Source organism: Egicoccus sp. AB-alg2, assembly GCF_041821065.1.
In the GTDB taxonomy this organism is placed as follows: Bacteria; Actinomycetota; Nitriliruptoria; order Nitriliruptorales; family Nitriliruptoraceae; genus Egicoccus.
In genome coordinates, this window is the sequence record NZ_JBGUAX010000008.1 from 1 (window position 1) to 57,283 (window position 57,283).

Annotated in this window: 48 protein-coding genes (1 of these 48 cut by a window edge); 24 read left to right on the forward strand and 24 right to left on the reverse strand. The window is 72.5% G+C overall.

The genetic code is table 11. The annotated features are described in order from the left end of the window. The 8 genes from glgX to ACERM0_RS16225 all read right to left on the reverse strand — a co-directional run. A partial coding sequence (glgX, locus tag ACERM0_RS16190) for a glycogen debranching protein GlgX (RefSeq protein ID WP_373679658.1) occupies positions 1-1,936 on the reverse strand: 1,936 nt, incomplete at its 3' end. A 124-nt stretch (positions 1,937-2,060) separates the two neighbouring features. Then, positions 2,061-3,911, reverse strand: coding sequence for a malto-oligosyltrehalose trehalohydrolase (gene treZ, locus ACERM0_RS16195; RefSeq protein WP_373667798.1), 1,851 nt, complete (start codon positions 3,909-3,911; stop codon positions 2,061-2,063). 118 nt (positions 3,912-4,029) lie between these two features. Next, entirely contained in the window at positions 4,030-6,522 is a 2,493-nt protein-coding gene (locus ACERM0_RS16200) for a DUF3536 domain-containing protein (protein ID WP_373679659.1), read from the reverse strand. A gap of 185 nt (positions 6,523-6,707) precedes the next feature. Beyond that, positions 6,708-10,238 carry a right-handed parallel beta-helix repeat-containing protein gene (locus tag ACERM0_RS16205; protein WP_373679660.1) on the reverse strand — a complete coding sequence of 1,177 codons (3,531 nt, stop codon included), beginning with the start codon at positions 10,236-10,238 and terminating at the stop codon, positions 6,708-6,710. Positions 10,239-10,534: 296 nt separating this feature from the next. Beyond that, a complete protein-coding gene (gene glgB, locus ACERM0_RS16210) occupies positions 10,535-12,523 on the reverse strand; it encodes a 1,4-alpha-glucan branching protein GlgB (protein ID WP_373679661.1) in 1,989 nt (662 codons plus the stop codon). Positions 12,524-12,572: 49 nt separating this feature from the next. Next, positions 12,573-15,983, reverse strand: a complete 3,411-nt coding sequence (treS, locus tag ACERM0_RS16215; protein WP_373679662.1) for a maltose alpha-D-glucosyltransferase — start codon at positions 15,981-15,983, stop codon at positions 12,573-12,575. Then, a complete protein-coding gene (locus tag ACERM0_RS16220) occupies positions 15,980-17,935 on the reverse strand; it encodes a maltotransferase domain-containing protein (protein WP_373679663.1) in 1,956 nt (651 codons plus the stop codon). The genes treS and ACERM0_RS16220 overlap by 4 nt, the downstream gene beginning before the upstream one ends. A gap of 257 nt (positions 17,936-18,192) precedes the next feature. Beyond that, the gene (locus ACERM0_RS16225) at positions 18,193-19,398 is read right to left on the reverse strand and encodes a S8 family peptidase (protein ID WP_373679664.1); all 1,206 of its coding nucleotides are present in this window, start codon (positions 19,396-19,398) and stop codon (positions 18,193-18,195) included. Between the two features lie 255 nt (positions 19,399-19,653). Here ACERM0_RS16225 and ACERM0_RS16230 point away from each other — a divergent pair, with 255 nt between their 5' ends. Both ACERM0_RS16230 and ACERM0_RS16235 read left to right on the forward strand, forming a co-directional pair. Next, positions 19,654-20,802: an aromatic acid exporter family protein gene (locus ACERM0_RS16230; protein ID WP_373679665.1), complete on the forward strand. Its 1,149-nt coding sequence runs from the start codon at positions 19,654-19,656 to the stop codon at positions 20,800-20,802. Positions 20,803-20,940: 138 nt separating this feature from the next. After that, positions 20,941-21,486: a hypothetical protein gene (locus ACERM0_RS16235; protein WP_373679666.1), complete on the forward strand. Its 546-nt coding sequence runs from the start codon at positions 20,941-20,943 to the stop codon at positions 21,484-21,486. Here the strand turns inward: ACERM0_RS16235 and ACERM0_RS16240 are convergent. The 3 genes from ACERM0_RS16240 to ACERM0_RS16250 form a co-directional block, all read right to left on the reverse strand. After that, complete coding sequence (locus tag ACERM0_RS16240; RefSeq protein ID WP_373679667.1) at positions 21,448-22,197, reverse strand: RibD family protein; 750 nt, start codon at positions 22,195-22,197, stop codon at positions 21,448-21,450. The two genes, ACERM0_RS16235 and ACERM0_RS16240, sit on opposite strands and share 39 nt — an antisense overlap. 12 nt (positions 22,198-22,209) lie before the next feature. Next, positions 22,210-23,361 (reverse strand): serine hydrolase domain-containing protein, encoded by a 1,152-nt coding sequence (locus tag ACERM0_RS16245; RefSeq protein ID WP_373679668.1) that lies wholly within the window; start codon positions 23,359-23,361, stop codon positions 22,210-22,212. A gap of 141 nt (positions 23,362-23,502) precedes the next feature. Next, a complete protein-coding gene (locus ACERM0_RS16250) occupies positions 23,503-24,219 on the reverse strand; it encodes a uracil-DNA glycosylase (protein ID WP_373679669.1) in 717 nt (238 codons plus the stop codon). A 36-nt stretch (positions 24,220-24,255) separates the two neighbouring features. Here ACERM0_RS16250 and selD point away from each other — a divergent pair, with 36 nt between their 5' ends. Next, on the forward strand, positions 24,256-25,338 hold the full coding sequence (gene selD / locus ACERM0_RS16255; protein WP_373679670.1) for a selenide, water dikinase SelD: 1,083 nt from the start codon (positions 24,256-24,258) through the stop codon (positions 25,336-25,338). Here the strand turns inward: selD and ACERM0_RS16260 are convergent. Both ACERM0_RS16260 and ACERM0_RS16265 read right to left on the reverse strand, forming a co-directional pair. Then, positions 25,335-27,341 (reverse strand): GMC family oxidoreductase N-terminal domain-containing protein, encoded by a 2,007-nt coding sequence (locus tag ACERM0_RS16260; RefSeq protein ID WP_373679671.1) that lies wholly within the window; start codon positions 27,339-27,341, stop codon positions 25,335-25,337. The genes selD and ACERM0_RS16260 overlap by 4 nt on opposite strands. 87 nt (positions 27,342-27,428) lie before the next feature. Then, the gene (locus ACERM0_RS16265) at positions 27,429-27,821 is read right to left on the reverse strand and encodes a TIGR03618 family F420-dependent PPOX class oxidoreductase (RefSeq protein WP_373679672.1); all 393 of its coding nucleotides are present in this window, start codon (positions 27,819-27,821) and stop codon (positions 27,429-27,431) included. Between the two features lie 228 nt (positions 27,822-28,049). Here ACERM0_RS16265 and ACERM0_RS16270 point away from each other — a divergent pair, with 228 nt between their 5' ends. From ACERM0_RS16270 to ACERM0_RS16280, 3 genes are all read left to right on the forward strand, one after another. Next, positions 28,050-28,499 carry a M67 family metallopeptidase gene (locus tag ACERM0_RS16270; protein ID WP_373679673.1) on the forward strand — a complete coding sequence of 150 codons (450 nt, stop codon included), beginning with the start codon at positions 28,050-28,052 and terminating at the stop codon, positions 28,497-28,499. Between the two features lie 2 nt (positions 28,500-28,501). Continuing rightward, on the forward strand, positions 28,502-28,894 hold the full coding sequence (locus tag ACERM0_RS16275) for a hypothetical protein (RefSeq protein ID WP_373679674.1): 393 nt from the start codon (positions 28,502-28,504) through the stop codon (positions 28,892-28,894). A 112-nt stretch (positions 28,895-29,006) separates the two neighbouring features. After that, positions 29,007-30,161: an S-layer homology domain-containing protein gene (locus ACERM0_RS16280; RefSeq protein ID WP_373679675.1), complete on the forward strand. Its 1,155-nt coding sequence runs from the start codon at positions 29,007-29,009 to the stop codon at positions 30,159-30,161. A 1-nt stretch (position 30,162) separates the two neighbouring features. Here the strand turns inward: ACERM0_RS16280 and ACERM0_RS16285 are convergent, their stop codons facing one another. Genes ACERM0_RS16285 through ACERM0_RS16295 form a run of 3 tightly spaced genes read right to left on the reverse strand, consistent with a single transcriptional unit; the run spans position 30,163 to position 33,989 of the window. Then, positions 30,163-31,353, reverse strand: coding sequence for a winged helix-turn-helix domain-containing protein (locus tag ACERM0_RS16285; RefSeq protein ID WP_373679676.1), 1,191 nt, complete (start codon positions 31,351-31,353; stop codon positions 30,163-30,165). Between the two features lie 39 nt (positions 31,354-31,392). Next, on the reverse strand, positions 31,393-32,823 hold the full coding sequence (locus tag ACERM0_RS16290; protein ID WP_373679677.1) for an NAD-dependent malic enzyme: 1,431 nt from the start codon (positions 32,821-32,823) through the stop codon (positions 31,393-31,395). 38 nt (positions 32,824-32,861) lie between these two features. Then, the gene (locus tag ACERM0_RS16295) at positions 32,862-33,989 is read right to left on the reverse strand and encodes a DNA topoisomerase IB (protein WP_373679678.1); all 1,128 of its coding nucleotides are present in this window, start codon (positions 33,987-33,989) and stop codon (positions 32,862-32,864) included. 170 nt (positions 33,990-34,159) lie between these two features. Here ACERM0_RS16295 and ACERM0_RS16300 point away from each other — a divergent pair, with 170 nt between their 5' ends. The 7 genes from ACERM0_RS16300 to rdgB all read left to right on the forward strand — a co-directional run bounded on the left by ACERM0_RS16300 (position 34,160) and on the right by rdgB (position 39,129). After that, a complete protein-coding gene (locus ACERM0_RS16300; protein WP_373679679.1) occupies positions 34,160-34,408 on the forward strand; it encodes a hypothetical protein in 249 nt (82 codons plus the stop codon). 177 nt (positions 34,409-34,585) lie between these two features. Further along, positions 34,586-34,864, forward strand: a complete 279-nt coding sequence (locus ACERM0_RS16305) for a MoaD/ThiS family protein (protein ID WP_373679680.1) — start codon at positions 34,586-34,588, stop codon at positions 34,862-34,864. A gap of 3 nt (positions 34,865-34,867) precedes the next feature. Further along, complete coding sequence (locus ACERM0_RS16310) at positions 34,868-35,806, forward strand: PLP-dependent cysteine synthase family protein (protein ID WP_373679681.1); 939 nt, start codon at positions 34,868-34,870, stop codon at positions 35,804-35,806. A gap of 74 nt (positions 35,807-35,880) precedes the next feature. Next, entirely contained in the window at positions 35,881-36,636 is a 756-nt protein-coding gene (locus ACERM0_RS16315) for an MBL fold metallo-hydrolase (RefSeq protein ID WP_373679682.1), read from the forward strand. Between the two features lie 117 nt (positions 36,637-36,753). Next, entirely contained in the window at positions 36,754-37,656 is a 903-nt protein-coding gene (locus tag ACERM0_RS16320; protein ID WP_373679945.1) for a trypsin-like serine protease, read from the forward strand. Between the two features lie 106 nt (positions 37,657-37,762). Next, positions 37,763-38,527, forward strand: a complete 765-nt coding sequence (rph, locus tag ACERM0_RS16325) for a ribonuclease PH (protein ID WP_373679683.1) — start codon at positions 37,763-37,765, stop codon at positions 38,525-38,527. Then, positions 38,524-39,129, forward strand: coding sequence for an RdgB/HAM1 family non-canonical purine NTP pyrophosphatase (rdgB, locus tag ACERM0_RS16330; RefSeq protein WP_373679684.1), 606 nt, complete (start codon positions 38,524-38,526; stop codon positions 39,127-39,129). The genes rph and rdgB overlap by 4 nt, the downstream gene beginning before the upstream one ends. Positions 39,130-39,154: 25 nt before the next feature. On the opposite strand, the gene ACERM0_RS16335 is transcribed toward rdgB, so the two are convergent. Both ACERM0_RS16335 and ACERM0_RS16340 read right to left on the reverse strand, forming a co-directional pair. Next, on the reverse strand, positions 39,155-39,847 hold the full coding sequence (locus ACERM0_RS16335; RefSeq protein ID WP_373679685.1) for a response regulator: 693 nt from the start codon (positions 39,845-39,847) through the stop codon (positions 39,155-39,157). Further along, positions 39,844-41,046 carry a sensor histidine kinase gene (locus ACERM0_RS16340; RefSeq protein WP_373679686.1) on the reverse strand — a complete coding sequence of 401 codons (1,203 nt, stop codon included), beginning with the start codon at positions 41,044-41,046 and terminating at the stop codon, positions 39,844-39,846. The genes ACERM0_RS16335 and ACERM0_RS16340 overlap by 4 nt, the downstream gene beginning before the upstream one ends. A 262-nt stretch (positions 41,047-41,308) precedes the next feature. Here ACERM0_RS16340 and ACERM0_RS16345 point away from each other — a divergent pair, with 262 nt between their 5' ends. Further along, on the forward strand, positions 41,309-41,692 hold the full coding sequence (locus ACERM0_RS16345) for a plastocyanin/azurin family copper-binding protein (protein ID WP_373679687.1): 384 nt from the start codon (positions 41,309-41,311) through the stop codon (positions 41,690-41,692). After that, on the forward strand, positions 41,689-42,081 hold the full coding sequence (locus tag ACERM0_RS16350; RefSeq protein WP_373679688.1) for a hypothetical protein: 393 nt from the start codon (positions 41,689-41,691) through the stop codon (positions 42,079-42,081). The genes ACERM0_RS16345 and ACERM0_RS16350 overlap by 4 nt, the downstream gene beginning before the upstream one ends. Positions 42,082-42,121: 40 nt before the next feature. Here ACERM0_RS16350 and ACERM0_RS16355 read toward each other — a convergent pair whose 3' ends face one another. Beyond that, complete coding sequence (locus ACERM0_RS16355) at positions 42,122-42,496, reverse strand: hypothetical protein (protein WP_373679689.1); 375 nt, start codon at positions 42,494-42,496, stop codon at positions 42,122-42,124. 142 nt (positions 42,497-42,638) lie between these two features. On the opposite strand from ACERM0_RS16355, the gene ACERM0_RS16360 reads away from it, so the two are divergent. Together ACERM0_RS16360 and ACERM0_RS16365 are read left to right on the forward strand one after the other, a co-directional pair. Continuing rightward, positions 42,639-44,453, forward strand: a complete 1,815-nt coding sequence (locus ACERM0_RS16360; RefSeq protein WP_373679690.1) for an ABC transporter ATP-binding protein — start codon at positions 42,639-42,641, stop codon at positions 44,451-44,453. A 174-nt stretch (positions 44,454-44,627) separates the two neighbouring features. Then, complete coding sequence (locus tag ACERM0_RS16365; protein WP_373679691.1) at positions 44,628-45,392, forward strand: hypothetical protein; 765 nt, start codon at positions 44,628-44,630, stop codon at positions 45,390-45,392. Here the strand turns inward: ACERM0_RS16365 and ACERM0_RS16370 are convergent. From ACERM0_RS16370 to ACERM0_RS16380, 3 genes are read right to left on the reverse strand one after another with little or no spacing between them, the layout of a single operon-like run. Continuing rightward, positions 45,325-46,170 carry an SDR family oxidoreductase gene (locus ACERM0_RS16370; RefSeq protein WP_373679692.1) on the reverse strand — a complete coding sequence of 282 codons (846 nt, stop codon included), beginning with the start codon at positions 46,168-46,170 and terminating at the stop codon, positions 45,325-45,327. The two genes, ACERM0_RS16365 and ACERM0_RS16370, sit on opposite strands and share 68 nt — an antisense overlap. Then, a complete protein-coding gene (locus ACERM0_RS16375) occupies positions 46,167-46,982 on the reverse strand; it encodes a serine hydrolase domain-containing protein (protein ID WP_373679693.1) in 816 nt (271 codons plus the stop codon). Before ACERM0_RS16375 ends, ACERM0_RS16370 begins: the two co-directional genes overlap by 4 nt. 42 nt (positions 46,983-47,024) lie before the next feature. Further along, complete coding sequence (locus ACERM0_RS16380) at positions 47,025-47,666, reverse strand: HAD family hydrolase (RefSeq protein WP_373679694.1); 642 nt, start codon at positions 47,664-47,666, stop codon at positions 47,025-47,027. Positions 47,667-47,847: 181 nt separating this feature from the next. Here ACERM0_RS16380 and ACERM0_RS16385 point away from each other — a divergent pair, with 181 nt between their 5' ends. Beyond that, positions 47,848-49,074 (forward strand): EAL and HDOD domain-containing protein, encoded by a 1,227-nt coding sequence (locus tag ACERM0_RS16385; protein ID WP_373679695.1) that lies wholly within the window; start codon positions 47,848-47,850, stop codon positions 49,072-49,074. 22 nt (positions 49,075-49,096) lie between these two features. On the opposite strand, the gene ACERM0_RS16390 is transcribed toward ACERM0_RS16385, so the two are convergent. Then, positions 49,097-50,068 carry a zinc-binding dehydrogenase gene (locus ACERM0_RS16390; protein ID WP_373679696.1) on the reverse strand — a complete coding sequence of 324 codons (972 nt, stop codon included), beginning with the start codon at positions 50,066-50,068 and terminating at the stop codon, positions 49,097-49,099. A gap of 143 nt (positions 50,069-50,211) precedes the next feature. Between ACERM0_RS16390 and soxR the strand changes: the two genes are divergently transcribed. From soxR to ACERM0_RS16405, 3 genes are all read left to right on the forward strand, one after another. Next, the gene (gene soxR, locus ACERM0_RS16395; protein ID WP_373679697.1) at positions 50,212-50,715 is read left to right on the forward strand and encodes a redox-sensitive transcriptional activator SoxR; all 504 of its coding nucleotides are present in this window, start codon (positions 50,212-50,214) and stop codon (positions 50,713-50,715) included. A gap of 130 nt (positions 50,716-50,845) precedes the next feature. Further along, positions 50,846-51,634 carry a VIT1/CCC1 transporter family protein gene (locus tag ACERM0_RS16400; protein ID WP_373679698.1) on the forward strand — a complete coding sequence of 263 codons (789 nt, stop codon included), beginning with the start codon at positions 50,846-50,848 and terminating at the stop codon, positions 51,632-51,634. A 115-nt stretch (positions 51,635-51,749) separates the two neighbouring features. Continuing rightward, the gene (locus tag ACERM0_RS16405) at positions 51,750-52,652 is read left to right on the forward strand and encodes a VOC family protein (RefSeq protein WP_373679699.1); all 903 of its coding nucleotides are present in this window, start codon (positions 51,750-51,752) and stop codon (positions 52,650-52,652) included. Positions 52,653-52,714: 62 nt separating this feature from the next. On the opposite strand, the gene xylB is transcribed toward ACERM0_RS16405, so the two are convergent. Beyond that, positions 52,715-54,163, reverse strand: coding sequence for a xylulokinase (xylB, locus tag ACERM0_RS16410; protein ID WP_373679700.1), 1,449 nt, complete (start codon positions 54,161-54,163; stop codon positions 52,715-52,717). A gap of 181 nt (positions 54,164-54,344) precedes the next feature. Between xylB and ACERM0_RS16415 the strand changes: the two genes are divergently transcribed. The 3 genes from ACERM0_RS16415 to ACERM0_RS16425 form a co-directional block, all read left to right on the forward strand. Continuing rightward, positions 54,345-55,517 (forward strand): Gfo/Idh/MocA family protein, encoded by a 1,173-nt coding sequence (locus ACERM0_RS16415; RefSeq protein ID WP_373679701.1) that lies wholly within the window; start codon positions 54,345-54,347, stop codon positions 55,515-55,517. Positions 55,518-55,593: 76 nt separating this feature from the next. After that, on the forward strand, positions 55,594-56,601 hold the full coding sequence (locus tag ACERM0_RS16420) for a sugar phosphate isomerase/epimerase family protein (RefSeq protein ID WP_373679702.1): 1,008 nt from the start codon (positions 55,594-55,596) through the stop codon (positions 56,599-56,601). 387 nt (positions 56,602-56,988) lie between these two features. Then, positions 56,989-57,283: the 5' end (the start) of a Gfo/Idh/MocA family protein gene (locus ACERM0_RS16425; protein WP_373679703.1), read on the forward strand. The gene runs 809 nt beyond the window's last position; only the first 295 of its 1,104 coding nucleotides appear in the window; the start codon lies at positions 56,989-56,991; its stop codon lies off the right edge, out of view.

The following is a 57,283-nucleotide window of genomic DNA, read 5'->3' on the forward strand; positions in this document are numbered from 1 at the left end:
CGTTGAACAGCACCAGGAACGAGTCGTCGACGATCTGTTGACCGCGGGGATCGGGGCTGGCGATGCCACGGCCGTTGAGGAACACCTGCAGCGACTTGGCGTAGCTCGCGTCCCAGTCCTCGTCGTCCATCTCGGTGCCGTCGGGCCGCAGCCAGGCGATGTCGTCGATCTCCTCGCCACGCAGCGGACGCCCCTGGAACCAGCGTCGACGCCGGAAGATGGGGTGCTCGGCCCGCAGGCCGATCAGGCCGCGCGTGAAGGCGAGCAGGTCCTCGTCGACGGCGTCCCAGTCGTACCAGGAGATCTCGTTGTCCTGGCAGTAGCCGTTGTTGTTGCCGCCCTGCGTGCGCCCGAGCTCGTCGCCGCCGAGCAGCATCGGCACACCCTGGCTCAGCAGCAGCGTGGTCAGGAAGTTGCGCTGCTGACGGGCGCGCAGCGCGAGGACGTCGGGGTCGTCGGTCGGGCCCTCGACCCCGCAGTTCCACGACCGGTTGTCGTCGGTGCCGTCGCGGTTGTCCTCGCCGTTGGCCTCGTTGTGCTTGTCGTTGTACGACACCAGGTCGGCCAGGGTGAACCCGTCGTGGGCGGTGACGAAGTTGATCGAGGCGCCCGGTCGCCTGGTGTCGGACTCGTACAGGTCCGAGCTGCCCGTCAACCGCGACGCGAACTCGGGCAGGGTCGCCGACTCGCCGCGCCAGAAGTCGCGGATCGTGTCGCGGTAGATCCCGTTCCACTCCGACCACAGCGGCGGGAAGTTGCCGACCTGGTAGCCGCCCTCGCCGACGTCCCACGGCTCGGCGATCAGCTTGACCTGGCTGATGACCGGGTCCTGCTGGATGACCTCGAAGAAGGTCGACAGGCGGTCGACGTCGTGCAGTTCACGGGCCAGCGTCGAGGCGAGGTCGAAGCGGAACCCGTCGACGTGCATCTCGTTGACCCAGTAGCGCAGCGAGTCCATGATCAGCTGCAGCACGTGGGGATGGCGCATGTTCATGGAGTTGCCGGTGCCGGTGTAGTCCATGTAGTAGCGCGGGTCGCCGTCGACGAGGCGGTAGTAGGCACCGTTGTCGATGCCCTTCAACGACAGGGTCGGACCCAGGTGGTTGCCCTCGGCCGTGTGGTTGTAGACCACGTCGAGGATGACCTCGATGCCGGCGCGGTGCAGCGTCTTGACCATCTGCTTGAACTCGGTCACCGCCTGCTCGGCGGATCCCGACGCGTAGCCGTCGTGCGGGGCGAGGTAGGCGATCGAGTTGTAGCCCCAGTAGTTGGTCAGGCCGCGCTCGACGAGGTCGGACTCGGGCACGTGACGGTGCACCGGCAGCAGTTCGACCGCGGTGACCCCGAGGTCGGTGAGGTAGTCGATCACGGCCGGGTGCGTCAGCCCGGCGTAGGTGCCCCGCTGGTTCTCGGGCACGTCGGGGTGCCGCTGCGTCAGGCCCTTCGTGTGGACCTCGTAGATCACGGTCTCGTGCATCGGCGTGTGGGGATGGCGGTCGTCGCCCCACTCGAAGTAGGGGTTGGCGACCACGCTGCGCGGCACGAACGGCGCGCTGTCCTCGGTGTTGGGAGGACCGTCCGGATCGCCGAAGGTGTAGCCGAACACGGCCTGGTTCCACTGCAGTTCGCCGTCCACCGCCTTCGCGTAGGGGTCGATGAGCAGCTTGCTCGGGTTGCAGCGCGAGCCGTTCGCCGGGTCGTAGGGCCCGTGGACCCGGTAGCCGTAGCGCTGGCCCGGCCCGATGGTGGGCAGGTAGCCGTGCCACACGTAGCCGGTGACCTCGGTCAGCCGGACCCGCTGTTCCTCGCCCGCCTCGTCGAACAGGCACAACTCGACCCGGTCGGCCGCCTCGCTGAACAGCGCGAAGTTGGTGCCGAACCCGTCGTAGGTGGCCCCGAGGGGATAGGGCTGCCCAGGCCAGATCTCGAGCGCCATCGTGCCTCCACTGCCGATCGTGCATGGGAACCGCGTCAACCGATGCATCATGACGTGGCCGCGGGCGTTGCGTGTACCGCTCGCGTGTGCGAACGCCGGGGGTGCGACCGCGGGCAGCGGCGCGTCAGCGCCGCCGCAGCAGGGCGGTCGCGGTCCCCGGCAACCGCAGCGTCGTGGCGCCTCCGCCACCGTCCGCGACCGCTTCGTCCCGGAGCTCGACGCCCCCCGGGCCGTCCCACCTCGGATCGGCGGTGTCCAACACCAGCTGCCACCGCACGTCCGGGGGCAGAGGGACCTCGACCGGTCCCGGGCCGGCGTGGACGACGACCAGCACCTCGTCCTCGCGCCGGGAGCGACGCCACGACAGGGTCCCGGGCGTGTGCAGCACCCCGCTCGCGTCACTGGCATCGGGGGCGGCCACCGCGCCCAGCTCGCGGCGCAGGCGCAGGAGCTCGCGGTAGAGGGCGAGCACCACCGCGTGCGGGTCCTGGGTGCGCCGGGACCAGTCGAGCTTCGAACGCGCGAACGTGGCCTCGGCCTGAGGGTCGGGCGCCTCGCCCTGGTCGGCGAAGTAGGCGAACTCCCGCTTCCGGCCCTCCTGCACCGCCCGGACCAGGTCGGGGTCGGTGTGCGACACGAAGTACTGGAACAGTGCCGTCTCGGCGTACTCCTGCCCCATCCACAGCATCGGCGTGAACGGCAGGAGCAGCAGGCCGGCGGCCGACGCCTTGAGCTGTTCGTGGTCCAACAGCCGGCTCTGACGCTCGCCCAGCATCCGGTTGCCGACCTGGTCGTGGTTCTGGGTGCAGGCGACGAAGCGGTGGTAGGGGACGTCGTTCGCCGGGCGTCCGACGGTGCGCTGGCGGTGCGGCGACCAGCGGCCCGCCATCACGAACCGGTCCCGCAACGCCCGCCGCAGGTCGGCCAGCCCCGTGAAGTCCTCGTAGTAGCCGGTCTGTTCGCCCGTGAAGGCGACGTGGAGGGCGTGGTGGACGTCGTCGAGCCACTGGCCGTCGAGCCCGAAGCCGCCACGCTCGGGGGAGCGCACCAGCTTCGGATCCGCCAGGTCGGACTCCGCGATCACGAACGCGTGGCGCCCCGCACGGCGCGCCTCGGCGTGGACCTCACGGGCGATCTCCTCGAGCAGGTGCACCGCCGACTGGTCGAGGATGGCGTGCACCGCGTCGAGCCGCAGCCCGTCGACGTGGAACTCGCGGATCCAGCGCACCGCGTTCTCCACGAAATAGCGGCGGACACCGTCGCTGTGCGGGCCGTCGACGTTGACTGCCTGGCCCCAGGGGGTGTCGTAGCGGTCGGTGAGGTAGGGCCCGAAGTCGGGCAGGTGGTTGTCCTCGGGACCGAAGTGGTTGTAGACGACGTCGAGCACCACGGCGATGCCGGCGGCGTGCGCGGCGTCGACGAGCCGGCGCAGGCCCGCCGGCCCGCCGTAGGAGTGCTGCACCGCGTAGGGCAGGACGCCGTCGTAGCCCCAGTTGCGCTCGCCCGGGAACTGCCAGATCGGCATCAGCTCGATCGTGGTGACGCCGAGCTCGCGCAGCTCACCCAGGCGGGCCACGATCGCGTCGAAGGTGCCCTCGGGCGTGAAGGTGCCGACGTGCAGTTCGTACAGCACCTGCTCGTGCAGCGGCGGGCACACCCACCCGGCGTCGGTCCAGGCGAACGCCGGGTCGTCGACGGCGGAGGGGCCGTGGAGCCCTTCGGGTTGCCATCGCGATGCCGGGTCGTTGCGGTCCTCCTCGATTCCGGCCAGGCGGTAGCGGTAGCGGTCACCTGCGGCGACCCGGTCAACGGTCGCCTCGTGGTAACCGCGCCCGGTCGGCTCCAGCGGCGCGACCCGGTTCCCGTCGTCGAGCACCACCTCGATCCGTTCCACCGCCGGCGCCCAGACCAGGAACCGCGTCGAGCCGTCGTCGAGCGCGGTCGCGCCGAGGTGGTCGTGTTCGTGGTGGGTCACCAGGAGGCTCCGTGGCCGGGGGAGGGCCGAGGGTGCGTGTTCGGCGGCCCGGCCGCCGGCCGGGAGGCACCCGGACGACCCCCGCCACGGCCCAGCTGCGGGGGAACCGGTGGTGACCTCAGGAGATGGCGAAGCCGAGACGTTGCGTCAGGGCGTCGATCGCCTCGGCCCAGTTGCGTGCCGCCTCGTCGCCGGACGCCGCTCGTTGCGCGAGCCAGTCGCCGCGCTCGCGACGCACCCGCCACGCCAGGTTCTGCGCCCGGCCGAGGTCGATCTCGAAGGGCAGCGACTCGGCGATGTCGACCAGGGTCGCGAAGCTGGCGAAGACGGCCCGCTGGTCGCTGCCGAACACCGCGAAGGTCTCGTCGTCGTCGAGGGCGCGCTCGACCGCCCGGGTGACCCGCGACAGCGACTCGGCGTAGGCGTGCGCGAGGCCGTCGGCGTCGAGGGAGACGCGGAAGCGTTCCGCCTCCTCGATCAGCCCCTGGACCCGGGCGGGCTCGGGGTTGCCGCTGAGCGCTTCGCGCAGTTCGGCGTTGACGACCACCTCGGCCGCACTGCGCAGCGCCGGCGGCACCTTCGCGTCCAGGCCGGCCAGGAAGCGCATCAGCGGCGCGCGGCTGCGGTACACGGACCGGTAGGTGCTCTCCACGTCCGACAAGGTCGTGTCGAGCACCACGTCGAGCAGGCGCCGCTGCTCGTCGCGGAACAGGTCGCGCAGGGAGTACGCGTCGCGCCCGAAGTGCTCGTCGAGCCTGCGGATCGTGTCGGGGAAGTTGGCCTCGTCGAACGCCGCGGCGAGGTCGTCGCACATCAGGTCGTAGGCACGCTCGTCGCCGGCCGGCCGCACCCCGCACAGGAAGTTGTGGTCGCCGAAGTGCATGACGCCGTACTCGTAGCTGTTCTCCGCCAGCGTCACGGAGGAGCGCACGGTGATGCGGCCGTAGCCGACCTTCGCGCGGCCGGCCTCGGAGCGGTGCTCGTCGACACGTTCCACCTCGTAGCAGCCGAGGCGTTCCTTGCGGCCATAGCGGCGGAACAGGCCGCTGATCGCGAAGTGGGCCGCGACCTTGCGGAAGTTCGCCCGCGTCGGCATCACCAGCTGCTCGTAGACCGTGCGGCCGTCGCCGAACTGGGGCAGGTTGCTGGGCGCCTTGGCCAGGCGGGTGAGGAAACGCTCCTCGAGGTCGGGCAGGTCCAGGACCTGGCCGGCGAGCTCCACGACCCGGGCCGCGTAGGCCAGCACCTGGACCGTCTCGATGCGGGACAGCTCGTCGAAGAACCAGCCGCAGCTGGTGTACATCAGCATGGCGTGGCGCTGCAGCTCGAGGAGCCGGAGGACCTCGACCTGCTCGGCCGCGTCCAGTGGCCGGCGTGCGTGGCGGCCCAGCCACGTGCGCAGATGGGCGGGGGAGCGGTCGTGCACGATCTCGATGTAGTGGTCGCGCGCCGCCCACGGGTCGTGCAGCAACCGGCCGGCGGCGCGCTCGTAGGCCGGGCCGACCTCGTCCCGCAGCAGGTCGAGGGCGTCGCGCAGCGGCGCCCGCCACGCCTGGTGGCCGCCGGTCTCGCCGTTGGTACAGCCGCAGTCCGAGCGCCAACGCTCGACGCCGTGGGCGCAGCTCCAGGAGCTGTTCTCCACGATCCGGGCCTCGTGGTCGGGCGGGAACAGCGCGAGGAACTCCGCGTAGTTGGTCAGCCGCACGTCGTCCGTGTCGGACAGGCGCTGCAGCGCGTGGGCCAGCGCCATCTCGCCGTGCCGGTGGTGGTGACCGTAGCTCTCGCCGTCGGTGGCGATGTTGACCAGCTTCGGCCCCTGACGATCCGGGAAGGCGTGCAGCAGCCGCTCCGCCAGCCGGTCGCCGGAGAACAGCAGCCCTTCGAACGCGACCGCCTGCGACACCCGGGCGTCGTAGAAGAACACGTCGAGGTGGCGCCCGGACGGCAGACGCACCCGGTAGGGGCGGGTCGGATCGACCTGGCCGCCGGTGACGTCGGTCCAGGCTGGCTCCGGTCCGCCGTCGCCGTCGCCGTCGCCGTCGCGGTCGGCGGGCAGCGGCCGCACCGCGGCGGCCTGGTACGGGGACAGGACGGTGAACCGCACGCCGTTGGCGGCCAGCACCTCCAGCGTGGCGGTGTCCGCGGCGGTCTCCGCCAGCCACATGCCCTCGGCCGGCCGCCCGAAGCGCCGTTCGAAGTCGTACAGCCCCCACACGACCTGGGTGTGCTGGTCGCGGGCGTTCGCCAGCGGCAGGATCGCGTGGTTGTAGACCTGCGCCATCGCCGAGCCGTGGCCGCCGAAGCGCGTCGCACTGCGCCGGTCGGCCTCCACGATCCCGGCGTGCACCTCGGGGGCGTGATCGCGCATCCAGGCGAGCAGCGTCGGGCCGACGTTGAAGCTCATGCGCGCGTAGTTGTTGATCAGGCGGGTGATCCGCTCCTGCGCGTCGAGGATGCGTGCGGAGGTGTTGGGTCCGTAGCACTCCGCCGTGATGCGTTCGTTCCAGTCGTGGAACGGCCACGCCGAGTCCTGCTGCTCGACCACTTCCAGCCACGGGTTCTCACGCGGCGGTTGGTAGAAGTGCCCGTGCACGCACACGTAGCGTTCCATGGGCGCCTCGGCTGTTCGACGGACGGGGCAGCGTACGGCCTGCCGCCGCGGTCCCACGACACCGTCTGCCCCGCGCGCGATGCGTCGCGGGGCGCCGCCGGGTCCGACTGGCATGGGTGGGCCCGACGGACGGCAGCCGCCCGCCGGGCCCAGGCCCGAGGTGAGGGATGCGGACTCGGTGCCGCTCAGCGTGCGCGCAGCGGCGGTCCCGGTACGTGCGACGGCGGTCCGGGCACGTGCGGCGGTGGGCCGGGCACGTGCGGCGGCGGGCCGGGCTGGCCGTCCTCCGTCACCGGCGGCAACAGCTCGATCACGGTCGGCTGCGGGTTCGGCGCCAGGCGTGCACCCGTGTCGGGCGGCGCCTGCCCGGTGAGCTCCAGCAGACCGTGCATCGCCACGCTGCCGTCGGCCGCGATCTCGGGCCGCAACCCCTCGGTGTCGAGGCTGACGAACCAGTCGTCGGTCACGCGGACACCCTCGCCGTTGCGGCTGGCCTCGCGGTTGCCGCCGCCCGCGTAGGTGAGGTAGTTCGACGGGTCGGTGCGGATCGTGTCCTCCTGCTCGCGCAGGTTGATCACGTCGGACTGCTGGGCGACGTACGACAGCACGCCCCGTGCTTCGTAGTCGGTCTGCGCCGCGCTGGTGGTCAGCTGCAGGTTGTTGCCCGCCGCGCCGGGACCGACGAGTCCGCTCCGGTATGCCGTCACGTCGAACACCCGCACGTCCGGGCCGGAGTTCGACGTGATGCCCTTCGCGTAGTTGTCGAAGGCGACGGCGTTGCGCAGCACGTGCTGGCCGGGCATGTTCTCGCCGCCCAGCTTGAAGCCGTTGCCCTCGCCGATCAGCTCGAACGTCGTGTCGGCCTCGAGCCAGCCGTTGCGGTAGGCGACGGAGTCCTCGATGACCACGTTGCCGATCGGGCCCTCGGTCGACTTGGCGTACAGATCCCAGCCGTCGTCGATGTTGTGGTGGGCGATGCAGTAGCGGAACACGTTGCCGTCGCCCACCGTCAGCTTCGCCGCGAAACCGTCGGCGTCGTTGGCGAGCGGGTCGGCGTTGTTGTGGGCGACGCTGGACAGCACGAGGTTGTGCGACGGCCACATCTCGAACGGTTCGGTCGGGCTGCCCGAGATCTGCACGCCGGTGTCGCCGTTGTGGTGGGACTCGATCCGCTCGACCACGTTGTGGTGACCCTGGATCAGCAGCGGCTTCTGGTAGCCGCGCGACCCGGTGATCTCCAGGTCGTACAGGTGCCAGTGGTCACCCCGCAGCTGGATGCCGCCGGAGGGCGACTCGGAGAGGTCGAGGGTCGCGCGGCCACCCGGCTCGGACATGAGGGTGATCGGCGCCTCGACCGTGCCGTCGTTGCCGCGGGCGATCACGACCGCGCGATCCGGCAGGTACGTGCCATCGCGCAGCACCACCTGCTGTCCGGGCTGGGCGAAGCCGACGGCCGTGTGCAGGTCCAGCGGACGGGCGGGTGTGCCGTCACCGTCGGGCGTGCCATCGGGGGCGACGTGGATCGCCTGACCCGGCCGGCCGTAGCGCGCGACCTCTACGGTGATCGGCCGCGTGAGGACGTCGTAGGAGGACAGGTCCTCGTACTCGCCCAACTGGGTCTGCTCCTCGCGTGGTGAGGGGGTGAGTTCGGCGACGAGTTCGTTGGTCCCTTCCTGCAGCGGCGCGGTCAGCACGACCCGCTCCGCCGGCGTCACCGCCGACGTCCCGACGACCTCGCCGGCAGCGTCGCGGAGCACGACCTCACCGTGGACGTTCGCGACCAGCGGCACGTCCAGCGAGCGGTGCGGCGTGGTGCGTGTGACGTCGGACGTCAGCGACGGGTCGACGTAGGTGGTCGGCCGCTCCATCGGCTCGTCGTCGTCGTCCGGATGGATCGTGCTGAACTGGATGTCGCTGGCGGTGACCACGATGTTGCGGGCGGCGAAGACCCCGACGTAGAACTTGTCCGGGTCCTGCTGCAGGAGCAGGTCCGGCTCGTACTCGATGATCTCGTGCGTTTCGCCGTCCACCGTCCAGATCGCGTGGAAACCGGTGTTCGACTTGCGCAGCGTGTACTCGTAGACGTCGCCGTCGACGAACCTGGGCGGGTTGGTGTTGGTGCCCTCGGTCATGCCGGCGCGGTAGTCCCAGTCGAAGGGTTGCGAACGGGTCAGGTCACGGCTGGGTGTGGACACGGTCGGCCCGTCGGTGTAGCCGTCCACCCACTTGCCGCCGGGCATGCCGTAGCGGAACACGAGGTTGCCGTCGATCACGCGCTGGTACTTGGCCGTCATCACGCCGGCGGAGTTGAAGTAGCGCGCGTCTCGGTCGTTGGGCACGAAGGTGTCGATGGCGATGATGCCGAAGCCGGACTGGTTGTCCTTGCCGCTCGCGTCGTCGACCGTGAACGTCGCCGAGAGCGTGAAGTTCTCCGTCGTCGGGTCGACCTCGGTGTAGCGCCACAGGAAGCCGTCCTCGGAGTCGGCGATCTTGCCGTTGTTGCCGATCAGGTCGAAGGTGAGCGACCCGTCCTCGTGCTCGACGAGTTCACCATGACTGCTGACGCCCGCCTGCGCGGTCAGCCAGCGCTCGACGGCGTCGGCGACCGTCACCCGGAACGTGTCGGAGGTCGTCGAGTCGTCGCCGCGGCGGGCCGTGACCCGTACCTCGACGTCCGTGCCGGGCGTCAGACCCGGCAGGTCGGCCTCCGTGTCGTCGGTGGTGGGACCGGGGATCCAGTCCGGGTCGCCGGCCTGCCGGTGTTCGACCGCGTAGCTCTCGGCCTCGGGCACGGTGGTCCACTCCACCGTGACCGTTGCCTGGTCGCCGTCGACCGCGGTGGTCAGCGCCGTGTGGATCGTCGGTGCGGCCAGCGGCAGCGTGAACGGTGGCGCGGCGGCCAGCGCCGACGTCTTCGGTGTGTCCTCGTCGGTGCGTGAGAGGGCCACGTGCACCTGGTGGTCGCCGGACGCGGCAGGGGTCAGGGCGATGCTGCCGCCGTCGCCAGGGGTGCCGGAGATGTTCTGGTCGACCTCGGCCCCCTGCGCGTCGAACAGCGTCGCGGTGGCCAGGTCCGCCCCGTCGAAGCCGATGACGCCCGCGAAGTCGACGACGATCCGCCCGCCGTCGACCGACACGTCGGTGACGACGGGGTCGGCGACGGTGTCCCAGCCGGGTCGCTCGGGCGGCGGCCCCTCCGCCAGCTCGAGGTAGTAGATGTTGACGCCCGAGGACGGGGAGGCGACGTAGTAGTCGCCGGCCTCGGGGACGACCATCATCGCCGAGGGGATGTCGTTCGGTGGGCCGTACGCCGGCACGCGGGCCACCTCCGTGCCGTCGCTGCGGTAGAGCGCGAGGGCGCGGTCGGCGCTGCTGCTGGAGCTGAGGGCGTAGACCGTCAGCGTCGCCTCGTCCGTGGTGGTGAAGGCGACCGAGCGGTAGCCGGCGTCGCCGGCGCCGTTCAGCTTCAACCGCCGGGTGAAGGTCATGCCGCCACCCGTCTTGCTGTTCGCGTCCACCTCGGTCCCGTGCCGCACGGTGAAGCGGCCGACCTCGAGGTCCTCGGCGATCACGCCGATGTCCATGAAGGAAGCGTTGAGCACGGCGGGTGCGGACTGTGCGGCGGCGCTCGACGTCCCGAGGCCGGTGAGCAGCAGTGCCAGGGCGGCCAGCAGCGCGATCGCCGAGCGGGCGTGTGGTTGGTCAAGTGCGTGCATAGGACGACTCCGGAGCTCTCCCATGCCCGTCGGCCAGCCTCGCGAGTCGTGCGATGCTGTCGGGGAACCGAGGGGCGGTCGTCCGGGTCCGCGCGACCCGCCTCTCCGAGCGGGACGTCGCCGTAGCGACTGGTAAGCGCTTTCCCAAGCGACCGTACGAGACCCTACTCACGACGTTGCGTTGGTCAAGGCCTGACCGCCGTTTTCCGGGGCTTTCCGGGGAGTGCGCGGTCGCCGCCGGCCGGCGCGGCCCCAGCGCGCCTGTCCACGGGCGCGCTGGGAAAACGGTTGCCGTCTTAGTCCTCGGTGCGCTCCGGGTCGTGGGCCAGGACCAGCACGCCCAGCGGGGGCAGGTGGAGGTTCACCGAGTGGTCGAGCCCGTGGTAGGGCAGCGGGGTGGTGTGCACGCCCCCGTGGTTGCCCACCCCCGAGCCGCCGTACTCACCGGCGTCCGAGTTGAATCGCTCGACCCAGAACCCGCGCTGCGGTACGCCGACGCGGTAGTTGTCCCGCGGGATGGGCGTGAGGTTGCACACGACCACCAGCTCCCGCGAGCCGTCGCGCGTGCGGCGGCGGTAGGCGATGACGCTCTGCTCCCAGTCGGTCGCGTCGATCCAGGCGAAGCCGGCCGGATCCACGTCACCGTCGTGCAGCGCCGGCTCGTCCTGGTACAGGCGTCCGAGGTCGCCCAGGCAGCGCTGCAGACCCGCGTGGCGTTCGTGCTGCAGCAGGTGCCAGTCCAGCGAGCGCTCGTGACCCCACTCCTGCCACTGCCCGAACTCCTGGCCCATGAACAGCAGCTTCTTGCCCGGCTGCGTGAACATGTAGGCGTACAGGGCCCGCAGGTTCGCGAACTTCTGCCACTCGTCGCCCGGCATCTTGGTGAGCAGCGAGCCCTTGCCGTGCACCACCTCGTCGTGCGAGAGCGGCAGGCAGTAGTTCTCCGTGAACGCGTAGATCGCCCGGAACGTCAACTGGTCGTGGTGGTAGCGGCGGTGGATGGGGTCCTGCTGGAAGTAGGCCAGCGTGTCGTGCATCCAGCCCATGTCCCACTTCATGCCGAAACCGAGCCCGCCGATGTACGTCGGGCGCGACACCATCGGCCAGGCGGTCGACTCCTCGGCGATGGTCTGTACACCGGGGAAGTTGCGGTAGACCTCCTCGTTGAAGCGGCGCAGGAACGCGATCGCCTCGAGGTTCTCGTTGCCGCCCCATTCGTTGGGAATCCACTCGCCGTCCTCGCGCGAGTAGTCGAGGTAGAGCATGGAGGCGACCGCGTCGACCCGGATCCCGTCGACGTGGTACTCCTCGAGCCAGAACAGCGCTGACGACAGCAGGAAGCTGACGACCTCGCTGCGCCCGTAGTTGAAGATGTAGCTGTTCCAGTCGGGGTGGTAGCCCTTGCGGGGGTCGGCGTGCTCGTAGAGGTGCGTGCCGTCGAAGTACGCCAGGCCGTGCTCGTCGGACGGGAAGTGCGACGGCACCCAGTCGAGGATGACGCCGATACCGGCCTGGTGGAGTTGGTCGATCAGCTGCTTGAGGTCCTGCGGCGTCCCGAACCGGGAGGTCGGGGCGAAGTAGCCGGTGGTCTGGTAGCCCCAGGAACCGCCGAACGGGTGCTCGGTCACCGGCATGAACTCCACGTGGGTGAAGCCCAGGGCCTTGACGTGGTCGATGAGCGGTTCCGCCAGCTCGGCGTAGTTCAGCGGCCGGTTGCCCTCTTCCGGCACCGTGCGCCAGGAGCCGAGGTGCAGCTCGTAGATCGACATGGGCTGGTCGAGCGCCTGGCGCTTCTCGCGTTCCGCCAGCCAGGCGTCGTCGTGCCACTCGTAGGACAGGTCCCACACCTTCGAGCCCGTCTTCGGCGGGGTCTCCGTGTGGACCGCCATCGGGTCGGCCTTGTCGACCCGGAAGCCCGCGTGGCGCGAGCGGATGTGGAACTTGTAGGTGTCACCGTGACCCACGCCGGGGACGAACAGCTCCCAGATGCCCGACACGCCGCGCGGGGCGAGTTGGTGGGCGTCCTTGTCCCAGCCGTTGAACTCGCCGATGACCGATACCTGCTGGGCGTTGGGTGCCCACACGGCGAAGTGCGCGCCGGCCTGGCCGTCCACCGTGCGCAGGTGGGCGCCGAGCTTGTCGGCCAGGCGGAAGTGGGACCCCTCGTTGAACAGGAACAGGTCGTCGTCGGTCAGCAGCGAGGTCGCGCCGGCGCCCGGGACCTCGGGCGCGACGCCCTCGGGCCCGGTCGCCGCGGGCGCCTTGCCGTGGGGCGTGCCAGCCATGGCTCCTCGTTTCGTTCGAAGACGTCGTCGGGGTGGCCGTCGGGCCGCGTCAGGCCGGGGGATCGCCGAGCACGTCGGCGATGCCGCGCAGCGGGATGTCGACCCATTCCGGCCGGTTGTTGAGCTCGTAGCCGAGCTCGTACACCGCCTTCTCCAGCAGGAACGCGTCCAGCAGGATGGCGGTGTGCTCGGGATCGGCGGGCAGGAACGCCTGACCCTCGGCGGCCTCGAGGTAGCCGTGCAGGAAGCCCGCTCCGGCCCAGCGGTGCCAGTAGGCCAGCCAGTGCTGCAACTCGTCGTAGCCGTGGCGGTCCGGGGTGACCGCCCCCCGCTCGACCTGGAAGCGCAGCGCCGAGTCCGTGGCGTACTGGAACGAGCGCAGCATGCCGGCGACGTCCCGCAGCGGCGAGCGCTTGAGTCGCCGCTCGCCGAGCGGCCGGGCCGGCTCTCCCTCGAAGTCGATGATCACGAAGTCGCGGCCGGTCCAGAGCACCTGGCCGAGGTGGTAGTCGCCGTGCACGCGGGTGCGCATCGTCTCGATGCGGGCCCGGGAGAGCACCCGCAGCCGCTCGAGGATCTCGCCCTCGCGGTCGGCCAGCGCGATGATCCGGTCCCGCGCGTCGGGATCGTCGACGCTGCCGGCGGCCTTGCGGGCCTGCTGCAGGCCGCGGCGCAGGGCGTTGCGCATCGACTGGTACAGCGAGCGCTGGTAGAGGGTGGTGAAGGGTTCGGGGGCGAAGGCCGGGTCGTCGCTGGCCGCCAGCGCGCAGTGCAGCTCGGCCGTGCGGCGTCCGAGCAGGCAGCTCGCGTCGAGGAACGGTCCGATGACGTCGTGGGCCGCCTCGGGGAGCGGGGACAGCGCCAGCCGGAACGACGAGTGCCCGTCGGGCAGCTCGCGTGCGGTGCGGGGCGGATCGGTGAGCACCCGCTCGGCGAACCGCTCGAGCTCGTCGAGGGTGTACACCCAGGCGTCGCCCTCGTTCGGGACGAACCGCTGCAGGATCGCGAGCGTCGCCGGGGTGTCGGCCGCCCGGAAGCGGTGCTCGATCGTCCCGAGCAGTTCGGGGACGTGGTCGAGGCGGCCGGTCAGGTAGCGGCCGATCTCCACGTCCGGGGACTCGCCGGCGTCCAGGCGGCGCAGCACCTTCATGAGGTACTGGTCACCGAACATGATCGAGGTGTTGCTCTGCTCCCCGCGCAGCACCCGCGGCTCGAGCCCGTCGGCGCCGCGCAGGATCGACGCCTGGCGGCGGCCGAGGAGCTCGCCGTTCGTGCTGCGGTACTTGCGTGAGCGGGCCACCGCGTCCAGCAGGAGCAGCCCGGCCTCCTCGTCGTGCAGGGCGTCGTAGAGCACGCCGCTCTGGGCCCGCGGTCCGCGGCCCCGCACGGTGGCCAGCACCGCGTTGGGGGCGACGGCGCCCAGCCGCCCGGCCTCCTCGCCCTCCGCGAACCCGACCGCGAGCACGTAGCGTTCCGGCTCGCCCTCGGCGTAGTCGACGCGCACGACCAGCAGGTGCAGCTCGGGGTCGTCCTTCTTGCCCACCGGGGCGACGTCCTCGACGTGGGTGCCCTGGATGGTGCGGGCCTTGCCGCCGAACCAGCGCTGGCGCAGCAGCACCGCGGGCAGGATCGCCTCGAGGCGTTCGCGTCCGCGGCCGCGCAGCAGCGCCCGCCATTCGCCCGAGAGCGTGACCTCGGGCGGCTCGGGGACGGTCTCCACGGTGCGGGAGCCGGCGTACTCGCGCATGTTCGACAGGCTCAGTCGGCTGGGGGCCCGCTCCAGGGTGAACCAGTAGAACTGGTAGGGGCCCAGCGTCAGGGTGTACGGCGCGTCGGTGACCGGTGGGAACGCTGTCCGTCCGAACATCTCCACCAGCGACAGGCCCTCGAACTCCTCGAGCGGCACCTGCGCCGCCTGCGCGTGACGCGAGAGGTTGGCGACGACCAGGACACGCTCCTCGTCGCCGGCCGGTCCGGATCCGTCGCCGTCCGGGGGGCTCCACCGGCGCACGAACGCCAGCACCTTGGGGTTGTCCGGGTTGACGAACTCGATCGAGCCGCGCCCGAAGACACGGTGGTGGCGCTGGCGCAGCGCGATCAGCCGCTTCATCCACCACAACAGCGAGGCCGGGTTGGCCTGCTGCGACTCCACGTTGATCGTCTCGTAGTGGTACTCCGGGTCGATGACGATCGGCAGGTACAGGCGCTGCGGGTTGGCACTGCTGAACCCGGCGTTGCGGTCGGCCGACCACTGCATCGGCGTCCGGACCCCGTTGCGGTCGCCGAGCCAGATGTTGTCGCCCATGCCGATCTCGTCGCCGTAGTACAGCACCGGCGTGCCGGGCATCGACATCAGCAGCGAGTTCATCAGCTCGATCAGGCGCCGGTCGTTGCCGAGCAGCGGTGCCAGCCGGCGCCGGATGCCGAGGTTGATCCGCATGCGCGGGTCGTGGGCGTAGGCGCGGTACATGAAGTCGCGCTCTTCGTCCGTGACCATCTCGAGCGTGAGCTCGTCGTGGTTGCGCAGGAACAATGCCCACTGGCTGTTGTCGGGGATCTCGGGCGTCTGGTCCAGGATGTCCAGGACGGGGAAGCGGTCCTCCTGGCTGACACCCATGTACAGCCGCGGCATCAGCGGGAAGTGGAAGTTCATGTGGCACTCGTCGCCGTCGCCGAAGTAGGCGGCGGCGTCCTCGGGCCACTGGTTCGCCTCGGCCAGGAACATCCGCCCCGGCCAGTGGGCGTCGAGGTGTGCCCGGAGCTCCTTGAGGTACTCGTGCGTCTCCGGCAGGTTCTCGCCGTTGGTGCCCTCACGCTCGTAGAGGTAGGGGATGGCGTCGAGGCGGAACCCGTCGACGCCGATGCCGGCCCAGTAGTCCAGCGCGTCCTTGACCGCCTCGCGGACGTCGGGGTTGTCGAAGTTCAGGTCCGGCTGGTGGCTGTAGAAACGGTGCCAGTAGTACTGGCCCGCCTCGGGATGCCAGGTCCAGTTCGACGTCTCGAAGTCCTGGAAGATGATCCGGACGTCGGGATAGCGGTCGGGCGTGTCGCTCCAGACGTACCAGTCGCGCCACTTGCTGCCGGGCGGGCTCTTCACGGCCCGCTGGAACCACGGGTGCTGGTCGGACGTGTGGTTGATCACCAGCTCCGTGATCACCTTGAGCCCGCGCGCGTGCGCCTCCTTCACGAAGCGCTTGAACTGGCGCATGTTGCCGTAGTCGGGATGGATCGCCGTGTAGTCGGCGATGTCGTAGCCGTCGTCGCGCAGCGGTGAGGGATAGAAGGGCAGCAGCCAGATCGCCGTCACGCCCAGGTCCTGCAGGTAGTCGAGCCGCTGCGACAGGCCACGGAAGTCGCCGAAGCCGTCACCGTTGCTGTCCTGGAAGGACCGCACGTGACACGAGTAGATGACGGCGTCGCGGTACCACTGGTCGTCGAGCGGGGTGGAGTCGTGCGTCATGCGGAGGCCTTCACCACGAAGACGTGCGCCGGGCTGACGTGCGGGTCGAGCTCGACGTAGTTGCGCCGCCCCTGCCAGACGTAGCGGGCGTCGCCGATGCGGTCGTGCACCTCGAACGGCTGGTCGTCGCCGTCGATGCCCAGGGCCTCGAGGTCCAGCCAGGTCGTCGCGGCCTGCTTCCAATGGGGGTCGAGGTTCACGACGACCAGCACCGTGTTGCCGGTCAGCGGATCGCGCTTGGAGTAGGCGAACAGCCGGTCGTTGTCGACATGGTGCAGCGCGAAGCCGCGATCCTGCTGCAGGGCGGGGTTCTCCTGCCGGATCCGGTTGACCAGGCGGATCATCTCGCGCAACGAGTGCGGCTGGTCGAGGTCCCAGTGCTTGATCTCGTACTTCTCGTTGTCGAGGTACTCCTCCGCCCCCGGGCGCGCCTCGTGCAGCATCAGCTCGAACGGCGGGCCGTAGATGCCGTAGTTCGCCGTCAGCGTCGCGGCGAGGACGAGCTTCTGCACGAACGCGCCGCGGCCACCGAACTGCAGGAACTCGGTCAGGATGTCAGGCGTGTTCGGCCAGGAGTTGGGGCGGAAGTAGTCACGCACCTCGGTCAGGAACAGCTCCCGGTAGTACTGCTCGAGCTCCCACTTCTCGTTCTTCCACGCGAAGTAGGTGTAGGACTGGTTGAACCCGATCCGGGCCAGCTCCTGCATCACCTTCGGGCGCGTGAACGACTCGGAGAGGAAGATCAGGTCCGGGTGCTCGTCGAGCAGGGCGTTGAGGCACCACTCCCAGAACGCGAACGACTTGGTGTGGGGGTTGTCGACGCGGAAGATCCGCACCCCTTCGTCGATCCAGTGCTCGAAGACCCCCTTGAGCGCCTGCCACAGACCCTCGGGGTCGGAGGTCTCGAAGTCCAGCGGGTAGATGTCCTGGTACTTCTTCGGCGGGTTCTCCGCGTACTGGATCGTGCCGTCGGGACGCTTCTTGAACCATTCGGGGTGCTCACGGACCCACGGGTGGTCGGGCGCGCACTGGAAGGCGATGTCCATCGCCAGCTCCAGGCCGTGGTCCTGGCACGCCTTCACGAGCCGGCGGAAGTCGTCGATGGTCCCCAGGTCGGGGTGGATGGCGTCGTGACCGCCGTCCGCCGAGCCGATCGCCCACGGCGAGCCCGGGTCGTCGGGTTGCGCCTCGACCGAGTTGTTGCGCCCCTTGCGGTGCACCGTGCCGATCGGATGGATCGGGGGCAGGTACAGCACGTCGAAGCCCATCGACTGCACGTAGGGCAGCCGGGCGAGCACGTCGTCGAACGTGCCGGGCCGGTCCGGATCGGGCGACGTGGAGCGGGGGAAGAGCTCGTACCAGGCCGAGAAGCGGGCGCGTTCACGGTCGACGCGCAGCGGGTAGCGCGCGGACTCGGCCGCGAAGCGGCGGGCGTCGTTGCGGGCGACCAGCTCGGCCGTGCTGGCGGCCAGGGCCGGCGCTGCACGCTCGGCGGGTGGCCGAGCGGTGTCGCGCAGGCCGTCGCTCAGCGCCTGGAGCCGGTCGGCGTCCTCACCGGCGGCGCGCTCGTGCACCTCGTCGAGCAGTTGCGCACCGATGGCGAGGTCGACGTCGGTGGCCACCTCGGCGTCCAGCTTCTTGCGCGTGTCGCGTTGCCAGCTGCCGAACCGGTCGATCCATCCGGTGACCCGGAACTCGTAGCGGCCGAGGTCGTCGACGACGAAGCCGCCCCGCCAACGGTCGTTGACGAGCGGTTCCATCGGCGCCTCGTGCCAGCGGCGCTGGCCCTGCCGCCGCCAGGACACGGCGGCGCGGATGACGTCGTGGGAGTCCGCGAACACGTCGGCCTCGACGACGACCAGTTCACCCCGCGACGTCTTGGCGGGGTAGCGCCCGGCTTCCACGCTCGGGGACACGCGGCGGATGGCCACGCGGCGGTTGGTGACTCCCACGGCAACCTCGTTGCTCGCCGACGACGACGGACGCTAGGCGAGGTGGTGCGTCTGGCGCACCGCCGAGACGTCGGTCGGACGATCACCCGCGTTCATGCGGTGGCCAGGCGCCGAGGCTCGCGCCGAGTACGTGCGGCAGGCGCGAACGGCTGCGCACGAACACGAGGAGGGCGCCCGCCGGGCGTGCGGCGGGCGCCCCGTGGCGTCGACCTCGCGGTCGACACCGGCCGGTCCCCCGAAGGCCGGCCCGTCGTGGCTCAGCGCGAGTACACGAGGCGGTTCGGCGAGCCGGCGAGGTTGCCGAGCGTGCCCGTGGTCGCGTTGTTCAGGATGGCCGTGTTGACCGTGCTCGGGGACGCGTTCGGCGCGCCCTGCAGGTACAGCGCGGCGACGCCCGCGACGTGCGGTGCGGCCATGGACGTCCCGCTGATCGTGTTGGTCGCGGTGTCGGTGGTGTGCCAGGGGGCGGTGATGCTCTGACCGGGCGCGAAGAGGTTCACGCACGAGCCCCAGTTCGAGAACGACGCGCGCTGGTCCGCCGAGGTGGTGGCACCCACGGTCAGCGCCTGCGACACGCGGGCGGGGGAGACGTTGCAGGCGTTCTGGTTCTCGTTGCCGGCCGCGACGACGTGCGTGACGCCGGCGGCGACCGAGTTGCGCACGGCGTTGTCCAGCGCGGTGGAGATCCCGCCGCCCAGGCTCATGTTGGCGACCGACGGCCGGGTGTGGGTCTGCGTCACCCAGTCGACGCCTGCGATCACCCCTGACGTCGAACCGCCACCCCGGCAGTCCAGCACGCGGACCGGCACCAACGACACCGCCTTCGCGACGCCGTGCGTCGAGCCGCCGACGGTGCCGGCGACGTGCGTGCCGTGGCCGTTGCAGTCCGAAGCGCCCCGCCCGTCGTTGATCGCCGTGGCGCCGGGCAGCACGCGGCCGCCGAACTGACGGTGCGTCGCACGGATGCCCGTGTCGATGATGTAGGCGCGGACGCCCGCACCGGTGCGGTCGTATGCGTAACGGTTGTCCAGCGGCAGCCGTCGCTGGTCGATGCGGTCGAGGCCCCAGGTGACCGGGGACTGGACGGTCTGCAGCGCCTCGACGCGCTGGTCGGCCTCGACGTAGGCGACGTGCGGGTTGCGGCGGAGGCGTTCGACCTCGGCCGCGTCCATGGTGGCGGCGAAGCCGCGCAGGGCCGCGTCGTACTGGTGGTGCACGCGCGCACCGCGCGCCTGCGATGCCCGTCGCTCGCGGGCGACCTCGTTGCCGGTCGCCCGCTCCTCGAAGACCACGATCCAACGGTCCTCGATCGCGGTGGCGTCGTCGTGGTCGACCAGCGGTGCCAGGTGTTCCGCCTGGCGCGCCGGATCCGCTCCCGCTGCACCGGACTGGGCCGCGGCGGGTGACGCCACGACGGCCAGGCAGGCGCCGGTCACGGCGGCCAGGACGTGTCGGGTTCTCACGTTCGTGCTCCTGAGGTCCGCGCCACCCCCGTTGGCGGCGCGTGGGGCGCCCCCGTGGTGCCGGTCCGCCCTCCCGCGGACCGTGCCGGCTGCGCGACGGGACCATGACACGAAAGAACTAGTCACACCGCTGTTCGTGCGCTCGTCGCATGTTGCGCCGGTGAACGCGCCGTCGTCGCCGGGAGCCGGCCCGGCGTCGCCGGGGCGGCGGGCGCGGGCCTAGGCTCGGGCGTCGCCGAGCACCGAGACGTCGCCGTGAACGAGACCAGCGCCGGCGGGGACGGGCCAGGTCCGCTGGCGCGGTCGGGCGGGCGCCTCCGGGCCGCGTCACGCGGCATCGCGCAGACCGCCGTCGCCGTGGGGCTCGCCTGGCTGATCGCCACCGAGATGTTCGGCTACGCCCTGCCGTTCTTCGCCCCGGTGGCCGCCGTCATCACGCTGGGTGCGGCTTCCGGCGCGCCGGCACGCCGCGCCGTCGAGCTCGCGGGCGGCGTCGCGCTGGGCATCCTGGTCGGCGACCTGCTGATCCTCGCCATCGGCACCGGCACCGTCCAGATCGTCACGGTCGTGGTGCTGGCGATGCTGGCCGCGACCGCCGTCGGCGGCACGATCCTCGTGGTCAACCAGGCCGCCATCTCCGCCATCCTGGTCGCCACGCTGTTGCCGCCGACGGCGACGCTGGTGCCCCACCGGGTGTTCCACGCGGTCATCGGCGGAGCCGTCGGGGTGCTCGTCGGCCACGTGCTGCTGCGCTCCCCACCGGTGCCCAGGGTGGCGCGGGCCGCACAGCCGGTCTTCGCCGGACTGTCGCGGGCGCTGGCGGAGACCGCCGTCGCGCTGCGTACCGGTGACGTCGACCTCGCCGAAGCGGCCCTGCTGCACGCCCGGGACCTCGACCCGCAGGTGCGGGCGCTGGCGCAGGCGCTGTCGGACGCACAGGATCTCGCCCAGCTCACGCTGGGTCGCCGCATCCTGCGCGAGCGGCTGCAGGCCCAGGAGGAGGCGTTGCGGCAACTCGACCTCGCCGTCCGCAACACCCGCGTGCTGGCCAGGGCGAGCATCGCCCTGCTGTCCTCGACCCCGCCCGACGACGCGCCGGACGACGCCCTGACGGACGTCAGCGAGGCCGTGGAGGACCTCGCCAACGGCGTCGAGGCGCTGGGGGAGCAGCTGACCGCGGACGGCTCGCCCGAAGCGGTACGGGACGTGGCCCTGCATGCCGCCACCCACGCCGGGCGCCTGTTCCCGAACCGTTGGTCGCTGTCGTTGGCGCGGGTCGTCGGGCAGGTCCGCGCGACCTCGGTGGACCTGCTGCGCGGCTCGGGCCTCGACCTGTGGACCGCTCAGCAACTGCTCGAGCAGCAGGACGACGGTGGCACGACGGCCGATCGGCACGGTCGCTGACGGCCTACGGCCAGGCGTCCGCCACCGCCTCCGCGTGCCCGGGCCGCGGCCCCCCACCGTCGGGCCGGGGCGAGCCCGCCCGCCGCCGACGGTGGGGGTCACCTTCGACGGCGACGTGACCGCGAGGAGAGGCAGATAGTGTCCGGGGATCAGACCGGCCGCCGTGTCGTCCACGACTTGAGCCAGGCGGCATGGTTCGGTGGGGCGCTGGCCGAGACCGTCGTGATGGAGGCCGCGGGCCGGCGACCCGTCGCCGGCACCCGGGAGGTCGCCGAGCGGCTGGCCGTGCCGTGGGAGTACGGGCGGTTGACGGTCGTGCCGATCTTCGCCGCCGCTGGTGTCGCGCTGACCGTCGGCAACCGCGCGCGGCTGGTCGCGCAGCGCGGAGCGGGACGCACCTCCCTCGTGCGGACCGGCCTGATCGGCCTGGCCGCCGGGCTGGACCTGGTGCGCGCCGGTCTGGCGCACCGCGTCCGGGCCGCCACCCCCGGGCCGGCCGACGCCGACGTCCCCACCCGCGACGCCACCGACCTCGCCCGCCTGCGGTCGCAGTTGCGCTGGGCGCGCTGGGCGACGGTGCTCGCGACCGGCGCGGTCGTGGTCACGGGGGCGCGCCAGGGCGAGCAGCAGCGACCGCGCGAACTGCTACGGGGCCTCGTGGACCGCCTGTCCATCGCGGCCTGAGGCGTCGCCGACCACGGCGTAGCGCAGCCAGAGGTGGTCGTCGGGCTCCTGCTCGACCTGCCGCAGGGCGAGCCGCACGGAGGGTGGCGTCGGCGGCAGCGGCGGCCCCGGAGGGAGGTCGGACGGGCGCCCCGCCAGGTACGGGGCGAGGACGACGCTCACCTCGTCGACCAGGCCGGCGTCGAGAAGGGCCGCGTTGAGCCCTGCGCCGGCATCGACCCGCACGGCCGTGCTGCCGACGACCGCGTGCAGGTGCCCGAGCAGCGCCGACAGGTCGACGCGGTCCTCGCCGCACAGGACGAGCTCGACCCCCGCGTCGGCGGTCCGGGCGCGGTGCGTGGCGGGCGTCGTCGCACTTCCGGCCACGAGGACGTCGCGCCACAGCCCGGCGGCGCGAAGCCAGTCGAACCGCGTCAGCCGGCCCCGGCTGTCGACGACGACCAGCAGCGGGGCCTCGCCGCGCGAACCGTCGCCCGGTGGGGCGCTCCGGTCCCCGTCGGCGTCCGAGGCGGTCTCTTGGACGGGGTCGTCGACCGAGAGGTCCACGCCGGCATCGACCGCGGCGGCGACCATCGTGCCGCTGCCGGTCAGCACCACGTCGTGCGGCAGACGTGCCGCCAGCGCGTAGTAACGGCCGACGTCGGGTGGGAAGCCGGTGAGCTGCCCGTCGAGGCTCTGGAGCAGATGGGTCACCACGTACGGCCGGTCCATGCGGCACCTCGGTCAGGCGGCGTCGGTGCGCACATGTTCGACGATCTGCGCGAAGCGAGCCGGCCAGTCGTCGGTTCCGTGGTCGTCACCGAGCCGGACGACGACGACGGCTGCGTCGGGTGCGACGTACACGAACTGGCCGAAGTTGCCGGCCGCCATCGCGTGGCCGTCCGGGAGTGCCGTCCCGGCGAAGTCGCCGGTCCACCAGTGCAGCCCGTAGCCGGGATGAGGACGGGTCTCCTCGCCCCGGGACGTCGCGAGCTCCACCCACGCCGGCGGGACGACCTGGCGGTCACCGACCCGTCCGCCGTTGGCGAACAGCAGACCGAAGCGGGCGTAGTCGCGGGCCACGGCGTTCAGCCCGCTCTCCATCTTCTCGAAGCCGCTGCGGTCGGAATCGAGGCTCCAGGTGGCGTCGGCCTCGGCTCCCATGGGCCCCCACAGCCGCGCCGACAGGTACTCGGCGACGGGCGCCCCGGTGGCCCGCTCGAGCACCAGTCCTTCGAGCAGCAGGTTGTAGTTGTTGTAGAGGAACTGTTCGCCCGGCCGGTGGTCGACGCGTGCGGACAGCGCCGTCGCGCGCAGGTCCGTCCCGTAGTAGGTCTGGGCGTCGTCGCTCCAGGGCAGCGAGCGCTCCACGTAGCTCAGGCCGCTCGACATCGTCAGCAGGTCCCGCACGGTGATGTCGGCGAAGCGTGCGTCGCGGTCGAGCAGTTCCGGGACGAAGTCGGTGATCGGCTCGTCGAGGCTCTGGATGGCGCCGTCGTCGATCGCCAGCCCGATCAGGGTCGACACGACCGATTTCGCGACCGAGAAGGACGTGCGCAGTACCTCGGGGCCGTTGTCGCCGAGGTAGTGCTCGTAGCGCAGACGGCCGTCGTGTACGACCAGGAACGCGGCCGTCTGGGTCTGCTCGAGGAGGGCATCGGCGTCGTCGACGTCCCAGGCCGCCGCCAGGTCCAGCGTCGGACCTGGTGGCAGTTCCAGGACCGGGCCGCCGCGGGGGACGGCTCGCGAGGGGAACCGCTCGACGTCGCCGGTGTCCGCGCCGAGCCAGGCGATCGCCCGCGAGGCGCCGTAGCGGTCCACCGTCGCCCAGGCGCCGGCGTAGACGACGCCGGTCAGCAGCAGCGCTGCGAGCAGCAGCCGAACGGGCAACCGCACGTGCTGTTCTCCATGCGTGGTCGTGGCCGCCCCGGCCACGACGGGTCCCCTCGCGGGGCGTCCGCTCCCGGCGATCTCGCACACGATACGCGCTGCCGCGGCCTCGCGGCCATTCGGACGCGTGCGGGCCGCCCGTCGCCGTCAGGCGTCGTCCGCGGCCGGGCCGACGTCGTCGAGGAGTTCGCGGGCACGCACGAACACGGCGTCCAGCATCGGTTCCGTCAGCCGGCCGGTGAACGTGTTCTGCTGGCTGACGTGGTAGCTGCCCAGCAGCGTGCGTCCGTCCGGCAGTGGCGCCTGCGTGCCGTGACCGAACCGCGGCTTGGGGCCGTCCCAGCCGCGGTGCGACAGGATCACGTCCCACGCGAATCCGCCGAGCGCCACGACGACCTGCCACGGCAGCAGGTCGAACTCCGCACGCAGGTAGGTCGCACAGCGATCCCGCTCGGCCGGGGTCGGCTTGTTCGCGGGTGGCGCGCAGCGGACCGGCGCCGTGATCCAGAGGTCGGTCAGGCGCAGCCCGTCGTCGCGGTGGGTCGAGGTCGGCTGGTTCGCGAAGCCCGTGCGGTGCAGCGACGCGTAGAGCCAGTCGCCCGACCGGTCGCCGGTGAAGATCCGGCCGGTCCGATTGGCGCCGTGCGCCGCCGGGGCGAGGCCGACCACCAGCACGCGCGCTCGCGGGTCACCGAATCCGGGCACCGGTCGGCCCCAGTAGTCCCAGTCGGCGTACGCCCGCCGCTTCTCGCGGGCGACCTGCTCGCGCCAGGTGACCAGCCGTGGGCACGCACGACACTCCACCACCGCCGCCGCCAGGGTCGGCAGGTCGGGGAAGGTGCGTCGGCGCGGGTGTCGTCTCATGGCAGGCGGCAGGCTACGCCGCCCTACGCTCGTCCCATGGACGCCGACACGATCCGTCTGACCGCCTACTCCCACGGGGCCGGCTGCGCGTGCAAGCTGTCACCGACGGAACTGTCCGAGGTGATGGGCGGACTGACGCCGGCCCGGTCGCCGGACCTGCTGGTCGGCCGCGAGCACGGGGACGACGCCCTGGTCTGGCGGCGCCCCGACGGGCGTGCGCTGGTCGCCACCGTCGACGTGTTCACCCCGATCGTCGACGACGCCACCACCTGGGGCCGCATCGCTGCCGTCAACGCCGGCAGCGACGTGTTCGCGATGGGCGGCCGGCCGCTGTTCGCCCTCGCCTTCGCGGCGTGGCCACGGGAGCGGCTGCCACTGGGCCTGCTCGCCGAGGTGCTGGAGGCCGGCCAGCACGCCGCCGCGGACGGCGGCTGGGTCGTGGCCGGCGGGCACACCATCGACGGCGCCGAGCCGCTGTACGGCCAGGCCGTGATCGGCGAACTCGACCCGGAACGGATGCTGGTCAACGCCGCCGCCCGGCCCGGAGACACGCTCGTACTGACCAAGCCGCTGGGCACCGGGCTGCTCACCACGGCCGTCAAGCGCCGCGACCCGGCCGCGCACCGGCCCGGCGGCGAGCTGGCGCCGCTCTACGACGCGGCCGTACACGAGATGACCCGCAGCAACGGCCCCGCCGCGCTCGCCGCCCTCGACCACGGGACGCGCGCCGGGACCGACGTGACCGGGTTCGGTCTGCTCAACCACCTGCGTGAGCTGCTGCTGGCCAGCGGGGTGTCCGCACGTCTCGACGTCGACGCGGTCCCGCGGCTGCCCGGCATCGAGCAGGTGTTGGCGCGCGGCGAGGTGCCCGGGGGTACGCAGCGCAACCTCGCGCACGTCCGCGGCCACCTCGACGTCGCCGACGGGATCGGCGAACCCGACCTGGTGCTGCTCGCCGACGCGCAGACCTCGGGGGGCCTGCTGCTGGCGGTGCCCGACGCGGCCGCTGCCGATGATCTGGTCGCCGAACTGCGTGACGGCGGCCACACCGCCGCCGTGGTCGGGGCGGTCGAGGACGGTGACGCCGGCCGGGTGCGGCTGAGGCGGGCCTCGACCTAGCGGGCCGTGCCGGGACCCGAGGGGGTCGCGGCCGTCCGTGCCAGGACGGCGTGGGCGGTGCGACGGGCCAGCGCCATGCAGGTCAGCATCGGGTTCGAACCGACCGCCGTCGGGAACGCCGAGGTGTCGCCGATCCAGACCCCGCGGGTGTCGTGCAGTTCGCCGTGTGGGTCGGCGACACTCGTCGTCGGGTCGGTGCCCATGCGTGCCGAACCCATCTGGTGCGCGCTGAACAGCGTCCGGTGCCCGGCACCTTCGCCGGCGTCCTGAACCCGGCCGACGAAGGCGTCGAGGTCCTCGCCCCGGCGCCACATCGCCAACGACCGGTGGGTGTCGAAGATCACGCGTGCACCCGCCGCGGCGTGCAGCTGGATCAGCGTCTGCAGGGCGTGGCGGCGCACCTCGTGGTCGATCGGGTCGGTCAGCGGGTAGCGGACGACGGCTTCGCCGGTGCCGTCGATGGTGACCGTGCCGCCGCCGTGGTCGCGCGTCACGGCGATGAAGACGCCGTTGTTCGCGAACCGTCCCATGAGCAGCTTGTGGTCGCGCCCTGACCGCCAGGGCACGGCCGCGCCGGAGATCGCCGGGTGCAGGTGGGCGGTCTCCACGAGGTAGCCGAAGCCGTCGACGAGGTCGCCGTGGCCGGTGACGATGGTCGCCTGCGGCGGTCCCCACCATGCCCGCAGGTCCTCGTCGTAGAGGCCCACGATCATCGGCACCGGGTGCAGGCGCAGGTACCGGCCGGCCGCGGGCCCGCCGATCCCCGAACGCAGCAGCAGCGCCGGGGTCTCCAGCGCGCCGCACGCCACGACGACCTGCGGCGCCCGGACCGTCAGTGGCAGTGTCCGGCCGTCGGGCAGCGTGACCCGACCCTCGACGCCGTGGGCGACGCCGTGCCGGGTCAGGACCCGAGCCGCGCGGGCGCGGCAGATGATCCTCGCGCCGTCGGCCTCGGCGTCGCGCAGATAGGTCGCCAGCGTGCTCTGCTTGCTGCCGCTGCGGTCGCCGTAGCCCGTGTGCCCGGCCAGTGCCGGGTCGTAGGTGGCGGGGTCGGTGTTGCGGGTCGCCTTCGTCCACGCCAGCCCGAGCGCGTCCGCACCGTCCGCGAGCTTCTGGTTGACGCCGTTCAGGTCGGTGCAGTCGGCGTTGGCGGCCACGCGCCGCAGGATCGCATCGAGGTGGGCGTCGAAGGCGGGGCCGTTAAGGTCCTCCAGGCCGTGGTCGTCCGCCCAGCGCTGCCGAACGAGGTCGGGCGGGCGCACGCAGTTGAGCCAGTTGATGGTCGTGCCGCCGCCGAGGGTGCCGCCGGCGAGGATGGCGACGTTGCCGTCGTCGGTGAGGTCGAGACCGCCACGCCAGTACAGGCTGCGCAGCGCCGACAGCTCGTCGGCCGGGAAGTCGGGCGCCTCGAAGTGCCCCCCGGCCTCGAGCACGACCACGGACAGGCCCGCGGCCGCGAGTTCACCGGCGACGACCCCGCCGCCGGCGCCGGAGCCGACCACCACGACGTCGGCGTCGAGGTCGACCTCGTCCGCGTCCAGCGGTGGGGACCAGGTCGTCAGCTGCCTCGGTGGCGCCTCGATCGCGGGCGGGCCGGGGTAGCCCAGCTGCGGCCAGTTGGGGTTGCGTCCGCTGGCGTCGACCAGTCCGTAGAAGAGCTGGGAGACCAGGCCGCGCAGCCCGTCGAGGCCGGCGCGCGCGTCGCCGGAGGAGGCCGCCAGCGCCCGCAGGACGGCTTCGCGGGCTCCCTGCGGCAGGCGCGCGAACCCGGTGACCCGCAGCAGGTCGAGCAGCCCGGCGAGGTCGTCCAGGTCCTCGTCGGCCAGCAGGTCCTCGAGTCGCTCGACGAGTGCCGGCACGAGGTCGAGGTCGCTCGCGCGCCTGGCCCAGAAGCCGTACGGGTCCGCCGCCTGGGAACGAGGCGGCCGCACCGCCGGTGCGTACGTGTCGGCCAGCGCCGCGAGCACCTGCCGGCGTCGCTCGTCGAAGACTCCTGCTGTCATGGCCGCTCCCTCTGCGTGGCACCGAAACCGTAGGCCGCGACGGACGTGTCGCCGACATCCGAGGCGGCAGGTCGCGGCCCGTACGGATCAGAGGCGGGGCACGACCCGGTCGGGCGCGATGCGCAGGATGGCGCGCTCCGAGGTGATCGCATCCGGGTCGTAGTCCCGGCCGACGTAGCGTCGGGCGCACGCGTCGATGTGGTCGCGCGCCGCCTGGCCACGGACCACCTCGACGACCTTGCCGCGGACCTCGACATAGCGGTAGGGATCGTCCGCGTCCCAGATCAGCACCGTCGCCCGTGGGTCCGCCTCGACGTTGCGGAACTTTCGCCGATGGACCTCGGTGTTGACGAGCACGTGCTCGTCGTCGGCGTCGACCCACATCACCTGGGTCTGCGGGGTTCCGTCCTCGAAGAGGGTGGTCAGGGCGGCGAAGTTCCGGCCGGTGGCCAGCGCCTTCACGTCGGGGTCGAGCGGCACGTCGTCTCTCCTTCGGGACCGCGGGACGGGGACGGGGGACGCTAGGCGACCGGCGGGAACGGGGCATGCCGCTACGGGCCACGATGCCGCGAACGGCCCGTCGGGCGGCCACGGTGGCGCACCAGCGGGCTCGGGTACCGTCGGGGCCGTCGTGCTCCGACGGGGACGCCCGGTCCTCGTCCGCATGCGCCGGTGGCGCCACCGGTCGTCGCGAGGAGGCAGCCCCGCGTGAGCAGTTCCGTCACCCCGTCGCTGGACGATGCGGCGGTCGAGGCGTTCGCGCTCGACCGCGCCACCTGGGACGCGCTGGTCGAGCACGCCTGGTCGGACTTCCCGTACGAGGTGTGCGGCCTGGTCGGTGTGCGGCCCGACGGCAGCTGCCGGGTGTACCGGATCGACAACGCCGAGCGGTCCATGACGTACTACGTCATGGACGCAAAGCAGCTGCTGCGGGCGATGCGCGAGATCGAGGACGAGGGCTGGGAACTGGCCATCTACCACTCCCACACCCACACGCAGGCGTACCCGTCCGCCACCGACATCCGTCTGGCCGCCTATCCCGACGCCACCTATCTCATCGTCACGCTGCAGGACCGCGACCGTCCCGACATCCGTGGGTTCTCGATCGTCGACGGGGTCGTGACCGAGAAGCGCGTCGTCGTCCGCGAGGAGGCCTGACCATGCGAGTGACGCCCCTGCTCAAGCGCGGCTGGGCGATGGCCCCTGTGGTCATCGAGGTCGCCCGACAGGTGGAGAAGCAGGTCGGGCCGCACGTGCGCGCCTGGCAGCTGGCCAACTCCGTCGACGGCTGGGTCGGACGATGGACGGACCACGCCGGCGCCCACTGGGTCGTGTTCAAGAGCCCCGACGCGCCGCCGTTGCAGGCCTTCCCGCCGCTGTCGGACGCCGAGCTGCGCCGGGCGGGCCAGGACCTCGACCGCGCCCAGCTCCGCCACCACCGCGAGCTGCCCGAGGCGATCGCGATCGAACGGCTCCAGCAGCTGCGCCGGTTCCCGGGCGACGCCGTGCGCCGGTCGGCCCGGGACGTGGGGCGGGAGCCGCAGGAGGACTAGTACCGTCGACCGGCGGACGATCGGGCGTCCAGCGCCTGCGTGCCCGGCGACGACTTCCCATGGTGGTGGGGAGTCGTCGAGGGGGCATGGGGTGCACGTCCGGATACGTCACTTGACCACGTTCGCCGTTGCCGTTGCCGTGGCCGCCCTGGCAGCGTTGACCGTCGGGGCACCGGCGCTGGCCTCCCCGTCGGTCGGCGACGGTGCCGTCCACGATCCGGGGCCGGGCGTCGCCGACGCCGACGTGACCCACACGTACACGGTGGAGACGCGCGGGGGCGTGCAGACCGATCCGTCCGGCTTCGCGGCCGACGCCGAGTCGATACTCGGCGACGCGCGCGGGTGGACGCTCGGCGGCAGCATCGCGTTCGAGGAGGTCGCCTCCGGCGGTGACTTCACCCTGGTACTGGCCTCGCCGTCCGCGGTCGACGCGGCCCATGAGGTCTGCAGCCCCGACTACAGCTGCCGGGTCGGCGACCAGGTGCTGATCAACGACCGCAACTGGCAGGACGCGACGCCCGCCTGGCGGCAGTCCGGGGCCCCGCTGTACCTCTACCGGCAGTATCTGGTGAACCACGAGGTCGGCCACTACCTCGGCTTCGGCCACTACGAGTGCCAGGGCGCCGGGGAGCGGGCGCGCGTGATGCAGCAGCAGTCCATCTCGCTGGACGGCTGCGAGCCGTCCGGCTGGCCGGACGCGTTCGAGCGGCAGACGCTGGCGGACTGGGCCGGGGTGGCCGTGCACGACTGGGTCTTCCCCGACGTGTTGCACGGTGACGCACACCGCGACGCGATCCACGCGGCGGCGACCGCTGACGTCGTCCGCGGTCATGCCGATGGCTACTTCCGGCCGACGGCGGCGATCGAGCGGGGTCAGATGGCGAGCATGCTGGCCCGCGCCCTCGACCTGAGCGCCATGGACGCCCCGCCGTTCGCGGACGTCGCCGACGACGAGGAACATCGCGAGGCGATCGCCGCGGTGGCCGAGGCCGGCATCAGCGAGGGCTACGAGGATGGCACCTACCGTCCTCGCGCCAGCGTCACCCGGGCCCAGATGGCGGCGTTCCTCGCCCGCGCCTTCGGTCTCGAGGCGACGTCGTCATCCGATTTCCCGGACGTGCCGGCCGACCACGCCCATGCCGACGCCATCGCAGCGGTCGCCGAGGCCGACGTCGCCGAGGGATTCGAGGACGGCACCTTCCGGCCGCACGACGCCGTCACCCGCGCCCAGCTCGCGAGCTTCCTGGACCGCGCCGGCGCCTGGTGACTCAGCCGACGGCGGCGGCCAGCACCGGTGCGAGGTCGCCGCGCGGTTCGACGACCACGTCCGGCACGTCCAGCCAGGCGCCGAGTTCGGCCAGCTCGGCCGCCAGCTCGCGGGCCACGTGGAGCCGGTCGACGCCGGGCTCGGCGAAGGCGCTACGCACCAGCAGGCGCCCGGTCGGGCGATCGGCTTTGAGGTCGACCCGCGCGACGAGCTGTTCGCCGAGCAGGAACGGCAGCACGTAGTAGCCGAACACCCGCTTCGGCTCGGGGACGTAGATCTCGATGCGGTAGTGGAAGTCGAACAGCCGCAACGCCCGTTCCCGTCGCCACACGAGCGGGTCGAACGGCGAGAGGAGCGTGCGAGCGGGGAAGGTCCGCGCCGCGCCGGCGCGGGGGTGGCGATAGACCGGCTCGCCGTTCCAGCCGTGTACCCGCACCTCCTCGAGCTGGCCGCGCGCCGCCAACCGCGCCAGCGCCGGGCGCGCCTCGGGCAGCTTCAGCCGGTGGTGGTCGGCCAGGTCACCGGCCGTGCCGATGCCGTGGGCCCGCGCCGCACGCAGCAGCAGCGACTCGATCGCCTGTTCGCGCGGCGGTGCCTCGACGTCCCGGTGCGGCGGTGGCACGACCCGTTCCGTCAGGTCGTAGACCGCCACGAAGTTCGGGGTGCGGTGGTGCACCGTCAGGTCGCCGCGCATGGCGAGATGGTCCAGCGCGATGCGGCCCTTGGGCATGCCCCACCACGGGCCGGTGCGTTCGCCGGGATCCTCGAGGTCGCGGACGCTGCGAGGCCCGTGCCGGGCGATCTCGTCGAGCACCCGGTCGAGGTAGCCCTCCACGTGCAGGGCGCGGGTGCGCTCGCCGGGGCGGACCGCGGCGCGCCGGTGGTGCAGCAACGGCCACACCTCGGCCGGCGTCATGGAGGCGACGTGGACCCATCCCTCGAACAACTCGCGCGAGCGCCACAGCCAGGCGTCGCGCGCGCGGCGGTCGTGCGCCCCGATGCGGGACCAGAACGGCAGCTCGTGCGCCCGCGCGAGCACGTTGACGCTGTCGAGCTGGACGATGTCGACCGTGTCGAGCACCCGGCGGAAGTGCCGCACGTCGCGCCGGACCCCGGCCGGTGGCCGCGGACGGCCGAAGCCCATCGCCGTGAGAGCGATGCGCCGGGCATGCCGCAGCGACAGGGTCCGCATGGGCGCAAACCTACTGGCTGACCCGGACAGCCTCGGTCGTCAGCCGTCGGCGGTGAGCCGCTGGTCGGTCTCGGCCTCGGCCTCGGCCTGACGCCGCACCGCGTCGGCCACCACGGGCACGACCCGGTCGCTGAAGACGCTGGGGATGATGTGCGAGGGGTGCAGTTCCTCGGCGCCGACCACGTCCGCCAGCGCCCGGGCGGCCGCGACCTTCATGTCCTCGGTGATGTAGCGGGCGCGCGCGTCGAGGGCGCCGCGGAAGATGCCGGGGAACGCGAGCACGTTGTTGATCTGGTTGGGCTGGTCGCTGCGGCCGGTCGCCACGACGGCGGCGTGCTGGCGGGCGCCGACGGGGTCGATCTCCGGGTCCGGGTTGGCCAGGGCGAACACGATCGGGTCGCGTCGCATGGGCTTGAGGTCCTCGGGCTCGAGCAGGTCGGGGGCGCTGACGCCGATGAACACGTCGGCACCCTCCAGCGCTTCGCGGATGCGACCGCCGCGCCGGTCCCGGTTGGTCCGCTCGCGCAGCCACACGTGGCTCTCGTGGGCGCACGGATGGTCGACCCCGCCGATGATGCCGTCCGCGTCGGCGACCAGCAGTTCACCGATGCCCTCGCGCAGCAGCAGCCGGGCGATGGCCATCCCGGCCGCGCCGGCGCCCGACAGCGCCACCGTCACGTCGCACAGTTCCTTGCCGACCAGGCGCAGCGCGTTGATCAACGCGGCCAGCACGACGATGGCGGTGCCGTGCTGGTCGTCGTGGAAGACCGGGATGTCGAGCGAGGCGCGCAGCCGGTCCTCGATCTCGAAGCAGCGCGGCGCGGAGATGTCCTCGAGGTTGATGCCGCCGTAGACCGGCGCGATCGCCTCCACGGTCCGCACGATCTCGTCCGGGTCCTTGGTGTCGAGGCACACCGGCCACGCGTCGATGCCGGCGAAGCGCTTGAACAGCGCGGCCTTGCCCTCCATGACGGGCAGGGCGGCGGCCGGACCGATGTCGCCCAGCCCGAGCACGGCGCTGCCGTCGGTGACGATCGCGACCGTGTTGCCCTTGATGGTCAGCCGCCGGGCGTCGTCGGGGGTCTGCGCGATCGCGCGGCAGACCCGGGCCACCCCGGGCGTGTAGGCCATCGACAGGTCGTCGCGCGTCTTGAGCGGCACCGTCGAGCGCACCTCGAGCTTGCCGCGCAGGTGCAACAGGAAGGTGCGGTCGCTGACCCGGTGCACCTCGACGCCGTCGAGCGAGTCCACGGCGGCCGTGATCTGTTCGGCGTGCTCGGCGTCACCGGCGTTGACGGTCACGTCGATGACGACCATGTCGCGCTGGGTCTCCACGAAGTCCAGTGCCGTCACCGCCCCGGTGGCCTCGCCGATCGCGGTGGTCGTCCGGCCGATCGCGCTCGGGTCGTCGGCGCGCATCCGCAGCCGCAGCGTGATGGAATAGCTCGCGTTGGGGGTCATGGCGGACATGCGGGACCGGGCCTCGGTTGTTGACGTGGGCGTCGAAACTACTCGTCGTCCTGCACGGCCGCGAGTTGCTCGGAGGGCGGTAGCTCCAGCCGCACCAGCCGCTGGACGGCGCGCTCGGACCGGGAGAGCCCGTCGATCTCCGCCGGGTCCGGATCCCAGGCCTCGTCGAAGTGCCCGAACCGGTAGGCCTTCGGCACCCGTGGGTCGAGGTAGCTCGCGCGGCACACGGCCCGCGTGTTGCCCAGCCGTTCGGCGGCCTCGTCGATGGCGGCCAACACGTTGCGGTCGGCCTCGCGCGCCGACGCCGGCGGGCCGAGCTCGCGCAGGGTCTCCGCCGCCACGACCGTGCCGCCCCACGTCCGGAAGTCCTTGGCGGTCAGGTCGTCGTCCGCGATCTCGCGCAGGTAGGCGTTGACGTCGCCGGAGTCGACGTTGCGCCATTCGCCGTCGTCCTGCCACGCGAACAACCGCTGGCCGGGGATCTCCTCGCAGCGCAGCAACTGGCGGGCCAGGCGGGGGTGGCGCAACTCCAGGTCCTGCTCCTGCCCGCTCTTGCCGGGGAACGAGAAGTGGACCCGGGTGCCGTGCACGTCGACGTGCTCGCACGCGAGCGTGGTCAGCCCGATCGCGCCCCCCTCGTCGCCGGGTTCGCGGCTGCCGATGCGGATGAGCGTCTCGTCGAGCAGCGCGACGACCAGTGCGAGCACCCGCTCGCGCGACATCGTCCGCGCGCGCAGGTCACGGTCGACCGACGCGCGGATGCGCGGCAACGCCGTCGCGAACGCCTCCATGCGGTGGAACTTGGTCGCGTCGCGCACGGCCCGCCAGCGCGGGTGGTAGCGGTACTGCTTGCGCCCGGCGTCGTCGACGCCGGTCGCCTGGACGTGCCCGGCCGGGTCCTCGCAGATCCACACGTCGGTCCAGGCCGGCGGGATCGCCAACGCCTGGATCCGCTCGCGCTCCTCGCCGCTCACGAGCGTGCCGTCGTCGCGGACGTACGAGAACCCGCGGCCGCGCCGCAGCCGCCGGATACCGGGTTCCTCGTCGTCGACGTAGACCAGTCCCGCGGCCTCGGCGTGCGCTTCGGGGGGCGCGTCCGCGGGCAGTTCGGCGACGACTGGCAGGATCCCGGTCACGGTCGGGTCAGGCGGTGGCGCGCTGGTCATGACGGGCGGGATACCGTCCGCCCCCCTGGTCCGGGGCCGGTCGTAGCGGTCCGGCGGCGGTGGCCACCCCGCCGGCGGTGGCCGCACGTCACCCGAAGGGCCGGTTGCGCTTGCTCCCCTTCGCGCAGCCATGCCGTCATACTGCCGTCAGCCACGTGGAGGTGGGGGGAATGACCGATCGGGCGACACCGGGAGGGCTGGCCAACGGCGGACACGTGCGGGTCGTGACGCTCGACCAGGCCGCGGCCGAGGCCAGGGAGCTGCTCGACGACTACGAGCGTCGCTACGGGCTGCCGTCGGAGCGACGCGCGGAGGCGTTCACCGACGCCTCGGGTCGGCTGCACCAGACCGGCGACTACCTGTTGTGGTCGGCCACCTGGCAGCGGTGGTGCGACTTGCGGAGCCGCCTGGCATCGTGACGCACGGGGACACCCACGGGCGGTCGGGAAGATCTCGGCGGTTCGCGACGTTGTCACGCCCAGGGACCGGTCCACCGGTGCGTGCCGGATAGGCTGCCGGTCCACGAGCACGGCCCGACGCGCCACCGGCGCGGGCGGCCGAGAACCCCCGCTTCCCGACCACGAGGTCCACTGCCGATGCCCGTCGTCCGGATCCCCACCGTGCTGCGCAAGCACACCGACAACCAGGCCAAGGTCGAGGCCGCCGGCGGCACCGTCCGCGAGGTCTTCAGCGACCTGACCGGCGCCCACCCCGGCCTGCAGGAACAGCTCTTCGACGGCGAGGCCGTCCGCGGCTTCATCAACGTCTACGTCGACGACGAGGACATCCGTTACGTCGAGGGCCTCGACACCGCCGTCGAGGACGACACGGAGATCGCCATCATGCCCGCCGTCGCGGGTGGCGCTGCGGCGTAGGTGGTGCGGTTCGACGACGTCTCGCAGGCCATCGGTGGCACGCCGCTGGTCGGGCTGCCGCGTCTGTCGCCGGCGGGCTACCGCCTGTATCTGAAGCTCGAGGGCCACAACCCGACCGGGTCGGTCAAGGACCGGGTCGCGAAGTACCTGGTCGAGCAGGCCGAGCAGCACGGCGAGCTCAAGCCCGGGCAGCGGGTGCTCGAGCCGACCTCGGGCAACACCGGCATCGCGCTGGCGGCGATCTGCAAGGTCAAGGGTTATCCGCTGACCTGTGTGATGCCGGAGAACACCTCCGAGGAGCGCAAGCAGCTGCTCACGATGTTCGGCGTCGAGCTGGTGTTCTCGCCCGCCACCGAGGGGTCCAACGGCTCGGTCCGGCTCGCGCGTGAGCTGGCGGCGGCCGACCCCTCGCTCTTCATGCCGTTCCAGTACGGCAACCCGGCCAACGCGCTCGCGCACTACGAGACGACCGCACCGGAGATCCTCGCCGACCTGCCGGACGTCACGGCGTTCGTGGCCGGGCTCGGCACCGGCGGGACGGTCACCGGGGTGGGCCGGCGCCTGAAGCGCCACGACCCGTCGATCAAGGTGTTCGCCGCCGAGCCGGAGTACGGCGACCTCGTCTACGGGCTGCGCAACCTCGACGAGGGCTACGTGCCCGAGGTGCTCGACCAGTCGGTGCTCGACAGCCGCATCAAGGTGAACTCGCTCAAGGCGCTGCAGTTCACGCGCCGGCTCGCCGAGGAGGAGGGCATCTTCGCGGGCGTCTCCACCGGCGCGTCGCTCGCCGTGGCAGTGCGGGTCTGCAAGCGACTGCCCGAGGGCTCGTCGATCGTGGCCCTCTCGCCGGACGGCGGCTGGAAGTACCTGTCGACCGGCGCCTACGCGCCGGGTGACGTGAAGGAGATCGCGACGCGGATCTCCGGCACGCTCTGGGCCTGACGAGCGTGCGAGGTCAGGGGCGCGAGCGACGTCCTCGCCGTTAGGCTCGGCGGCCGGCGAGGGGAGTGTGGGCCGTGGGTCTCGAGCTGACGGTGCTGGGTTGTGCTGGCTCGCACACCGGTCCGGGCCGGGCGTGCTCCGGGTACCTGGTGACGGCGGACGACACCCGGCTGCTGGTCGACTGCGGCAACGGGTCGACCGCGAACCTGCAGCGCTTCGCGAGGTTCGACCAGCTCGACGCGGTCCTGGTCACCCATCGGCACGTCGACCACTGCATCGACCTGATCGGCATGTACTACGGGCTGCGCTTCCACCGCGAAGGTGCGCGACGCATCGACCTGTACGCGGCCGCCGAGGTGGTCGACACCCTGACCGGGTTGCTGTCGTCGGACTCGGCCCTGGGCTTCCACGAGGTCTTCGACGTGCACGAGGTGGCCGGCGGCGACCACGTCGAGGTGGGGCCGCTGCAGCTGTCGTTCGCGGACAGCGTGCATCCCGTGCCGACGGTGTCCGTGGCCGTCCAGCACGGCGGGCGCCGACTGGTGTACTCCGCGGACTCGGCGGGCGGCCCGGCGCTGGTGGACCTGGCGCGCGGCGCCGACCTGTTCCTGTGCGAGGCGACCTGGCAGGGCGACCCCGGCGATCATCCGCCCGACATGCACCTCACCGCCCGCGGCGCCGCCGAGGTCGCCGACCGTGCCGAGGTGCGGCGGCTCGTGCTGACCCACGTGCTCGGGTCGCTCGACCCGCACCGCTCGGTGGAGGAGGCCGCGCGCGTGACCGGCATCCCGGTCGAGGCCGCCATGGACCTGCGCACCTGGGCGCTCTGACGGACAACGCAGGGCACGCGGACCGGAAACCGGGCGGCCGTCTGGCCTCGCGCCTATCTTCCCTCCGTCTACGCGCCAAGGGGTGGCGCGGGGGGAGGACTCGACGTCGTGAAGCGCATGCTGCTGGCCGCCCTGGCGGCCGTGATGATGATCGCCGGCGCGCTGCCGGCCGCGGCGATCACCCAGGGAACGCCCGACGGCAACCGGCACCCGATGGTCGGTCAGTTGTTCTTCCACGTGCCGGACGACCCGGACCCGCGGTTCACGACGCCGGGCGCCTGGTACTCGTGCACGGGCACCCAGATCTCGGCGACCGTCGTCCTGACCGCGGGGCACTGCACCTGGGCGGTCGGTCTCGACGGCGAGTCCACCCTGCCGGACGGCGTGGGTGGCAACGACGTCTGGATCACGTTCTCGGAGGTCCCGAACCTCGACGACATCCTCGCCCCGAGCCTGTCCTTCGACGGCGACAACCAGGCCCGCTACGAGACCTGGTCGGAGGCGCTGGAGGCGGATCCCACCTGGCACCGTGGCACGGCGCAGTCGCACCCCGACTACGACGACCGCAGCTTCTTCCTCGCCGACGTCGGCGTGGTCGTCCTGCACGAGCCGATCGAACGTGACGCCTATGGCGAACTGCCCGAGGTGGGCTACCTCGACCGCGTCAAGGCCGACCGCACGCACGACAAGCTGTTCACCCCGGTCGGCTACGGCGTGCAGTCGCTCGTCCCGGTCTACGACCCGGGCGGCACGCGGCAGTTCTCCACCTCGAAGCTGATCGACGTCCGCGGCACCCACGGGATTCCCGCCGGCGTCGCGGCCAAGTTCACCAACAACCTCGGCAAGAAGCACACGGGGGGCGCCTGCAGCGGTGACTCCGGCGGACCGCTGTTCGAGCAGGGCAGCTTCCTGATCGGTGCGATCACCTCGTACGGCATCAGCCCGTGCATCGGCAACGACGGTGCCTACCGCATCGACAAGACGCTCGACCTGGCGTGGATCGGGACGTTCCTCGACTGAGGACGCCCGTGCCAGGAGCACACCCCGACGGCCGCCTCCGGGCGGCCGTCGGTCGTCGCAGGGGGGCAGTAGCGTTGCGGCCCACGCCCCGACGCCTGGAGCCCCCGTGCACACCGAGCCACCCGCGGCCAGCGACACCGCCACCTCGGTGCCGGCCCGTCCCGACGGTCGCGCCGCCGACGAACTGCGGCCGGTGTCCCTGGAGGTGGGGGTACAGCGCAACCCGGCGGGGTCCGCGGCCATCGGGTTCGGCGGAACCCGCGTGCTGTGCGCCGCGTCGGTCGAGGACGGTGCGCCACGCTTCCGCGAACGGCGCGGCTGGGTCACCGCCGAGTACGCCATGCTGCCCGGCTCGACGACCGACCGGTCGCGTCGTGAGCGCAACGGCCCCGGCGGCCGCTCCAAGGAGATCGAGCGGCTCATCGGCCGCTCGCTGCGCAGCGTCGTCGACCTCGACGCGCTGCCCGACGTGACGGTGACGGTCGACTGCGACGTCCTGGAGGCAGACGGCGGCACGCGCACCGCCGCCATCACCGGCGGCTGGGTCGCGCTCGCCCAGGCGCTGCGGGCCCGCGGCTGGGACCGCCACCTCGTCGGCCAGGTCGCGGCCGTGTCGGTCGGCATCGTCGACGGGCAGCCGGTCCTGGACCTGCCCTACGTCGAGGACGTACGCGCCGAGGTGGACATGAACGTGGTGGCGACCGCCGACGGCCGTCTCGTCGAGGTGCAGGGCACCGCCGAGGGCGCGCCGTTCGACCGTGAGCAGCTCGACCGGCTGCTCGACCTCGCCATCGCCGGCTGCGAGGAGCTGTTCGCCCGCCAGCGCGCGGCGCTGGACGGGGGCGCCGCGGTGGACGGGGGTGCGGCGTGACCCGCCGCCTCGTGGCCGCGACCGCGAACGCGCACAAGCTCGCGGAGATCCAGGCCCTGCTCGACCACCTCGACGTCGAGGTGGTCGCGATGCAGGCGCTGGGCGTGCCCAGCCCACCCGAGGACGCAGAGACGTTCGAGGGCAACGCGCTGATCAAGGCCCGCGCCTGCCACGCGGCGACCGGCCTGCCCGCGATCGCCGACGACTCCGGCCTGGAGGTCGACGCACTCGGCGGCGAGCCCGGGGTCCGCTCGGCGCGGTACGCCGGCGAGCAGGGCGACGACGCCGCCAACAACGCCAAGCTCGTGGCGGCGCTGCGCGACGTGCCGCCGCCGCGCCGCACCGCCCGGTTCGTGTCGGCGGTCGCGTTCGTGGCCGCCGACGGCACGGAGCACGTCGTGCGGGGCACGATGGAGGGCCACGTCGTCGACCGGCCCCGTGGCGGCAACGGCTTCGGCTACGACCCCTACTTCGTCGGTGACGACGGCGACGGCCGCACCAACGCCGAGCTGAGTCCGGAGGAGAAGAACGCGCGCAGCCACCGCGGTGCGGCGTTCCGCGCCATCGTCCCGGCGCTCGCGCAGGCCTTCGCCGACGCCTGACGCGCGAGGGCCGGTGCCAGGCACGTCAGGTCCGGTGCAGGCCGGTCTCGTGTGCGATGAGCGCCAACTGGACCCGGTCGCGGGCGGCGAGCTTCGTCATCGCGCGGCCCACGTGGGTCTTGGCCGTGGCCGGGCTCATGTGCAGTTGCCGGCCGATCTCGACGTTGTTCATCCCGCGACCGACGAGCGCGACCACCTCGCGTTCCCGGTCGGTCAGCACCGCCAGCCGCTCGACACCCGACGGCCGCTGCGCCGCGTGCTCGCGGAGGGCGGCGATGACCCGGGTCGTCACGGTGGGTGAGAGCAGCCCGTCGCCGGCCACGGCGACGTGCACGGCACGGCGCAGCTCCTCGGGTTCGACGTCCTTCAACAGGAAGCCGCTGGCGCCGGCCTCGATGGCGTCGACGATGTACTCGTCGAACTCGTAGGTCGTCAGCACCACGATCCGGACGCCGGCGAGGGAAGGCTCCGCCAGTATCCGCCGGGTGGCCTCGATCCCGTCGACCTCCGGCATGCGGACGTCCATCAGCACGACGTCGGGCCGGTGCAGGCGGGTGAGGTCGACGGCCCGGGCGCCGTCGTCCGCCTCGGCCACCACGCGGATCGCCGGATCGCGTTCCAGGACGAGCCGGAAGCCGGCACGGACCAGGGTCTGGTCGTCCGCGAGCAGCACCCTCACCGGGCGAGGGTCGGTGCTCCCGTCGTGTGCGGGGCTCATCGGCCGTCCTCTCCGGTGGGCAGCGCGGCCACGACGCGGTAGCCGCCCGCGCCGGCCGCACCGGCGGAGAACGTCCCGCCGAGTGCCTGCGCCCGCTCGCGCATGCCGACGATGCCGAACCCCCCGGGCGTCGCCCCGGCCGCGCCGGGCCCGATGCCGTCGTCCTCCACCTCGAGGTGCAGCGCCGTCCGGGCGAAGCGCAGCCGGACGGTCGCCTTCGACGCGCGGGCGTGCCGGATCACGTTGGTGAGGGCCTCCTGGACGATCCGGTAGGCGGTCAGCTCCACCGCGGCGGGCAACGTCCGGACTTCGCCGGCCGTGACGACGTCGACGGCGACGCCGGCGTCGGCGGCATTGCCCACGAGCGTGTCGAGGTCGGACAGGTCGGGCGCCACCGCGCGGGGCGCCGCCTCTCCTTCCGAACGCAGCACCTCGATCGTCGCGCCGAGCTGGTGCATTGCCTCTTGGGCCGCGGCGCGCATCGAGCGCAGGGCCCGATGGGCCTCGCCGTCCTCGTCGAGGCCGTCCGCGGCGGCACCGGCCTGGACGGCGATCGCGGTGATGGTGTGGGCGAGCACGTCGTGCAGTTCGCGTGCCACGCGCAGGCGCTCGGCGGTCAGCTGCGCGCGGGTCTCCAGCTGCTGTTCGACCGCCAGGGCACGCAGCCGTTCCTGGGCCTCCCGGCGCAGCAGGCGCCGGGTCCGGGTCCCCTCGCCCAGCAGCACGACGAGCACCAGCAGCGACACCGTCACGACGACCAGCAACGGGTGTTCACGGTCGACCAGCAGCCGGTACCCGGCACTGCTGGCGACCGCCAGGGACAGCACGGCGAGGGCCGGGCCACGGTGGCCCTCGGCCATCGCGCCGTACAGCGCCGCCATGAGCAGGGGCAGCTCCGCGCCGCCGGCGTAGCCGAGCCGCAGGTAGACGGCCACCAGGACGGTGACACCGACCAGCACGAGGACGGGTCGGGACCGTCGCGACAGCAGCAGGACGCCCGCCAGCACCAGCAGGCCGACCCCGAGCAGGTCCGGGTCGCGCGGCGTGGGCTCGGCCGACCAGACCTGGACGACGACCGCGGCGGCGGTGGCCGTCAGCGCCACCAGGACGTCCAGCAGGTCGGGCCGGGGGACGGCCAGCAGCGGGCGGACGGCGCCGACGAGGCGACCCTGTCCGACCGGTGCGGCGTGCTGCTCCACGGTGCCTCCTGCGGCGCCGTCCGTGACCGGCACCGCCCGCAGCAGGCTACGCCCCGGACAGCGCGGCCCGCGTCCTCCCGGCGGCGTGGACGGCCTACACCCAGCGGCGTACGCCGCCGCCCCACGAGGAACGTCCGGCGCCACCCCGCGATGCCTTCCGGCTACGCCGGATCGCCGAGGCAGGTCGCGCTTCCCGGCCGACGGCAGCGGCGTGGCGGCTTCGTAGCGTCATCCACCGTGACGCGACCCAGGAGCCATCGTCATGTCGATCCATCCGTCCCGTTCCCGCCTACTGCCCGTGATGCTGGCCGCTGCGGGCCTGCTCGTTGGCTGCGGCGCCGCCGCGTCCACCTCGGACGAGCCGGGTGCGTCCGCTGGCGGCGACGCCCCCTCGGTGGACGCCGCCGCGACCGTGTCCGTCGTCGACAACACCTTCGAGCCCGGCACCGTGGCGGTGACCGCCGGCGAGACGGTCGTCTGGACGTGGGAGGGCAACGCACCGCACGACGTCAGTGGCGACGGGTTCGCCAGCGACGTGCGACGCGCCGGCACCTTCACCCACACGTTCGAGCGCCCGGGCACCTACGAGTACGTCTGCACGCTGCACGCCGGCATGACCGGGGTCGTCGAGGTGGCCGACGCATGAGACGGATGACGGGCCTGACCATCGCGCTCGCGGCCGTCGCGGCGGGGGTGCTGACGCAGGCGATCCTGGCCGGCGGGTTCCTCGGCGGTGCCGGGGGCGCCCGCATCGGCCACGCGTTCGTGGGCTTCCTGCTGCCCTGTGTCGCGCTGGTCCCGGCGGTGCTCGCGTTCGTCGAGCGCGGCCGGCGGGACGTGCCCGGCTGGGCGGTCATCGGCGCGGCCGCGCTGCCAGTGCTCCTCTGGATCCAGAACACCCTCGGGCACCTGCCGTTCGCGCCCGCGACGGCGATCCACGTGCCGCTCGGGGTGTCGTTGTTCGGGTTGAGCGTCGCCCTGACGATCGTCTCGGCGCGCGCCACCGAACGGACCGGCACCGACGTGGGGCGCTGACGTCGGCCCGGTCGGGGCGGTGCTCGGCCCCGGTCGGGTGTCAGCGCAGCGAGTCCTCTAGGTCGCGCACGGCCTGGTTGGCGAGCTCGAGCTGGTCCTGGTCGGGACGGTCGCCCAGCGCCATCAGCGACGCGACCGCCCGGTCGGCGGTGTCCGGCTCGAGGGCGAAGCCGCCCCGGTCGATCCGGTCCATGCCCATCGCGGGGCGGGTGGCCGGCTCGCCACCGTCGATGCCCATCCGGTCCATGATCCGGTCGAGACGGCCGGCGAGCTCGCGCCAGCCGGAGTCGGCGTGCTCGTCGTCGGCGCCGTTGCGGGAGGCGAGCTCGCGCGACTCGCGCAGGACCTGCACGATCTGGAAGTCCTGCGTGAAGCGCATGGACTCCTCCGGCAGCGGCTTGCGGTCGTCGGCCATGGCGGCTCCTCCTGTCCTCGTGCTCGCGACCGTGGCGGACGCTCCGACCACCCGCAAGCGCGTCCCGCCGACGGTCGGGCACCGCCGGAACGTCGCCTACCCTTGGCCGGCCCTGCTCCTGTCTCCCCACGGTGAACCGCCCGTGCCCGACGTCCTGCCCGCGCGCCCGCGGGGGCCCGCGCCGTTGCTGCGGCTGTGGCGCTACGCGCGCCATCGCCGCCGACAGGCCGTGCTCGCCACGGTCGCGTCGGTGCTCAACACGCTCTTCGACATCGCGCCGCCGTACCTCATCGGCATGGCGGTGGACGTGGTGGTCGCCGGCGAGGGCTCGCTGATCGGGCGCTGGTTCGGTCTGACGGCCCAGCGCGACCAGCTCGTCGCCCTCGGCATCCTGACCGTCGTGGTGTGGGTCCTGGAGTCCGTCACCGACTACTGGGCCGACATCCTGTGGCGCAACCTCGCCCAGACGGTCGAGCACGAGCTGCGCGTGGACGCCTACGCGCACGTCCAGTCGCTGGACCTCGCCGCGTTCGAGGACCGCAGCACCGGCGGGCTGCTGGCGATCCTCAACGACGACGTCAACCAGCTCGAGCGCTTCCTGGACCACGGTGCGCTGCTGATCATCCACATCGCCACGTCGATGGTCGTGATCGGGGGCACCTACCTGGTGGTCGCGCCGGGGATCGGGCTGCTGGCCGTCCTGCCGGTCCCGCTGATCGTGTGGGGCTCGCTCCGTTTCCAGCGGCTGCTGGAACCGCGTTACGCCGACATCCGTGCCCGCGTCGGAATCCTCAACGGGTCGCTGGGCAACGCGCTGGGCGGCATCGCCACGATCAAGGCGTTCGGCGGGGAGCGGCGCGAGCTGGCCCGGATCACCCGCGAGTCGGACGACTACCGCTCGGCCAACCGGTCCGCGATCTGGCTGTCCAGCGCGTTCGTGCCGCTGATCCGGATGCCGATCCTGGCCGGCTTCACGGCGATCCTGATCGTGGGTGGGTTCCGGGTCCTGGACGGCAACCTCGACGTCGGCGTCTACACCGTCATGGTGTTCATGGTGCAGCGGCTGCTGTGGCCGCTGACCCGGTTGGGTGAGGTGCTGGACCAGTACCAGCGCGCCATGGCGTCCACCCGCCGGGTGCTCGACCTGCTCGCCGAGCCGCGCCACGTCGTCGGCGGCCGGCGTCCGCTCCCTCGGGCCCGCGGCGACGTCGACTTCGACGGCGTGCGGTTCGCCTACGCCAGCGGCGACGAGGTGCTGCGCGGCATCGACCTCCACGTCCCGGCCGGGCAGACGCATGCCATCGTCGGCGCGACCGGCGCCGGCAAGTCCACCGTCGTCAAGCTGCTCCTGCGGCTGTACGACGTCACCGCCGGCGCCGTCCGCCTCGACGGCATCGACGTGCGCGAGTTGCGGCTCGAGGACCTGCGCGGCGCGATCGGGCTCGTCAGCCAGGACGTGTTCCTGTTCCACGGCACCGTGCGCGAGAACCTGCTCTACGGCCGGCCGGACGCCACCGACGAGGAACTCGCCGAGGCGGCCCGGCTGGCCGAGGCCACCGAGTTCGTCGAGGCGCTGCCGGACGGGTACGACACCGTGGTCGGCGAGCGGGGCCAGAAGCTGTCCGGCGGTCAACGCCAGCGGTTGTCCATCGCGCGGGCGATCCTGCGGGACCCGCCGGTGCTGGTCCTCGACGAGGCCACTTCGGCCGTCGACAACGAGACCGAGGCGGCCATCCAGCGCTCGCTGGCCCGCGTGGCGCACGAGCGCACCACCATCGTGATCGCCCACCGGCTCTCCACGATCCGGCAGGCCGACCGCATCCACGTCCTGCACGACGGCGAGGTGGTGGAGGCGGGCAACCACGACGAACTGCTCGCCCTGGACGGGCGTTACGCCGCCCTGTGGCGGGTGCAGACCGGCGAGGCCGAGCCGACCCCCTCCACCCCCCACCCCTGACCTGCCCCCGACCGGCGTCCGAGCCGATCTGCGGAGCAACCTGGGGTAGCAACACCCCGGTGTCGCTCCGCACGTCCGTCGCCAGCGTCGGTACATCTCACGAAGCAGCGGTTGTCCACAGGTGACGGGCGGCCGAGCGCACCGCTGGCGTGTCGACACACAACGCTGGCGGGCATGTGGAAGAACTTCTTCGAGTACGCCGCCGACCACGACGGCCCGGTGCAGGCGCACGCCGCCGCAGCCGCGACCGGTCTCACCGTCGGCCGCCTGCGCGCGCGGGCGCGCCGCGAAGGCTGGTGGACGCCGCCCGAAGTCCGCCATGTCTGTGACCATCGGCTGGCGGTGGTCTCGGCACCGAGGCTCGTGCGCGACCTCGCCGGCGGGATCACCCTCCATCGCCTGACGGCCCTGACGATCGACCTGGTGCAGCAGCGTCATCTGCGCCTCGAAGATCTCGCCCGCCTGCTCGCGCAGCAGAAGCGCTTCGAAGGTCGGCCGCTCGTCACCGCCGTCGTGGACCGGCTCGAGGCCAGCGGGCGCGTCGACTCCATTCCTGAGCTCCGGGCACGTGACCGTCTGGTCGAGGCGGGCATTCCGCTGGATCGTGGCCAGGTACGCGTGGTGTGTCTCGACGGGGTCCCGATCCACTTCGACCTCGGCATCGCGGTGATCCGCTTCGGCATCGACATCCGACTTCCTCGCGCTGACGAGGGAGACGGTCCGGGAGCAGTCGCTGCGCTTCCTCGATCGCCCCTGGCCTTGATTCCCGTCGGCGCACGGTCGGCCCAGGAGCACACGTGCCGCCAAGTGCGGAGTGACACCCCTGGGTTCCCACCCCAGTTCGCTCCGCAGATCCCGCGGCGAGGCGGGGTCAGGGGTGGCGGGTGCCGGCGCCGGCGAGGACGGCGGTGTAGCCCTCGCGGTAGGTCGGGTAGGTGAACCGGAAACCGGTCGCGACGAGGCGGTCGTTGCGGCAGCACTTGTCGCCGCCGCGCGATCGGCGGTCCGCGCCGACGGGCGGCGCCGGGCACCCCAGCTGCTCGGCGAGCCACCGCAGCACCTCGCCGCGCTCGACGGGGGCATGGTCGACACCGAGGTACACGCGGGCCGGCGCCGGCACGCGCGTGAGCAGGTGGACGATGGCTTCGGCGGCGTCGTCGCGGTGGATGCGGTTGGTGTGCGCCGGTGCGGCGGGGATGGTCGCGGTCCCACTGCGGACCTGGTCGATCAGGCGCGTGCGTCCGGGCCCGTACACGCCCGCCAGCCGGAACGTCGTCGCCGGGAAGGGCCCGTCGAGCAGCGACCGTTCGGTCTCCACGAGCACCTGCCCGGTCGCCGACGTGGGCTCGGTGGGCGTGTCCTCGTCGACCCAGCTGCCGTCGTCGACGCCGTAGACGGCCGTGCTGGAGACGAACAGCACCCGGGCGGGCGCCGCCCCCGCCGCGCGCAGCCCCGCCAGCACGCGTGCAAGCCCGTCGCGGTAGACGCGCCGGTACGCCGCGACGGACCGTTCGCCCGGCGCGGCGGCGAAGACGACCGCGTCGGTGTCGGCCGGCAGCGGCGGCAGTTCTCCGCCGAGGTCGCCCGCGAGCCGCTCGAAGCCGTCCGGGAGCCGTGCCGGGGTACGGCGCAGCCCGACGACGGTGTGGCCGTCGCGCTGCAGGCGTAGCCCGGCCTCCGTGCCGAGATCGCCGCAGCCGGCGACGAGGACCTTCATCGCCCGTAGACGTCGACGACGGCGTCCTGCAGTGCGGGCCAGGCGTCGCGGCACCAGTCACCGAACGGCCGGTCGGCCAGCGAGGCGATGCCCAGGCCGGCCTCGGGGTCGACGACGACGAACGACCCGCTCTGACCGAAGTGACCGTAGGACGCCGCCGAGAGCCGAGCACCCGTCCAGTGCGGGTCCTTGCCGTCCTTGATCTCGAAGCCCAGCCCCCAGTCGTTGGGACGCTGGCGACCGTGGCCGGGCAGGACCCCGTCCAGGCCCGGGAACGCCACGGTCGTCGCCTCGCGCACCAACGCCTCGTCGAGCAGCGTCGGGGCGAGCAGTTCGCGACAGAAGGCCAGCAGGTCCGTCACGGTGCCGCGCGCGTCCTTGGCCGGCGAGCCGTCCAGGACCGTGTCGTGCATGGCCAGGGGCGTGAGCACCTCGTGTTCGAGGTGCTCGGCGAACGACAGCCCGACGCGCTGTTCGACCAGTTCGCCCAGCACGTCGAACCCCACGTTCGAGTAGACGCGGCGGGCGCCGGGGGCGCCGGTCGGCCCGGTGTCGTCGAACGACAGCCCCGAGGCGTGCGCGAGCAGATGCCGGACGGTCGCGCCCTCGGGCCCGGCGGGCTCGTCGAGGTGCAGCGCCCCGTCCTGGACGGCGACCAGGACCGCATAGGCGGCCAGCGGCTTGGTGACGGACGCGAACGGCAGCACGGTGTCGACGTCGCCGCGCGCCTCCAGCGTCGTGTCGGCGTCGGTCACGCCCACGCCGACCGTGTCGACCGGCCAGTCGTCGACGGGAGCGAGGAGGTCGGCCACGACGGCTCCGGAGGGCATCGAAGGTGGGGGATGGGCCGGAGGCTACAGCTGCCCGACCAGCTCCCGCGGTGCGTCGACGATCCGCTGGGCGCCCGCGCCCGTGAGCTCGGCGTCGCCGAACCCACCACAGCGCACGGCGATCGCGCGCATGCCGGCTCGCTGGGCCGACAACGCGTCCCACGGGGCGTCGCCGACCATGATCGCCTGGGCCGGGTCGATCCCGGCCTGCGTGCACGAGGTCAGCAGCAGGTCGGGCGCCGGCTTGGAGGTCGCGACGTCGTCGGCGTCGGTGTAGGGCAGGTCCTTGCGGCCGAGCACCTCGAGCAGGGCCTCGCGCTCCTCGGTGCTCGCCGACGTGGCGATGATGTAGGGCACCTCGCGCCGGTCGAGGTCGTCGAGGAGCTCCAGGGCGCCGGCGGTCCGCTCCAGCGTGTCGGCGCGGTCGAGGAACCGCTGGGTGTGGGCATCGGCCAGGGCATCGGCGTCGTCGACGTGGCGGCCGAGCAGCCACGGCACGATCCGGTCGCTGCCCATCCCGATCCCGGCGTGGATGCGCCACTGGGGGACCGCGTAGCCGGCCTCGTGGAAGGCCTCGTGCCAGGCGACGACGTGCTGGTAGACGGAGTCGACCAGCGTGCCGTCGAGGTCGAGGAGGATGCCTGCGGTGGGGTGTGGGGTGCTCATGCGGGGCAGGATGGAGCACCGCGGCCGGCGCCGCGCGGCCACGGCTCGGCCACACGACCGGCCTGGGCGTACCGCGCAAGTTCCGCGCCGTCCTGCCGACAGTCCGAACGGGGCCCTGATGGGGTCCTCGGGCGTCACCCGCCCGACACGGGGCAGGTCCCCAGGCGACGGAGCCGAGGCGATGCACAACCTGCTGGGCGAGGTGCTGGTGTCCCGGCAGCCCATCCTCGACCGCCAGCTCGAGGTGGTCGGCTACGAGCTGCTGTACCACGAGGCGGAGACCGACGCGGTGGCCGGCGCCGCCACCAAGGACGCCAGGGGCGTCGCCCGCATCCTCGTCGACGGGGTGCTGGCGATGGGGCTGGAGGAGCTCACCGGCGGCGAGGACGCCTGGGTCGAGGTGCCACTCGACCTGCTGGCCGGCGGGGCGCTGCTCGACGTGCCGCCGAAGGGCCTGCTGCTGTGCGTCGCCGAGGGTGCTGACCGCCTGGCAGACTTGCGCGAGGCCCTGGTCCGCCACCGCGGAGCCGGCTTCCGGCTCGGGATCGTCGGCCTGACGGCGGACGACCCGCGGCGCGAACTGCTCGACCTCGCCGACGTCGTGAAGGTCGACGCCCGCGAGGACAGCTGGCGCGAGGCGCTGCCGCTCGTGCGCGAACTGGCCATGGACCGGCACCGCGTCGCCGTCACCGGCGTCGAGGACCCCGACGGCTTCGACGTGCTGACGTTCGCCGGCGCGCAACTCGTCCAGGGCTTCTTCTTCACCCGCCCGCGCGCGGTGCGCGGCGTGCGACCCCTGGGGCTCGCGCCCGGCCACCTCGCGCTGCTGCGGGCCCTGGCCGCCGAGGAGGTCGACCTGAACGAGGTCGAGGAGCTCATCCGCACGGATCTCACCCTCTCGGACCGGTTCCTGCGCCTGGTCCGGGCGGCCTGCGGCTGGCGCGAGGTGGAGTCGATCCACCACGGGCTCGTGCTGCTCGGCGTCCGCGCCGTGCAGCGTTGGGTCGCACTGCTGCTGCTGTCGGCCACCGACCGTGAGGCGCCGCGCGAGCTCGTCGCGGTCGCGAGCACCCGTGCCCGCGGCTGTGAACTGCTCGAGGAGCTGCGTGGCGGCAGCCGGCGGCTCGAGGCGTTCGTGCTCGGCATGTTCTCCGTGCTGGGTCCCGACGGCCTGCTCGACCGCCAGACGCTGGACGCGCTGCCCGTCGACGGCGACGTCCGGCACGCGCTGGAGACGGGCGAGGGCCCGCTGCGCGAGCTGCTGGAGCTGCAGTTGGCGAGCGAGAAGGCGCAGTGGGAGCGGTTGGTGACCGAGGGTCGCCGTCTCGGCTTCGCCCCGCGCCAGCTCGCGCGGGCCCACGCCGATGCGCTGACCTGGTCGGCCAGCGTGAAGCTCGCCGCGACCTGAGCGCCGGGCGGGTCGGACCGGCTCAGAACGCGAGCAGGATCTTGCCCTTCTTGCCGGCCGCCTCGAGATGGTCGAACGCGTCGGTGACCGCGTCGAGCGGGTAGGTCGCGTCGACCAGCGCGTGCAGACGGCCGGTCGCGAGACCCGGCACGAGTTCGCGCTCGAAGGCACGCACGGCGACGGCCTTCTCCACGGTCGAGCGGGCCCGGAGCACCGTGCCGACGATCCGTGCCCGCTTGCCCATCAGCGCGACGAGCGGCAGCTCCACCTTGGAGCCGGCGCCCACGCCGACGACGACGATCCGGGCGCCGGTGGCCAGCACCTGCAGGTTGCCGGGGAAGTGGGGCGCGCCGACCAGCTCGAGGACGACGTCCACGCCCGCACCGGCGGTCGCCTCCGTGACCTGCTCGACGAAGTCGGCGTCGTCGACCGGGCTCGCGCCCAGCGACGCCACGAGGTCACGACCCGCCGCCGAGCGGGTCACCCCGAACGCCCGGGCACCAGAGGCGGCGACGATCTGCAGCGCCGCCGTGCCGACCCCACCGGTGGCGCCGTGCACCAGCACCCGCTCGCCGGGCGCGAGCGCGGCCTGCGTCCGAAGCGCGTCGTGCGCCGTGATGAAGGCCTCCGGGACGGCGGCGGCCTCGGCGTCGTCGAGGTCGTCGGGTACCGCGGCCAGGTGCGACTCGTCGACCAGCACCCGGCTGGCCAGCCCGCCGCCGCCGACCAGGCCGAAGACGCGGTCGCCCGGCCGCCAGCGCCGGACGCGGTCGCCGGTCACGACGACCTCGCCGGCGACCTCCAGGCCCGGTACGTCCGTCGGCGCCCCGGGTGGCGCCGGGTAACGGCCGCCTCGCTGCAGGACGTCGGCCGGGTTCAGGCCGGCGTAGCGGACGGCCACGACCACCTCCGTGCCCTGGGGGATCGGATCGGGCCGCTCGCGCACGTGCACCACCTCGTTGCCGCCGGCTCCCTCGAACACCACCGCGCGCATCCGTGCCACCTCCGTCACGTCGTCGGGCCGAGCCTAGGGACGCCGCGACGCCGAGGCGCTGCGGCGTCCCGCGACCTCCAGTAATGTCGAGGTTCCGCCACTGCGGGCGGGTGGCCACCGACACCGGGCGACAGGAGCAGGCCATGGCAGACGAGTTGGCGGTCGGTGCCGTCGCCGAGCGCTCCGGCGTGCCGGTGTCGACCCTGCACTTCTACGAGGAGAAGGGGCTCATCGCCTCGCGCCGGACGAGCGCCGGCCACCGGCGCTATCCGCGGCACGTGCTGCGACGGCTGGCCTTCATCCGGGTCGCGCAGCGGGTCGGGCTGAGTCTCGAGCAGATCCGGGCGGCACTGGACACGCTCCCGCACGACCAGGGGCCGACGCAGCAGGACTGGCAGCGGCTGTCGGCCGGGTGGCGGCCGATGCTCGACGAACGCATCCACCTGCTGGAGGCGCTGCGCGACCAGCTCGACTCGTGCATCGGCTGCGGGTGCCTGTCGCTCGAGACCTGCGGCCTGCGCAACCCGCAGGACGCGGCCGCCCAGCGCGGCGCGGGCCCGCACTACCTCCTCGACGCGGCCGGCGTCGACGACGACCGGCAGACGCCGCCCACCGGCGCCCGCCGACGAGCGGGAAGGGCAGGCTGACCTCGCTTGAAGGGCGACCGGGCGCCGGATACAAAACGATGACGCGGGCCTTCGCCGCGGGGTGCAGCTTCGCCTCACCTCACCTCGCCGTCCCGGTCGCGCGCACCTTCGCGCCTCGAAAGGTGTTGCCATGGCGACCCCGCCCGGCGGACGTCCCCGCTCGGCCCACGACTACCCGCTGGCGGAGATCGCGGAGCACATCCGCCACGAGCGCCGCCGCGTGTCCGTGCTCGGCGAGGTCCGCGAACTGGTCTTCGGCGCCCAGGACGGGCTGGTGTCCACCCTCGCGGTCGTCGCGGCCGTCGTCGGTGCGAGCAGCGACAACCGCGCGGTGCTGATCGCCGGGCTGGCGTCGGCCATGGCCGGGGTGTTCTCCATGGCCGTCGGCGAGTACATGGGGTCCAAGAGTCAGGACGAGATCTTCGACTGGCACCTCGCCGACGAACGGCGCGAGGTCCGGGAGCGCCCGTTCGAGGCGCAGGCCGAGGTGGCGTGGCTCTTCATGGAGGAGGGCATGCCGGCCGAGGACGCCTGGGAGGTGTCGGGCATCATCTCCCGACACCCCGACTCCCTGCTGGCGACGATGGTCGCCAAGGAGCTCGGCCTGCAGCACAGCCTCGGCGAGGAGACGGCCGGATCCCCGCTGCGTGGTGCGCTGGTGATGGGCGCGGCGTTCGCCGGCGGCGCCGTCGTCCCGGTGCTGCCGTTCCTCGTCGCGGAGGGGCTGCCCGCACTGACCGCAGCGAGCGTGCTGACCGGTCTGGTGCTGTTCGTGATCGGCGCGGTGAAGTCGCGCTGGACCCGACGGTCGTGGCTCACGTCGGGCCTGGAGATCCTCGCGCTGGCGGCCGTCGCCGGTGTCGCCGGCTACCTGTTCGGCACCGTCCTGCCGACGCTCCTCGGTTTCGGCGGCCTGTAGGTGTGACGTCCGGCACGTGCCGTGCCGGGCGCGCGTGGCGCTCGGTGCCGGGACGGACCGATGGGTCGCGTGGCCCGGACCCGTCCGACCCTTCGACGCGATCGGAGGACGCGAGATGCAGGGGATCACGCCACACCTGTGGTTCGACACGGAAGCCGTCGAGGCGGCCAGGTTCTACTGCGAGGTCTTCCCCGACTCGAAGGTCACCAGCGTCGTGACGCTGCCCGGTACCCCGTCGGGCGACACGGACCTCGTGGCGTTCGAGCTGTTCGGCCAGCCCTTCATGGCGATCAGCGCCGGCCCGCTGTTCCGGTTCAACCCATCGGTGTCCTTCGCGATCGCCTGCGAGACCGCCGACGAGGTCGACCGGTACTGGGAGCAGCTGTCCCAGGGTGGATCCGTGCTGATGGAGCTCGGCAGCTACCCGTTCAGCGAGCGCTACGGCTGGACCACGGACCGCTACGGGCTGTCGTGGCAGGTCTCGCTCACCGAGGGCGGGGTCGCCGGCCAGCGGATCACCCCGACGCTCATGTTCGTCGACGACGTGCGCGGCCGTGCCGAGGAGGCGATCGGCTTCTACACCTCGGTGTTCCCCGACTCCGGTGTGGATCTGACGGTGCCCTACGGACCCGACGCCGAGCCCAACGCCGCGAGCGACGTCATGTACGCGAGCTTCCGGTTGGCGGGCCAACCGTTCGCCGCCATGGACAGCGCCCTCGTGCACGACTTCGGGTTCAACGAGGCGATCTCGTTCCTCGTCGAGTGCGACGACCAGGCGGAGCTCGACCGCTACGCCGACGCGCTCTCGGCGGTCCCCGAGGCCGAGCAGTGCGGCTGGATCAAGGACCGCTTCGGTCTGTCGTGGCAGATCGCGCCCGCCGACCTCGACCAGATGATGATCGAAGGGTCGCCCGAGCAGATCGCACGCGTCACCGACGCCTTCCTCGCGATGAAGCGCTTCGACCTCGCCGCGCTGCGGCGCGCGTACGAGGGCGCCGCCGCACGCGTCGCCGACTGAGCCGCGTTGCGAGGCGCGGCGGCGCGTCCCGGGCTGCGACCGGCCCGCCGCGCCCGGGCCGGTCAGCCGCCCGGACCGCGCAGCAGGAACGATGCCGCCGTGCGCGTGGCGACGATGCGCTCCAGCGTGTCGTCGCCCCGCGTCACGGGGTCGATCTCGTGACCGGCGCCGTGTCCCCAGCGCCGGGCGATCACCGACGGTTCCTCACCGCTCAGGACGCCGGCGGCCTGGGCGGCGGCGCCCAGCGCGACGTGCTCCGCCTCCGCCGGTATCCGCAGTGCCCGTCCCGACAGGCGCTGGACGACGTCCCGCCAGGTCGCGCCCTTCGCACCGCCGCCGATGAGGACGAGCGGGGCGTCGGGGTCCACACCGGAGGAGTGCCGGTCGATGGCGTCCAACGCCTCGATCAGCGAGGCCACCGCACCCTCGTACGCGGCCCGCAGGATCTCGCCGGCGCTGGTGTCGTGCCGCAGTCCGACGACGAGGCCGCTCGCCTCGGGCAGGTTGGGCGTGCGTTCGCCGTCGAGGAAGGGCAGCACGACCACGTGCGAGCGCTCGCTGACCTCGTCCCGGTCCAGGCCGAGCCAGTCGGCCATGCGGTCCACGGCGAGGGTGCAGTTGAGGGTGCACGCCAGGGGCAGGAACCGGCCGGTCGCGTCCGCGAAGCCGGCCACCGTCCCGGACGGGTCCGAGGCCGGTCGCGTGCTACGGGCGTAGGCCGTGCCGGACGTGCCGAGCGACAGCACCGGCGTGCCGGGCCCGAGCCCGAGCCCGAGCGCGGCCGCCATGTTGTCGCCCGTGCCGGCAGCGACCGGGACCCCCGCCCGCAGCCCGAAGTCGCGGGCCGCGTCGGCGGTCGTCTCGCCGGCCTGCTCGCGGGGCCCGACGACCCGCGGGAGCGCGGCGACGTCCAACTCGATACCGCTCGCGCCGAGGACCCCGTCGTGATACCGCTCGTGGATCGACGACCACCACCCGGTGCCGGACGCATCCCCCCGATCGGTGGTCGCCTCCCCGGTGAGGCGGCCGGTCAGCCAGTCGTGCGGCAGCTGGACCCGCTCGGCACGTGCCGCGACCTCGGGTTCGTGCTCGCGCAACCACCGCCACTTCGTGACCGTCACGGACGGGACCGGCACGACCCCGACCTGCTGGGCCCACCAGGTCGTGCCCCCGTGCTGTTCGACCAGGTGCCGCGCCTGCGGGGCCGACCGGACGTCGTTCCAGAGCATGGCGGGACGCAGCGGCGCTCCGGCCCGGTCCGTCACCACGAGGCCGTGCTGCTGGCCACCGACGGCGATGGCCGCGATCTCGTCCGCCATGCCGGTCTGCGCGAGGGCCCCGGCGAGCGCCGCGTGCCAGACGGCCGGGTCGGTCTCCCGCGCGCCGTCGCGGCCGTGCACCTCGTGGGGAGCGCGGGTGGTCGCCAGCACCTCGCCCGTCGCGGCGTCCACCACGACGACCTTCGTCTGCTGGGTCGAGCAGTCGATGCCCGCGACGACTTCCGCGCCCATGGCGACCTCCCTGACGGCGTGGCCGGACGCTAGGTCCGTCGCCGTTTTTTGTCCAGCAGTGCAACAAACACCTGGCGCACGAGGTTTGTGGTCGACAACGACGAATTCTTGGTAGGTTTGCGACGGGCCGCTCGGGGGAGCCCCGGGCGGGCAGACGGCTGCAAGGACGACGGGAGAAGTCATGAGCAAGCCGAGGCTCGGGATCGCCATGATCGGCTATGCCTTCATGGGGCGCGTCCACTCACAGGCCTGGCGCAGCGTGAACCGGTTCTTCGATCTGCCGGCCGAGGTGGACAAGACGGTCCTGTGTGGCCGCAGTGAGGTCGCGCTCAAGGAGGCCGCGGCGACGCTCGGCTGGGCGGAGACCGCGACCGACTGGCGTGCCCTGCTCGAACGCGACGACATCGACGTCATCGACATCTGCACCCCCGGGTCCTCGCACGCGGAGATCGCGGTCGCGGCGCTGGAAGCCGGCAAGCACGTCCTGTGCGAGAAGCCGCTCGCGAACACGCTGGCCGAGGCCGAGGCGATGACCGCCGCCGCGGACGCCGCCCGGGGCCGCGGGGTGCGCTCCATGGTCGGGTTCAACTACCGGCGGGTGCCCGCCCTCGCCTTCGCCCGCCAACTCATCGCGGACGGGCGGCTCGGCACGATCCGTCACGTGCGGGCGCACTACCTGCAGGACTGGATCGTCGACCCCGACTTCCCGCTCGTCTGGCGGCTGCGCAAGGAGGTGGCCGGGTCGGGTGCCCTGGGCGACATCGGGGCCCACATCGCCGACCTCGCGCAGTACCTGGTCGACGACCACATCACCGAGGTGACGGCCCTGATGGAGACGTTCGTGCGCGAACGCCCGTTGGCCGGCGAGTCCAGCGGGCTGTCCGCGAGCGCCGGCGGCGCCGCGACCGGCGAGGTGACCGTGGACGACGCCGCGCTCTTCCTCGCCCGTTTCGGTGGCGGCGCCATCGGCACGTTCGAGGCGACCCGCTTCGCGACCGGGCGCAAGAACGCCATGGGCCTGGAGATCAACGGCGCCCGCGGCAGCATCGCGTTCGACTTCGAGTCCATGAACGAGTTGTGGTTCCACGACCACACGCTCGACCCGGCCGAGGCCGGCGCGCGACGCATCCTCGTCACCGAGGAGACGCATCCCTACCTGGCGGCGTGGTGGCCGCCGGGGCACGTGCTCGGCTACGAGCACACCTTCACCCACGAGATGCGTGACTTCGTGGAGGCGGTCGCGACCGGCGTCGACCCGCGGCCGAGCTTCGCCGACGGACTGCAGGTCCAGCGCGTGCTCGACGCGGTCGAGACCAGTGCCGCCGAAGGGCGCTGGCAGGCCGTCGAGCGCTGAGAGCCGTTCGAGGAACGAGAACTGCGGTGCCGGAGCGCGAGGACGGACCGGCGCCCGTGTCTGGAGAGGAGACGTCATGCCGCGTCCTGTCACCCTGTTCACCGGGCAGTGGGCGGACCTGCCCTTCGAGAAGCTGTGCGCGATGGCGGCCGAGTGGGGCTACGACGGCCTCGAGATCGCCTGCTGGGGCGACCACTTCGAGGTCGACCGCGCGCTCGCGGAGGACGACTACGTCGACCGCCGCCGCGAGATCCTGGCCGATCATGGCCTGCACGTGTGGACGATCAGCAACCACCTCGTCGGGCAGGCCGTCTGCGACGACCCCATCGACGAGCGTCACCAGGGCATCCTGCCGGCCCGCATCTGGGGCGACGGCGAACCCGAAGGCGTCCGGCAGCGCGCGGCCGAGGAGATGAAGGACACCGCTCGCGCCGCGGCCAGGCTCGGCGTAGACACCGTCGTCGGTTTCACCGGGTCGAGCATCTGGCACACGGTGGCGATGTTCCCGCCCGTCCCGCCGGCGATGATCGAGCGCGGCTACCAGGACTTCGCCGACCGGTGGAACCCGATCCTCGACGTCTTCGACGAGGTCGGCGTCCGCTTCGCCCACGAGGTGCACCCCTCCGAGATCGCCTACGACTACTGGTCGACCGTGCGGGCGTTGGAAGCGATCGGTCACCGGCCGGCGTTCGGGTTGAACTTCGATCCCAGCCACTTCGTGTGGCAGGACCTGGACCCGGTCGGGTTCCTGTGGGACTTCAAGGACCGGATCTACCACGTCGACTGCAAGGAGGCCGTCAAGCAACTCAACGGCCGCAACGGTCGACTCGGCTCGCACCTGCCGTGGGGCGACCCGCGGCGCGGGTGGGACTTCGTGTCCACGGGCCACGGCGACGTGCCGTGGGAGCCGGTCTTCCGCATGCTCAACGCGATCGGTTACGACGGGCCGATCTCCGTGGAGTGGGAGGACGCGGGCATGGACCGTCTGGTGGGCGGTCCGGACGCGCTCGCGTTCGTTCGCGCCCTGACGCAGATCGAGCCGTCCGAGGCGTCGTTCGACGCGGCATTCAGCTCGGGGGACTGAGGCCGCCGAACGGCCGGGGGGACGCATCGGCACGCCACGTCCGGTGGCGTGCCGATGCGTCGTGCGCGCCCGCCGCGGGGCTCGTCGCGCGCGGGGGAGGGCGGGGTTGCGCACGGCACGAAAAGGTCGCGCACGCTCCTTGACCCCGACGCGGGAGTCGGCTTAGCTATTCGTTGTGGTAGGGAACAAATCCTGGCCACGAGGTAGGAAGCAAGCACGGTCACACCAGCTGCCAACGGGAGTGGTAGCAGCGGGAGAGGTTCGCGCGCACCGCGACGACGTCTGCGGCGCGCTGGTGGACGCCCACCACCGAGGCGCCCGCCCGCACCACGCGGGCGAGGGCCCTGGTCGCCTGCGCCCGGAAACGACCATCGGAGGGAGACGGGAATGCGTGAGCGCGTACGTGTCGGGATCGTCGGCCTGGGCTTCGGCGCCGAGTTCATCCCGATCTACCAGCAGCACCCCGATGCCGAGATGCTGGCCATCTGCCAGCGCAACGAGGCTTCGCTGCACCAGATCGGGGACGCGTTCGGCGTCGAGCGGCGCTACTCGTCCTACGAGCAGATGCTCGCGGACCCCGACATCGACGCGGTCCACGTCAACACGCCGATCCCGGACCACGCCCCGCAGACCCTGGCCGGACTGCGTGCCGGCAAGCACGTCGCGTGCACCGTCCCGATGG

Bases quoted from the DNA above. Each gene is read 5' to 3' on its own strand.
- soxR (WP_373679697.1), top strand. From the start codon at position 50,212: ATGGCAGACGAGTTGGCGGTCGGTGCCGTCGCCGAGCGCTCCGGCGTG.
- ACERM0_RS16380 (WP_373679694.1), bottom strand. From the start codon at position 47,666: ATGAGCACCCCACACCCCACCGCAGGCATCCTCCTCGACCTCGACGGC.
- ACERM0_RS16285 (WP_373679676.1), bottom strand. From the start codon at position 31,353: ATGCGGACCCTGTCGCTGCGGCATGCCCGGCGCATCGCTCTCACGGCG.
- ACERM0_RS16305 (WP_373679680.1), top strand. From the start codon at position 34,586: ATGCCCGTCGTCCGGATCCCCACCGTGCTGCGCAAGCACACCGACAAC.
- ACERM0_RS16390 (WP_373679696.1), bottom strand. From the start codon at position 50,068: ATGCGCGCGGTGGTGTTCGAGGGAGCCGGCGGCAACGAGGTGGTGCAC.
- ACERM0_RS16405 (WP_373679699.1), top strand. From the start codon at position 51,750: ATGCAGGGGATCACGCCACACCTGTGGTTCGACACGGAAGCCGTCGAG.
- ACERM0_RS16355 (WP_373679689.1), bottom strand. From the start codon at position 42,496: ATGGCCGACGACCGCAAGCCGCTGCCGGAGGAGTCCATGCGCTTCACG.
- ACERM0_RS16250 (WP_373679669.1), bottom strand. From the start codon at position 24,219: ATGAGACGACACCCGCGCCGACGCACCTTCCCCGACCTGCCGACCCTG.
- ACERM0_RS16420 (WP_373679702.1), top strand. From the start codon at position 55,594: ATGCCGCGTCCTGTCACCCTGTTCACCGGGCAGTGGGCGGACCTGCCC.
- ACERM0_RS16370 (WP_373679692.1), bottom strand. From the start codon at position 46,170: ATGAAGGTCCTCGTCGCCGGCTGCGGCGATCTCGGCACGGAGGCCGGG.
- ACERM0_RS16415 (WP_373679701.1), top strand. From the start codon at position 54,345: ATGAGCAAGCCGAGGCTCGGGATCGCCATGATCGGCTATGCCTTCATG.
- ACERM0_RS16335 (WP_373679685.1), bottom strand. From the start codon at position 39,847: ATGAGCCCCGCACACGACGGGAGCACCGACCCTCGCCCGGTGAGGGTG.
- ACERM0_RS16275 (WP_373679674.1), top strand. From the start codon at position 28,502: ATGCGAGTGACGCCCCTGCTCAAGCGCGGCTGGGCGATGGCCCCTGTG.
- glgB (WP_373679661.1), bottom strand. From the start codon at position 12,523: ATGGCTGGCACGCCCCACGGCAAGGCGCCCGCGGCGACCGGGCCCGAG.
- ACERM0_RS16295 (WP_373679678.1), bottom strand. From the start codon at position 33,989: ATGACCAGCGCGCCACCGCCTGACCCGACCGTGACCGGGATCCTGCCA.
- ACERM0_RS16400 (WP_373679698.1), top strand. From the start codon at position 50,846: ATGGCGACCCCGCCCGGCGGACGTCCCCGCTCGGCCCACGACTACCCG.
- ACERM0_RS16385 (WP_373679695.1), top strand. From the start codon at position 47,848: ATGCACAACCTGCTGGGCGAGGTGCTGGTGTCCCGGCAGCCCATCCTC.
- ACERM0_RS16290 (WP_373679677.1), bottom strand. From the start codon at position 32,823: ATGTCCGCCATGACCCCCAACGCGAGCTATTCCATCACGCTGCGGCTG.
- ACERM0_RS16240 (WP_373679667.1), bottom strand. From the start codon at position 22,197: ATGGACCGGCCGTACGTGGTGACCCATCTGCTCCAGAGCCTCGACGGG.
- selD (WP_373679670.1), top strand. From the start codon at position 24,256: ATGGACGCCGACACGATCCGTCTGACCGCCTACTCCCACGGGGCCGGC.
- xylB (WP_373679700.1), bottom strand. From the start codon at position 54,163: ATGGGCGCGGAAGTCGTCGCGGGCATCGACTGCTCGACCCAGCAGACG.
- ACERM0_RS16365 (WP_373679691.1), top strand. From the start codon at position 44,628: ATGTGGAAGAACTTCTTCGAGTACGCCGCCGACCACGACGGCCCGGTG.
- treS (WP_373679662.1), bottom strand. From the start codon at position 15,983: ATGACGCACGACTCCACCCCGCTCGACGACCAGTGGTACCGCGACGCC.
- ACERM0_RS16345 (WP_373679687.1), top strand. From the start codon at position 41,309: ATGTCGATCCATCCGTCCCGTTCCCGCCTACTGCCCGTGATGCTGGCC.
- ACERM0_RS16300 (WP_373679679.1), top strand. From the start codon at position 34,160: ATGACCGATCGGGCGACACCGGGAGGGCTGGCCAACGGCGGACACGTG.
- ACERM0_RS16320 (WP_373679945.1), top strand. From the start codon at position 36,754: ATGCTGCTGGCCGCCCTGGCGGCCGTGATGATGATCGCCGGCGCGCTG.
- ACERM0_RS16205 (WP_373679660.1), bottom strand. From the start codon at position 10,238: ATGCACGCACTTGACCAACCACACGCCCGCTCGGCGATCGCGCTGCTG.
- ACERM0_RS16350 (WP_373679688.1), top strand. From the start codon at position 41,689: ATGAGACGGATGACGGGCCTGACCATCGCGCTCGCGGCCGTCGCGGCG.
- ACERM0_RS16260 (WP_373679671.1), bottom strand. From the start codon at position 27,341: ATGACAGCAGGAGTCTTCGACGAGCGACGCCGGCAGGTGCTCGCGGCG.
- ACERM0_RS16200 (WP_373679659.1), bottom strand. From the start codon at position 6,522: ATGGAACGCTACGTGTGCGTGCACGGGCACTTCTACCAACCGCCGCGT.